Origin of the sequence: Gilliamella sp. BG3, from assembly GCF_046635605.1 — a bacterium.
Classification (GTDB): domain Bacteria; phylum Pseudomonadota; class Gammaproteobacteria; order Enterobacterales; family Orbaceae; genus Gilliamella; species Gilliamella bombi.
Genome location: NZ_JBIDFE010000004.1, coordinates 115,344 through 158,285 on the forward strand (window position 1 = coordinate 115,344; position 42,942 = coordinate 158,285).

General features: G+C 36.5%; 60 protein-coding genes and 2 rRNA genes (1 of these 62 cut by a window edge). 16 read left to right on the forward strand and 46 right to left on the reverse strand.

The features are described 5' to 3' along the window. A protein-coding gene (locus ACGH6S_RS03085; protein ID WP_174799334.1) for a UPF0149 family protein crosses the window boundary here: on the reverse strand, positions 1-240 show its start. It extends 312 nt beyond the left edge of the window; the window shows 240 of its 552 coding nt (coding positions 1-240); its start codon is at positions 238-240; the stop codon falls past the left edge of the window. 144 nt (positions 241-384) lie between these two features. Here ACGH6S_RS03085 and ACGH6S_RS03090 point away from each other — a divergent pair, with 144 nt between their 5' ends. The 4 genes from ACGH6S_RS03090 to crr all read left to right on the forward strand — a co-directional run bounded on the left by ACGH6S_RS03090 (position 385) and on the right by crr (position 3,401). Further along, positions 385-717, forward strand: a complete 333-nt coding sequence (locus ACGH6S_RS03090) for a hypothetical protein (RefSeq protein WP_065589712.1) — start codon at positions 385-387, stop codon at positions 715-717. Between the two features lie 133 nt (positions 718-850). Then, a complete protein-coding gene (gene ptsH / locus ACGH6S_RS03095; RefSeq protein ID WP_034911114.1) occupies positions 851-1,108 on the forward strand; it encodes a phosphocarrier protein Hpr in 258 nt (85 codons plus the stop codon). 52 nt (positions 1,109-1,160) lie between these two features. Then, on the forward strand, positions 1,161-2,888 hold the full coding sequence (gene ptsI / locus ACGH6S_RS03100; RefSeq protein WP_085166005.1) for a phosphoenolpyruvate-protein phosphotransferase PtsI: 1,728 nt from the start codon (positions 1,161-1,163) through the stop codon (positions 2,886-2,888). Positions 2,889-2,897: 9 nt separating this feature from the next. Beyond that, positions 2,898-3,401, forward strand: coding sequence for a PTS glucose transporter subunit IIA (gene crr / locus ACGH6S_RS03105; protein ID WP_065574261.1), 504 nt, complete (start codon positions 2,898-2,900; stop codon positions 3,399-3,401). Positions 3,402-3,479: 78 nt separating this feature from the next. Here crr and pgi read toward each other — a convergent pair whose 3' ends face one another. Further along, a complete protein-coding gene (pgi, locus tag ACGH6S_RS03110; protein WP_296318059.1) occupies positions 3,480-5,129 on the reverse strand; it encodes a glucose-6-phosphate isomerase in 1,650 nt (549 codons plus the stop codon). Positions 5,130-5,439: 310 nt separating this feature from the next. On the opposite strand from pgi, the gene fmt reads away from it, so the two are divergent. Further along, a complete protein-coding gene (fmt, locus tag ACGH6S_RS03115; protein WP_174799331.1) occupies positions 5,440-6,402 on the forward strand; it encodes a methionyl-tRNA formyltransferase in 963 nt (320 codons plus the stop codon). A 43-nt stretch (positions 6,403-6,445) separates the two neighbouring features. On the opposite strand, the gene tehB is transcribed toward fmt, so the two are convergent. After that, positions 6,446-7,306, reverse strand: a complete 861-nt coding sequence (tehB, locus tag ACGH6S_RS03120) for an SAM-dependent methyltransferase TehB (protein WP_174799330.1) — start codon at positions 7,304-7,306, stop codon at positions 6,446-6,448. A gap of 190 nt (positions 7,307-7,496) precedes the next feature. On the opposite strand from tehB, the gene fabI reads away from it, so the two are divergent. The 4 genes from fabI (at position 7,497) to ACGH6S_RS03140 (ending at position 10,134) form a co-directional block, all read left to right on the forward strand. Then, complete coding sequence (gene fabI / locus ACGH6S_RS03125; protein ID WP_034911124.1) at positions 7,497-8,285, forward strand: enoyl-ACP reductase FabI; 789 nt, start codon at positions 7,497-7,499, stop codon at positions 8,283-8,285. Positions 8,286-8,452: 167 nt separating this feature from the next. After that, entirely contained in the window at positions 8,453-9,028 is a 576-nt protein-coding gene (slyD, locus tag ACGH6S_RS03130; RefSeq protein ID WP_085166009.1) for a peptidylprolyl isomerase, read from the forward strand. A gap of 176 nt (positions 9,029-9,204) precedes the next feature. Continuing rightward, entirely contained in the window at positions 9,205-9,876 is a 672-nt protein-coding gene (gene radC / locus ACGH6S_RS03135) for a RadC family protein (RefSeq protein WP_065589719.1), read from the forward strand. A 54-nt stretch (positions 9,877-9,930) separates the two neighbouring features. After that, positions 9,931-10,134 carry a SlyX family protein gene (locus ACGH6S_RS03140; RefSeq protein ID WP_034911129.1) on the forward strand — a complete coding sequence of 68 codons (204 nt, stop codon included), beginning with the start codon at positions 9,931-9,933 and terminating at the stop codon, positions 10,132-10,134. Between the two features lie 174 nt (positions 10,135-10,308). Here ACGH6S_RS03140 and rplQ read toward each other — a convergent pair whose 3' ends face one another. The 35 genes from rplQ to iscR form a co-directional block, all read right to left on the reverse strand. Then, the gene (gene rplQ / locus ACGH6S_RS03145) at positions 10,309-10,695 is read right to left on the reverse strand and encodes a 50S ribosomal protein L17 (RefSeq protein WP_065589720.1); all 387 of its coding nucleotides are present in this window, start codon (positions 10,693-10,695) and stop codon (positions 10,309-10,311) included. A 29-nt stretch (positions 10,696-10,724) separates the two neighbouring features. Further along, positions 10,725-11,714: a DNA-directed RNA polymerase subunit alpha gene (locus tag ACGH6S_RS03150; protein ID WP_034911133.1), complete on the reverse strand. Its 990-nt coding sequence runs from the start codon at positions 11,712-11,714 to the stop codon at positions 10,725-10,727. Between the two features lie 25 nt (positions 11,715-11,739). Then, positions 11,740-12,360: a 30S ribosomal protein S4 gene (rpsD, locus tag ACGH6S_RS03155; RefSeq protein WP_034911134.1), complete on the reverse strand. Its 621-nt coding sequence runs from the start codon at positions 12,358-12,360 to the stop codon at positions 11,740-11,742. A gap of 41 nt (positions 12,361-12,401) precedes the next feature. Beyond that, positions 12,402-12,791, reverse strand: a complete 390-nt coding sequence (gene rpsK, locus ACGH6S_RS03160; protein WP_025314405.1) for a 30S ribosomal protein S11 — start codon at positions 12,789-12,791, stop codon at positions 12,402-12,404. Between the two features lie 15 nt (positions 12,792-12,806). Further along, positions 12,807-13,163, reverse strand: a complete 357-nt coding sequence (gene rpsM / locus ACGH6S_RS03165) for a 30S ribosomal protein S13 (RefSeq protein WP_025314404.1) — start codon at positions 13,161-13,163, stop codon at positions 12,807-12,809. A 169-nt stretch (positions 13,164-13,332) separates the two neighbouring features. After that, positions 13,333-13,446 (reverse strand): 50S ribosomal protein L36, encoded by a 114-nt coding sequence (gene rpmJ / locus ACGH6S_RS03170; protein WP_025314403.1) that lies wholly within the window; start codon positions 13,444-13,446, stop codon positions 13,333-13,335. A 26-nt stretch (positions 13,447-13,472) separates the two neighbouring features. Next, positions 13,473-14,813, reverse strand: a complete 1,341-nt coding sequence (gene secY / locus ACGH6S_RS03175) for a preprotein translocase subunit SecY (protein WP_174799329.1) — start codon at positions 14,811-14,813, stop codon at positions 13,473-13,475. An 8-nt stretch (positions 14,814-14,821) separates the two neighbouring features. Continuing rightward, positions 14,822-15,256 (reverse strand): 50S ribosomal protein L15, encoded by a 435-nt coding sequence (gene rplO / locus ACGH6S_RS03180; RefSeq protein WP_174799328.1) that lies wholly within the window; start codon positions 15,254-15,256, stop codon positions 14,822-14,824. Positions 15,257-15,261: 5 nt separating this feature from the next. Further along, positions 15,262-15,441, reverse strand: a complete 180-nt coding sequence (gene rpmD / locus ACGH6S_RS03185) for a 50S ribosomal protein L30 (RefSeq protein ID WP_025314400.1) — start codon at positions 15,439-15,441, stop codon at positions 15,262-15,264. Positions 15,442-15,447: 6 nt separating this feature from the next. After that, the gene (gene rpsE / locus ACGH6S_RS03190; RefSeq protein WP_034911141.1) at positions 15,448-15,948 is read right to left on the reverse strand and encodes a 30S ribosomal protein S5; all 501 of its coding nucleotides are present in this window, start codon (positions 15,946-15,948) and stop codon (positions 15,448-15,450) included. Between the two features lie 14 nt (positions 15,949-15,962). Further along, positions 15,963-16,316 (reverse strand): 50S ribosomal protein L18, encoded by a 354-nt coding sequence (gene rplR, locus ACGH6S_RS03195; RefSeq protein ID WP_025314398.1) that lies wholly within the window; start codon positions 16,314-16,316, stop codon positions 15,963-15,965. A gap of 9 nt (positions 16,317-16,325) precedes the next feature. Next, positions 16,326-16,859: a 50S ribosomal protein L6 gene (gene rplF / locus ACGH6S_RS03200; RefSeq protein WP_174799327.1), complete on the reverse strand. Its 534-nt coding sequence runs from the start codon at positions 16,857-16,859 to the stop codon at positions 16,326-16,328. 11 nt (positions 16,860-16,870) lie between these two features. Next, positions 16,871-17,263, reverse strand: coding sequence for a 30S ribosomal protein S8 (rpsH, locus tag ACGH6S_RS03205; RefSeq protein WP_034911147.1), 393 nt, complete (start codon positions 17,261-17,263; stop codon positions 16,871-16,873). Between the two features lie 17 nt (positions 17,264-17,280). Next, positions 17,281-17,586 carry a 30S ribosomal protein S14 gene (rpsN, locus tag ACGH6S_RS03210; protein ID WP_025314395.1) on the reverse strand — a complete coding sequence of 102 codons (306 nt, stop codon included), beginning with the start codon at positions 17,584-17,586 and terminating at the stop codon, positions 17,281-17,283. A gap of 11 nt (positions 17,587-17,597) precedes the next feature. Next, positions 17,598-18,137, reverse strand: coding sequence for a 50S ribosomal protein L5 (rplE, locus tag ACGH6S_RS03215; protein ID WP_025314394.1), 540 nt, complete (start codon positions 18,135-18,137; stop codon positions 17,598-17,600). A 17-nt stretch (positions 18,138-18,154) separates the two neighbouring features. Continuing rightward, complete coding sequence (rplX, locus tag ACGH6S_RS03220) at positions 18,155-18,469, reverse strand: 50S ribosomal protein L24 (protein WP_065561017.1); 315 nt, start codon at positions 18,467-18,469, stop codon at positions 18,155-18,157. A gap of 10 nt (positions 18,470-18,479) precedes the next feature. Then, positions 18,480-18,851: a 50S ribosomal protein L14 gene (rplN, locus tag ACGH6S_RS03225; RefSeq protein ID WP_025314392.1), complete on the reverse strand. Its 372-nt coding sequence runs from the start codon at positions 18,849-18,851 to the stop codon at positions 18,480-18,482. A 196-nt stretch (positions 18,852-19,047) separates the two neighbouring features. Next, on the reverse strand, positions 19,048-19,308 hold the full coding sequence (gene rpsQ / locus ACGH6S_RS03230) for a 30S ribosomal protein S17 (RefSeq protein ID WP_034911151.1): 261 nt from the start codon (positions 19,306-19,308) through the stop codon (positions 19,048-19,050). A gap of 1 nt (position 19,309) precedes the next feature. Next, positions 19,310-19,501, reverse strand: coding sequence for a 50S ribosomal protein L29 (gene rpmC, locus ACGH6S_RS03235; protein ID WP_034902373.1), 192 nt, complete (start codon positions 19,499-19,501; stop codon positions 19,310-19,312). Continuing rightward, on the reverse strand, positions 19,502-19,912 hold the full coding sequence (rplP, locus tag ACGH6S_RS03240; RefSeq protein WP_034911153.1) for a 50S ribosomal protein L16: 411 nt from the start codon (positions 19,910-19,912) through the stop codon (positions 19,502-19,504). A 12-nt stretch (positions 19,913-19,924) separates the two neighbouring features. After that, positions 19,925-20,662: a 30S ribosomal protein S3 gene (gene rpsC / locus ACGH6S_RS03245; RefSeq protein ID WP_065561018.1), complete on the reverse strand. Its 738-nt coding sequence runs from the start codon at positions 20,660-20,662 to the stop codon at positions 19,925-19,927. Positions 20,663-20,676: 14 nt separating this feature from the next. Continuing rightward, on the reverse strand, positions 20,677-21,009 hold the full coding sequence (gene rplV / locus ACGH6S_RS03250; protein ID WP_034947997.1) for a 50S ribosomal protein L22: 333 nt from the start codon (positions 21,007-21,009) through the stop codon (positions 20,677-20,679). A 13-nt stretch (positions 21,010-21,022) separates the two neighbouring features. Next, positions 21,023-21,301, reverse strand: a complete 279-nt coding sequence (gene rpsS, locus ACGH6S_RS03255) for a 30S ribosomal protein S19 (RefSeq protein WP_024496505.1) — start codon at positions 21,299-21,301, stop codon at positions 21,023-21,025. 19 nt (positions 21,302-21,320) lie between these two features. Beyond that, positions 21,321-22,145 carry a 50S ribosomal protein L2 gene (gene rplB, locus ACGH6S_RS03260; protein ID WP_034911158.1) on the reverse strand — a complete coding sequence of 275 codons (825 nt, stop codon included), beginning with the start codon at positions 22,143-22,145 and terminating at the stop codon, positions 21,321-21,323. A gap of 18 nt (positions 22,146-22,163) precedes the next feature. Continuing rightward, positions 22,164-22,466 carry a 50S ribosomal protein L23 gene (gene rplW / locus ACGH6S_RS03265; RefSeq protein ID WP_034885052.1) on the reverse strand — a complete coding sequence of 101 codons (303 nt, stop codon included), beginning with the start codon at positions 22,464-22,466 and terminating at the stop codon, positions 22,164-22,166. Next, complete coding sequence (rplD, locus tag ACGH6S_RS03270) at positions 22,463-23,065, reverse strand: 50S ribosomal protein L4 (protein ID WP_034911160.1); 603 nt, start codon at positions 23,063-23,065, stop codon at positions 22,463-22,465. The genes rplW and rplD overlap by 4 nt, the downstream gene beginning before the upstream one ends. A gap of 16 nt (positions 23,066-23,081) precedes the next feature. Beyond that, positions 23,082-23,708 (reverse strand): 50S ribosomal protein L3, encoded by a 627-nt coding sequence (rplC, locus tag ACGH6S_RS03275; protein WP_034911162.1) that lies wholly within the window; start codon positions 23,706-23,708, stop codon positions 23,082-23,084. A 31-nt stretch (positions 23,709-23,739) separates the two neighbouring features. After that, the gene (gene rpsJ / locus ACGH6S_RS03280) at positions 23,740-24,051 is read right to left on the reverse strand and encodes a 30S ribosomal protein S10 (RefSeq protein WP_006120582.1); all 312 of its coding nucleotides are present in this window, start codon (positions 24,049-24,051) and stop codon (positions 23,740-23,742) included. A gap of 367 nt (positions 24,052-24,418) precedes the next feature. Then, complete coding sequence (fdx, locus tag ACGH6S_RS03285; RefSeq protein ID WP_174799325.1) at positions 24,419-24,757, reverse strand: ISC system 2Fe-2S type ferredoxin; 339 nt, start codon at positions 24,755-24,757, stop codon at positions 24,419-24,421. A 14-nt stretch (positions 24,758-24,771) separates the two neighbouring features. Next, a complete protein-coding gene (gene hscA, locus ACGH6S_RS03290; protein ID WP_296318061.1) occupies positions 24,772-26,631 on the reverse strand; it encodes a Fe-S protein assembly chaperone HscA in 1,860 nt (619 codons plus the stop codon). A gap of 36 nt (positions 26,632-26,667) precedes the next feature. Further along, positions 26,668-27,186 (reverse strand): Fe-S protein assembly co-chaperone HscB, encoded by a 519-nt coding sequence (gene hscB / locus ACGH6S_RS03295; RefSeq protein WP_296318062.1) that lies wholly within the window; start codon positions 27,184-27,186, stop codon positions 26,668-26,670. Positions 27,187-27,201: 15 nt separating this feature from the next. After that, a complete protein-coding gene (gene iscA, locus ACGH6S_RS03300; protein WP_065561024.1) occupies positions 27,202-27,525 on the reverse strand; it encodes an iron-sulfur cluster assembly protein IscA in 324 nt (107 codons plus the stop codon). Next, positions 27,525-27,911 (reverse strand): Fe-S cluster assembly scaffold IscU, encoded by a 387-nt coding sequence (iscU, locus tag ACGH6S_RS03305; protein ID WP_034911174.1) that lies wholly within the window; start codon positions 27,909-27,911, stop codon positions 27,525-27,527. The genes iscA and iscU overlap by 1 nt, the downstream gene beginning before the upstream one ends. Positions 27,912-27,926: 15 nt before the next feature. Next, positions 27,927-29,141: an IscS subfamily cysteine desulfurase gene (locus ACGH6S_RS03310; RefSeq protein WP_065561025.1), complete on the reverse strand. Its 1,215-nt coding sequence runs from the start codon at positions 29,139-29,141 to the stop codon at positions 27,927-27,929. A 38-nt stretch (positions 29,142-29,179) separates the two neighbouring features. After that, the gene (gene iscR / locus ACGH6S_RS03315) at positions 29,180-29,635 is read right to left on the reverse strand and encodes a Fe-S cluster assembly transcriptional regulator IscR (protein ID WP_065589729.1); all 456 of its coding nucleotides are present in this window, start codon (positions 29,633-29,635) and stop codon (positions 29,180-29,182) included. A gap of 162 nt (positions 29,636-29,797) precedes the next feature. Between iscR and sltY the strand changes: the two genes are divergently transcribed. Both sltY and trpR read left to right on the forward strand, forming a co-directional pair. Continuing rightward, entirely contained in the window at positions 29,798-31,735 is a 1,938-nt protein-coding gene (sltY, locus tag ACGH6S_RS03320; RefSeq protein ID WP_411578322.1) for a murein transglycosylase, read from the forward strand. A gap of 11 nt (positions 31,736-31,746) precedes the next feature. Then, positions 31,747-32,037 (forward strand): trp operon repressor, encoded by a 291-nt coding sequence (gene trpR, locus ACGH6S_RS03325; RefSeq protein WP_296318064.1) that lies wholly within the window; start codon positions 31,747-31,749, stop codon positions 32,035-32,037. A gap of 46 nt (positions 32,038-32,083) precedes the next feature. Here trpR and robA read toward each other — a convergent pair whose 3' ends face one another. From robA to ACGH6S_RS03340, 3 genes are all read right to left on the reverse strand, one after another. Next, complete coding sequence (gene robA / locus ACGH6S_RS03330; protein ID WP_065611182.1) at positions 32,084-33,001, reverse strand: MDR efflux pump AcrAB transcriptional activator RobA; 918 nt, start codon at positions 32,999-33,001, stop codon at positions 32,084-32,086. Positions 33,002-33,097: 96 nt separating this feature from the next. Continuing rightward, entirely contained in the window at positions 33,098-33,673 is a 576-nt protein-coding gene (gene nfuA / locus ACGH6S_RS03335; RefSeq protein ID WP_065561041.1) for a Fe-S biogenesis protein NfuA, read from the reverse strand. 117 nt (positions 33,674-33,790) lie between these two features. Beyond that, entirely contained in the window at positions 33,791-34,441 is a 651-nt protein-coding gene (locus ACGH6S_RS03340; RefSeq protein ID WP_296300507.1) for a phosphoribosyltransferase family protein, read from the reverse strand. 315 nt (positions 34,442-34,756) lie between these two features. Here ACGH6S_RS03340 and ACGH6S_RS03345 point away from each other — a divergent pair, with 315 nt between their 5' ends. Then, positions 34,757-35,323: a peptidylprolyl isomerase gene (locus ACGH6S_RS03345; protein ID WP_296300506.1), complete on the forward strand. Its 567-nt coding sequence runs from the start codon at positions 34,757-34,759 to the stop codon at positions 35,321-35,323. Between the two features lie 58 nt (positions 35,324-35,381). On the opposite strand, the gene pepB is transcribed toward ACGH6S_RS03345, so the two are convergent. After that, a complete protein-coding gene (gene pepB / locus ACGH6S_RS03350; protein WP_411578323.1) occupies positions 35,382-36,662 on the reverse strand; it encodes an aminopeptidase PepB in 1,281 nt (426 codons plus the stop codon). Between the two features lie 103 nt (positions 36,663-36,765). Here pepB and ACGH6S_RS03355 point away from each other — a divergent pair, with 103 nt between their 5' ends. Then, positions 36,766-37,539 carry a tyrosine-protein phosphatase gene (locus ACGH6S_RS03355; protein WP_411578324.1) on the forward strand — a complete coding sequence of 258 codons (774 nt, stop codon included), beginning with the start codon at positions 36,766-36,768 and terminating at the stop codon, positions 37,537-37,539. A gap of 50 nt (positions 37,540-37,589) precedes the next feature. Here ACGH6S_RS03355 and ACGH6S_RS03360 read toward each other — a convergent pair whose 3' ends face one another. Then, positions 37,590-38,207, reverse strand: coding sequence for a 4'-phosphopantetheinyl transferase family protein (locus tag ACGH6S_RS03360; protein ID WP_297225774.1), 618 nt, complete (start codon positions 38,205-38,207; stop codon positions 37,590-37,592). A gap of 120 nt (positions 38,208-38,327) precedes the next feature. Here ACGH6S_RS03360 and metC point away from each other — a divergent pair, with 120 nt between their 5' ends. The 3 genes from metC (at position 38,328) to ACGH6S_RS03375 (ending at position 41,642) form a co-directional block, all read left to right on the forward strand. After that, positions 38,328-39,509 (forward strand): cystathionine beta-lyase, encoded by a 1,182-nt coding sequence (metC, locus tag ACGH6S_RS03365; protein WP_174799316.1) that lies wholly within the window; start codon positions 38,328-38,330, stop codon positions 39,507-39,509. 62 nt (positions 39,510-39,571) lie between these two features. Beyond that, on the forward strand, positions 39,572-40,891 hold the full coding sequence (gene tilS, locus ACGH6S_RS03370) for a tRNA lysidine(34) synthetase TilS (protein ID WP_174799315.1): 1,320 nt from the start codon (positions 39,572-39,574) through the stop codon (positions 40,889-40,891). A 391-nt stretch (positions 40,892-41,282) separates the two neighbouring features. Further along, a complete protein-coding gene (locus tag ACGH6S_RS03375) occupies positions 41,283-41,642 on the forward strand; it encodes a hypothetical protein (protein WP_411578325.1) in 360 nt (119 codons plus the stop codon). 100 nt (positions 41,643-41,742) lie between these two features. Here the strand turns inward: ACGH6S_RS03375 and ACGH6S_RS03380 are convergent, their stop codons facing one another. The 3 genes from ACGH6S_RS03380 to ACGH6S_RS03390 all read right to left on the reverse strand — a co-directional run. Next, positions 41,743-42,165, reverse strand: a complete 423-nt coding sequence (locus ACGH6S_RS03380) for a hypothetical protein (protein ID WP_174799312.1) — start codon at positions 42,163-42,165, stop codon at positions 41,743-41,745. A 161-nt stretch (positions 42,166-42,326) separates the two neighbouring features. Beyond that, positions 42,327-42,442, reverse strand: a 5S ribosomal RNA gene (gene rrf, locus ACGH6S_RS03385). Positions 42,443-42,606: 164 nt separating this feature from the next. Beyond that, positions 42,607-42,942, reverse strand: a 23S ribosomal RNA gene (locus tag ACGH6S_RS03390); the annotation flags it as partial.

Here is a 42,942-nt window from a genome sequence, read left to right on the forward strand (position 1 = left end):
ATCTTCTTCAAAAAATTGCTGTTTGATAAGCGCATAAAGTTGGCTAATTTTTTCATCTAATGATGTTGGCATTTTTTGACCATTGTTTAACATATCCTCAACTAATGGACGCCAGCTCTCGTCATTGTTACCTCCAGCTAATATGCCTGAAAGAAAACCATGTAACTCAGCAGCGGTAATGCCTATTTTATTTTGGATTAATTGGCGATTAAATTCGTCGTAATTAATAGTATCTGACATAAACTTCCCCTAATATTATTACATCAAGAAAAATGCACTCTGCACTTTCTTCAATTATTAGTATATAATTTGCATCTAATTATAAATCATAAACAGATTGCTTTGCTTTATAAAGGAATTATTTTGAACATTATAGGATTTATCATGAAATTTTCACTGCAATTATTATTTTTTGCAGGATTAACATTATCATTAACCTCCTGTAGTTCGTTTTTATCGAATAAAGGCGTAATTGTCCTTGATGTGCAAGATAAAATACATACCTATGTAACCAGTCAAGACTTACCTAAATCTTATAAATTGGGTAATAGTGAGCAGGAATTACAGCGATTCGAGGCTTTCTGTAGAGAGGAGATCCGCATATCACAACTTGATGGTAGTGAAGAAATCGTTTTTGAGAATATTAAACATGGAATCCATGGACAGGTAGAATTTAAAAAATGTAGTGATAAAGTCACTCGTATCTACCGATACTGATAAAGTATGGCTATCTTAATATGATAGCTAATACGACGACTTAATATAAAAGATCGATGAAATCTTACTAGCCTTTCAGGCAGTTTTTATTTATATTGGTCGGTGAAACAAAATATTTTGGGAGTAAAATAATATGTATAAACAAGATGTAACTATTACTGCATCTAACGGTCTTCATACCCGCCCTGCTGCACAATTTGTTAAAGAAGCAAAGAACTTTAATGCAGAAATTACTGTCACATCTAATGGTAAAAGTGCGAGTGCTAAAAGTCTGTTTAAGTTACAAACATTAGGTTTATCACAAGGCACAACTATTACCATTTCTGCCGAAGGTGAAGACGAAAAAGAAGCAGTTGCTCATTTAGTAAAATTAATTCCTGAGTTGGAATAATAACTCCCGATTAGCTATGAACGGTTTTAAAATAGAATAAGGATTAAATGTTATGGTATCAGGTACACTTGTTTCCCCCGGTATCGCTTTTGCTAAAGCGCTATTATTAAAAGAAGAGCCTATTGTTATTAGTAATAGGCAAATTCTTGATAACAAGATTGAGGCTGAAATTGAGCGCTTCAAGGAAGCTCGCCAAAAATCAAGTAAACAGCTACATACGATTATGGAACGAGCAAAATCCACATTAGGCGAAGATAAAGCGGCCATTTTTGAAGGGCATATTATGCTTCTTGAAGATGAGGATCTTGAACAAGAAGTTATTTCTCGTATTCAAAGTAAACATTCAACCGCTGATGCCGCTGTTCAATCTGTATTTGAAACTCAAGCTAAAGAATTAGAAAATCTAGATGATGAATATCTAAAAGAACGTGCCGCAGATATTCGTGATATTGGTAAACGTTTACTCAAAAATATTTTAGGTATTGAAATTGTTGACTTGAGTGCTATTAGCCAACCATGTATTTTAGTTGCAACCGATTTAACACCTTCTGAAACAGCTCAGCTAAACTTGGATATGGTGCTAGGTTTTATTACTGACGCTGGTGGACGCACCTCACATACTTCAATTATGGCTCGCTCTTTAGAGATACCAGCTATCGTCGGAACATCTAATGCAACTCAAGCAATCAAACATGGCGATTTTGTTATTTTAGATGCTATAAATAATGCTATTTATATCAATCCAGATCACACAACTCAAGAAAAATTAAAACAAGTTCAAGCTAAATATATTAGTGATAAAGAAGAACTAGCTAAATTGAAAGATCTACCTGCTGTAACCCTTGATGGCCATCAAGTAGAAATTTGCGGTAACATTGGTACAGTGCGTGATATTGCAGGTGCTGAACGTAACGGTTATGAAGGTGTTGGTCTATACCGTACTGAATTCTTATTTATGGATCGCGAAGCTTATCCTGATGAAGAAGAACAGTTTAAAGCATATAAAGAAGTAGCTGAATCAACCAATGGTTTATCGGTAATTGTCCGTACCATGGATATTGGTGGCGATAAGGATATACCTTATATGCATTTACCAAAAGAAGAGAATCCATTCTTAGGTTGGCGAGCAATTCGAATCTGTTTAGATCGTAAAGAAGTACTTCATGCACAACTACGCGCAATTTTGCGTGCATCAGCATTTGGTAAATTGCGCATTATGTTCCCAATGATTATTTCTGTTGAAGAAATCCGAACATTAAAATCCGAAATCAATACTCTTAAAGAACAATTGACTGCTGAAGGCAAATCATTTGATAAAAATATTGAAATCGGTGTAATGATTGAAACTCCTGCAGCCGCTGTGATTGCACATCACTTAGCCAAGGAAGTAGACTTTTTTAGTATCGGTACCAATGACTTAACTCAATATACACTTGCCGTTGACCGTGGTAACGAATTAATTTCTCACCTTTATAATCCGTTTTCGCCTTCAGTGCTAACTCTGATTAAAAATGTTATCGATGCTTCTCATAAAGAAGGTAAATGGACAGGTATGTGTGGAGAGCTTGCTGGTGATGAAAGAGCCACAATCTTATTGCTTGGTATGGGACTTGATGAATTTAGTATGAGTGCAGTATCAATTCCTAAAATCAAAAAATTAATTCGCAATACTAACTATGAAGAAGCGAAAAAATTTGCTGATACTGTATTAGAAAAAGCAACTTCTAAAGAAATTATTGATTTAATTGAAAATTACACTGCTGAAAAGCAAATTTGTTAGGAGGCAATAATGGGTCTATTCGATAAAATTAAGCAATTCGTATCCGATGATAATAAAAACAGCATCGAGATTATTGCTCCCTTAAGTGGCGAAATTGTCAAAATCGAAGATGTACCAGATGTGGTTTTTGCTGAAAAAATCGTTGGTGATGGGGTAGCAATTAAACCTTCTGGTAATAAAATTGTCGCTCCATTAAGTGGAAAAATAGGCAAAATTTTCGAAACCAACCACGCTTTTGCTATAGAATCGGATGAGGGCATTGAGCTTTTTGTTCACTTTGGTATTGATACAGTAGAACTAAAAGGTGAAGGCTTCAAACGAGTTGCTGAAGAAGGTCAGCAGGTAAAAGTAGGAGATACTATTATTGAAATTGATTTACCTTTACTTGAAAGCAAAGCCAAATCCGTATTAACTCCAGTGGTTATTTCTAATATGGAAACCATAATAGAATTAAATAAATTATCTGGCGCTGTCGAAGCAGGTAAAACTCCAATAATGCGTGTGAAAAAATAATTTTTTCACTATTATAAAAAACCTTCAGTTTTAGCTGAAGGTTTTTTTTATATTATAACTTATCTTTTTTAATAATACTTAACGCCATTTTTTGTATTGGTTGATTAAGCTATTGGTTGAATCATCGTGAGAGCTAACTGGTTTATCATCTGCTAATTCAGGTAAAATACGTCCAGCAAGTTGTTTACCAAGTTCAACACCCCATTGATCAAAACTAAATATATTAAGAATAACTCCTTGAGTAAAGATTTTATGCTCATACATCGCAACTAAGGCACCAAGAGTATAAGGTGTAATTTTTTTCACTAATATTGAATTAGTTGGTTTATTACCTTCAAATACTTTAAATGGTACAACAGATTTCACTTCATCAAGATTTTTTCCTGCAGCTATGAACTCTTGCTCGACCTGTTCTCTTGTTTTACCAAAAGCTAAAGCTTCAGTTTGAGCAAAAAAGTTAGATAATAATTTTGGGTGATGATCTCCAACTGGATTATGGCTTATTGCTGGCGCAATAAAATCACAAGGGATGAGTTTAGTACCCTGGTGAATTAATTGATAAAATGCATGTTGACCATTGGTTCCTGGTTCGCCCCAAATAATTGGACCTGTTGTGTAAGGTGTTTTATTACCGTTGCGATCGACACTTTTACCATTTGACTCCATATTTCCTTGTTGGAAATAAGCCGCAAAACGGTGCATGTACTGATCATATGGTAAAATAGCTTCAGTTTCAGCACCACAAAAATTATTGTACCAAATACCAATTAATGCCAGTAACGTTGGAATATTTTTATCAATTGGTGCGTTTTGGAAGTGCTTATCCATCGCATGGCCACCAGCTAAAAATTGTTTGAAGTTATCAAAACCAATTGATAAAACAATCGATAAGCCAATTGCCGACCAAGATGAATAACGTCCACCAACCCAATCCCAAAATTCAAACATATTAGCTGTATCAATACCAAATTTTTCAACTTCTTTAGCATTAGTTGAAAGTGCAACAAAGTGCAAAGCAACTGCTTTATCATCTTTAGCAGCATCAAGTAACCATGCTCGTGCTGTTTGTGCATTTGTCATAGTTTCTTGAGTGGTAAAAGTTTTGGATGCAACCAAAAATAAAGTAGTTTCAGGATTTAAGCCTTTTAACGCTTCAACGATATGTGTGCCATCTACATTTGATACGAAATGCATGTTCAAGTGGTTTTTGTAAGGTCGTAGTGCTTCGGTAATCATTACTGGCCCTAGATCCGAACCACCAATACCAATATTGACCACATCAGTAATGGCTTTACCAGCGTATCCTTTCCATTCACCATTAATGATTTTTTTACTGAATGATTCCATCTTAGCTAAGACAGTATTAACATCATCCATCACATTCTTACCATCAACATAAATTGGTGTATTTGATACATTACGTAATGCAACATGTAATACAGCTCGATTTTCTGTACGATTAATCTTTTCACCACTATACATGGCTTTAGTAGCACCAATTAGATCGCATTCATCAGCTAGCTTATAAAGCAACTCTAGCGTCTCTTGTGTCACTCTATTTTTAGATAAATCAACCAAAAACTCTTCTTCAAAAGGAATAGTAAGCTTTTCAACACGTTTTGGTTCTTCTTTCAGAATTTGTGCAATGGTTTTATTGTGGTGTTTTTCGTAACTAGCTTGAAGGGATTTCCAAGATTGGGTTGTTGTTGGATCAATTGATTTTAACATAATTTATTCCTTAAATAATATTGCATTATAGCCATAATATAACTATGCCTAACATGATGCAAGATAAGGATCTCATCGATTAAAATAATTCGCTAGAAACCCATAAAGCGTTTTTTCTGAAATCATTTGTAACGTTTAATCGTATTAAATTAGAGGGATAATTACACAACATAACCTAATGTATATAAATATTATCAATATTTATACCAACTAAAGATGTTTATCATATCCATGAGTTTTTTTGATTAAAGATTCTCACTAAAATTTCGGGTATAATTCAGATAAATTTTTGATTATGGACATAACGCTTATGCCACATGCAACTAAACCTTTAAATATTATTTTTGCAGGTACACCCGATTTTGCTGCAACTCATTTAAAAGCTCTTATTAACTCACGCCATAATGTAATTGCTGTTTTTACGCAACCAGATCGCCCTGCAGGTCGTGGTAATAAATTAACAGCAAGCCCTGTTAAACAATTAGCTGTTGAGCATAATATTCCTGTTTATCAACCAGCAACGCTTAAATCCGAAGAAAATCAAAAAATCATTGCTGAATTAAATGCTGACATTATGGTTGTTGTTGCTTATGGACTTATTTTGCCACAAGCTGTACTTGGTATACCTAGATTAGGTTGCTTAAATGTGCATGGTTCGTTATTACCCCGTTGGCGAGGTGCTGCGCCAATTCAACGTGCATGTTGGGCAGGCGATGAAGAAACAGGCATTACCATTATGCAGATGGATGCAGGGCTTGATACGGGTGATATGCTTTATAAGCTTACCTGTCCTATTGAGCAATCCGATACTAGCGCATCACTGTATGAGAAACTCGCAAAACTCGGTCCCCAAGGCTTGCTTGATACATTAGAGTTAATCACTGAAGGAAAAATCCAACCTGAAAAACAAGATGAGGCGCAAGCAACCTATGCCGAAAAGCTGTCAAAACAGGAAGCTAAACTTGATTGGAATTTGCCTGCCGTGCAACTTGAACGTTGCGTTCGGGCTTTTAACCCATGGCCAGTGAGTTATTTTGAGGTTAATGGTGAGCCTGTAAAAGTATGGCAAGCCCATGTGGTAAAAATGGATTCAAAACAGACGGCTGGCACAATTTTGCAAGCCAATAAAAATGGCATTTGTATTGCAACCAGCAACGGCGCATTGAATATGATACTTTTGCAACCTGCTGGGAAAAAACCGATGTCTGCCCAAGATTTGTTAAACTCACGCAAGGCTTGGTTTACGGTCGGCGAAAAATTAAATACACGTTAATCGATTAATGTATAAAATTACAGGATGCTATATCCTGTAATCGTTATCGTTTTTTAGCCAATAAGGTTGCAAACCTTAATTTGATTCTGTTTCCATGTATATCCGTTTTATGCAATTGTCCAACATCTTCATTATATTTTAGTATTTCCCAATCTTGGTAATATTGGCGCAATTCGTTTTCTTTAAAAGTAAATGAAAACCCAACAGAGCAAGGGTAATCAGGCGTAGACATGGCGCTGACAATTAAATTATATCCCCCTGATTTGGTCATTTTTTGCATGTTATTAATAATAGCTGGAATTCTTTCGGGTTGTAAAAACATCATGACAACAGTCGAAAAAATAAAATCATATTCGCCCGGTAAATTTGCTTGATTGATATCGTAAACCATTGCATTAATGTGCTTAAGGTTATCATCATTAATGATTTTTTGTAAGTTTCCAATACTGAGCTCTGATTTATCAATCGCGGTAACATCAAAGCCTTGTAACTGCAAGTAAAGTGAATTACGACCTGAACCACAACCTAAATCCAATGCCTTTCCTGTTTGGATAATCTTTGTTGCGTTAATTACCTCGGAGTGGGTTTTGGTCATTTGGTATTTTTTTTGAGTATAATCCTCAGGCAAACAGTAAAATGCTAACTGGCACTGTAAGTCATCTGATATTTCGGCTATACGGTGCCATTGCTGTGGCAATATAAATGGCGGTTGCTGCTGAGTATCAAAACAATGCTTAGTAATCACTTCGCCTTGTTCGGTTAACATTTCAAAACCAATACTTCCTTTTAAAATTTCTAACTTCGCCCATGTACCAATTTGGGTATTATGCTTTTGACGCAACAACGCAGGTAATGTATCAGCATTCCAAATAGGCAATGTTTTGTAACAAACTAAATTATTCAAATTGGTACCTCCTATAAAAAAACAATAATTGACTATTATAGTAGGATATTAATATGGTAAACAATCATTTATTTTAGACAATAAAATAAAAACCTATCAACGAAAATAAATTTATAGTGGCGAAGTTGGCTTGATCAACATATAATCGTCATCATCCTAGACTATATAGTGAAAATTAGAGGAATAATTTATGGGATTTTTAACAGGTAAACGTATACTCGTTACGGGTGTTGCAAGTAATCGTTCAATTGCTTACGGTATTGCACAAGCAATGCATCGTGAAGGCGCTGAACTCGCTTTTACTTACCAAAATGATAAATTAAAAACACGCGTTGAAGAGTTTGCCGCTGATTTTGGTTCTAAAATCGTTTTACCTTGCGATGTTGCTCATGATGAAAGCATCTCTGAACTATTTTCTGAACTTGCAAAAACTTGGGATAAATTTGATGGTTTTGTTCATGCTATTGCTTTCGCACCAGGTGATCAATTAGATGGCGATTATGTTAATGCTGTTACCCGTGAAGGTTTTGCTATTGCTCACGATATTAGCTCTTATAGCTTCGTTGCTATGGCTAAGGCATGTCGTTCAATGCTAAATCCAAATTCAGCATTAGTGACACTTTCTTATCTTGGTGCTGAGCGTGCAATCCCTAACTATAATGTAATGGGACTAGCTAAAGCCTCACTAGAAGCAAATGTGCGTTATATGGCAAATGCTATGGGGCCTGAAGGTGTCCGTGTTAATGCAATTTCAGCAGGCCCTATTCGTACACTGGCGGCATCGGGTATTAAAGATTTCAAAAAAATGTTATCTCACTGTGAATCAGTAACACCAATCCGTCGCACTGTGACAACCGAAGATGTGGGTAATTCAGCAGCATTTTTATGTTCAGATTTAGCATCAGGTATTACAGGTGAAGTCATTCACGTTGACGGTGGATTTAGCATCGCTGCGATGAATGAATTAGAACTTAAATAAGCTGCTCTCAGTGTGTGTGAAAAAGGCGCTAAACCATAAATGTTTGCGCCTTTTTTATTTTATTTTTTGGTAAGTTTTGAACAAAAATATAAAATTTAGAATACTTATACTCTTTTTTCCGTTAAAATCTAATGTAATTTGCTCAATAAAAGTTTGTTGGAGAAAAAATGAAAATAGCAAAAAATACAGTGGTTAGTTTAGCATACCAAGTTCGCACTAAAGACGGTGTTTTAGTTGATGAAGCAACTACGACAGCGCCATTAGAATATTTACATGGTGCAGGTAACTTGCTACAAGATCTTGAGAACGCATTAGATGGTCACCAAGTTGGCGACAAATTTGACGTTGAGCTAATTAATGCTTACGGGGATTTTAATGATGCTCTTGTACAAAATGTTCCTCGTGACGTTTTTGTTGGTGTAGATGAACTTGAAGTCGGTATGCGATTTTTTGCTGATACCGAGCATGGTTCTTTACCCGTTGAAATCACCGCTATCGATGGCGATACCATCACTATTGATGGAAACCATATGTTAGCTGGACAAGATTTACAATTTAACGTTGAAGTATTGGCTATTCGTGAAGCTACTGAAGATGAAATTGCTCACGGGCATATTCATGGTGAGCATGGTCATGATCACGGACATGGCGGTTGTGGCTGTGGTGGTCATTCTCATGAAGACGAAGATGATGAAAACACAGGCTGCTGTGGCGGTGGCCATGGTGGCTGCGGTTGTCACTAATTCTTAATTAATTTAAATTAAATTTTAAAAGCGCTATATAGCGCTTTTTATTTACTTCTGTTTTGTGTTTTTGCTTAATAAGTTGTGAAACAACTCCCAATATTTTAAATTATCATTTTGCTTTGCTAATTTTTCCTTTAATAATCTTTATTTTACGATTATTGGGATCTGCAACTATGCCTTCACAACCAATAGCATTAATGCCGCGTGAAAAGCTTTTAAAATTTGGCGTTGAAGCACTCAGTGATACTGAATTACTTGCTCTTTTTTTACGCACTGGCACTCGAGATTTGCCTGTTTTGGAACTGTCACAAAAGCTATTAAATGAGTTTGGTTCTTTTTATAATTTAATTAATGCAAGCCATAGTGATTTTTGCAAGAAGAAAGGATTGGGAACGGCTAAATATACACAATTGAAAGCAGTTGTTGAACTTTCTTATAGATATTTAAAAGTTAAAATGACTACCGATAATTTTTTGACATCGTCATCTTTGACACATCACTATTTAGCTAGTCGATTGGCTAATAAAGATCGTGAAGTTTTTATGGTTATTTTTTTAGATAATCAAAATCGCGTCATAGCATCAGAAGATATGTTTGTCGGTACCTATAATTGTGTTGAAGTCCACCCAAGAGAAGTTGTTAGACGAGCATTACAACATAACGCAGCCGCATTGATTCTAGCTCATAATCATCCTTCAGGTGTGGCAAAACCTAGTCAGGCAGATCGCCATCTTACACAAAAAATAGAAGAAGTTTGTGAATTGGTTGATATTCGAGTCATAGATCATATTGTTATAGGTAAAGGTGAATATTTCTCTTTTGCAGAGCATGGATGGATTTCGTAGCTATTTTTACTTACAATGTAATTTAATCAACTAATCTATATATGAATTTATTTTATGAACCAGCAATTAGAATTACTTGAAACCAAAGTAGCTTTTCAAGAAATCACCATTGAAGAACTTAATCAAATGGTAACTAACCTTCAAGCTGATGTTAGCAAATTAAAAGAACAATTGACGTTATTGTCTCAAAAACTACAGGCAACACAACCTTCAAACATTGCTAATTTATCTGAAGAAACACCACCACCTCACTATTAATTGTATTTATGAGGTAAATAACTGTTGTTAACAATTATTTATTTAATAATTTTGTCTTGATCTCTTTTAGTTTTTAACTAATTTTAACTAAAGTTAGTAATTTGAGTTTTCAAATATAGTAAACATAAATAAAAAACCGGCATATAGCCGGTTTTAATACACAATGATTTATTATTATTCAGCTGATGCTGCTTCTTCTACTGCAGGACGATCAACTAATTCAATATAAGCCATTGGAGCATTATCTCCATCACGGAAACCACATTTTAAAATACGTACATAACCGCCAGGACGGGTAGCAAAACGTGGACCTAAATCTGAAAATAATTTTTTAACTGTATCTTTATCACGGATACGAGCAAAAGCCAGACGGCGATTAGCTACGCTATCGCTTTTGGCTAGCGTAATTAACGGTTCAACAACACGACGCAACTCTTTTGCTTTAGGCAATGTAGTTTTGATGATTTCATGTTCAACAAGTGAACTTGTCATGTTACGAAACATTGCTTGACGATGGCTGCTATTTCGGTTCAGTTGACGACCACTTTTACGATGGCGCATAACTTTATCCTTCTTATATAAATTTTATCTTAGTCTTCAACAATACTTGCTGGTGGCCAATTCTCAAGACGCATGCCTAAAGATAAACCACGAGATGCGAGCACGTCCTTAATTTCAGTAAGTGATTTCTTACCAAGATTAGGGGTTTTAAGTAACTCAACTTCGGTACGTTGTACTAAATCACCAATATAATGAACTGCTTCTGCCTTTAAGCAATTAGCAGACCGAACAGTTAATTCCAAATCATCTACTGGACGTAAAAGGATTGGATCAAATTCCGGTTTATCTTCTTTAACTTCTGGTTGACGTACATCTCGTAAATCAACGAAAGCTTCAAGTTGTTCAGCCAAAATAGTTGATGCACGACGAATAGATTCTTCTGGATCGATAGTACCATTAGTTTCCATATCGATAACAAGTTTATCTAAATCCGTACGTTGTTCCACACGAGCAGCATCAACAGAATATGCAATGCGCTCTACAGGGCTATAACATGCGTCAACTAACAGACGACCGATTGGTCGTTCTTCATCTTCTGACTTAACGCGAGCAGAAGCAGGGACATAACCACGTCCTCGTTGTACACGAATACGCATACTAATTGAAGCATTGGCATCAGTAAGATGACAAATCACTAAATCAGGATTAACAATTTCAACATCACCATCATGAGTGATATCAGATGCTGTTACTGCACCTATGCCCGATTTGTTTAAAGTCAGCATAACATCATCTTTCGTATGTACACGTACTGCTAATTTTTTTAAATTAAGCAGAATATCAAGTACATCTTCTTGAACGCCTTCTTTAGTACTGTACTCATGCAGAACACCGTCAATTTCAACTTCGGTTACTGCATATCCCGGCATAGATGATAATAAAATGCGGCGTAGTGCATTACCTAAAGTATGGCCAAAACCACGTTCTAGTGGCTCTAAAGTCACTTTAGCATGTGTTTGGCTGTATTGAACAACATCAACTAGGTGAGGTTTTAAAAACTCTGTTACAGAACCCTGCATTATGTCCTCTCTTAAGTGCTAAACTTTACTTAGAGTAAAGTTCGACGATCAAATGTTCGTTGATATCAGCAGATAAATCTGAACGTTCTGGTAAGCGTTTAAATACACCTTCCATTTTGCTAGCATCAACTTCTAACCATGTTGGTTTTTCACGTTGTTCAGCTAGCTCTAAAGCGGCTTTAATACGTGCTTGTTTTTTTGATTTTTCGCGAACACTAATCACATCTTCAGGTGAAACTTGATAAGATGCAATATTCACAACACGACCATTAACAAGAACAGCTTTATGACTAACTAATTGACGAGCTTCAGCACGAGTTGCACCAAATCCCATGCGATAAACAACGTTATCTAAGCGACGTTCTAAAAGACCAAGTAGGTTTTCACCGGTATTGCCTTTAATTCGAGCTGCGCTTTTGTAGTAATTACGGAATTGACGTTCTAAAATTCCATAAATACGTCTAACTTTTTGCTTTTCACGTAACTGAACACCATAATCTGATAAACGCGGTTTACGCGCACCATGTTGTCCAGGAGCTTGTTCTAATTTACATTTACTATCAATCGCTCGGACACCAGATTTAAGGAATAAATCTGTACCTTCACGACGACTTAATTTGAGTTTTGGTCCCAAATATCTTGCCATTTTATTTCTCCAATAATCCTAAACATTCAATGTTTAAAAAATTAAACACGACGTTTCTTTGGTGGACGACAACCGTTATGAGGAATCGGAGTAACATCAGTAATGTTAGTGATGCGATAACCCGCTGCATTTAATGCACGAATTGTTGACTCACGACCAGGACCAGGTCCTTTTACCATAACTTCCAGATTCTTAATTCCGTAATCTTTGACAGCTTCAGCACAACGTTCTGCGGCCACTTGAGCTGCAAAAGGAGTTGATTTACGAGAGCCACGGAAACCAGAACCACCAGCGGTTGCCCAACCTAACGCATTACCTTGACGATCGGTAATAGTTACGATTGTATTGTTGAATGATGCATGAATATGAGCTATACCATCAGAAACTTGCTTTTTTACACGTTTACGTGTACGAACAGGTGTCTTTGCCATTTAATTATACCTCAATTATTTCTTGATTGGCTTACGCGGTCCCTTACGGGTACGAGCGTTAGTCTTTGTGCGTTGACCGCGAACAGGAAGTCCACGACGGTGACGCATGCCACGATAACAACCAAGGTCTAATAAACGCTTGATACTCATAGTTACTTCTCGGCGTAAATCACCTTCAACAGTGAATTTAGCGACTTGTTCACGTAACTTTTCAATCTGATCTTCAGATAGTTCTCTGATCTTAACATGTTCAGGAATACCAGCTTCAGCACAAATTGTCTTAGCTCGAGTATTTCCAATACCATAAATTGCTTGTAAAGCAATTACAGCATGTTGTTGATCAGGAATGTTAATGCCTGCTATACGGGCCACTATGCACTCCTTTATTGTTAATGTTTAGCAAATTCACCATACTGAAAAGCCCGTTTTCAGGATACTCAAACAGTGAATTTACAAATAAATCTAGGCTGGCTATTCTAGCCAGCTTTACTATACTTTGGCAAGAAAAATATGCAAAAGCTCAACTTTCCAGTTAAATAAATTAACCTTGACGTTGTTTGTGTTTACCTTCAACGCAAATAACACGAACGATGCCATTACGTTTAATGATTTTACAATTTCTGCATAATTTCTTGACTGAAGCACGAACTTTCATTTTTTTCTCCGTAACTTCTGGCTAACTTATCGGCCATAGCCTTTAAGATTCGCTTTCTTTAACACTGACTCATAACGATTTGGCATCATTAAAGTCTGTACTTGTGCCATAAAATCCATGATTACAACAACAACAATTAATAACGATGTCCCACCAAATTGAACTGGAACCTTCATTGCGCTTGTCATAAACATTGGAACCAAACATACAAAAGTAATGTAGATTGCGCCAATTAGCGTTAAACGAGTCATTACCTTGTCAATATACTTAGATGTTTGTTCACCTGGACGGATACCTGGAATAAATGCACCAGATTTTTTTAGCTGATCTGCTGTTTCTCTTGGGTTAAAAACCAATGCTGTATAGAAGAAACAAAAGAAGATAATCGCCGCAGCAAAAAAGATTATGTATAACGGTTGATCATGATTGAAGTATTGACCGATAAGTACAATAAAATATCTCCATCCTTCACCATCTCCTTGGAACCAAGAAGCCATCATTGATGGTAACATAGCAATTGTCGAGGCAAATATCGCTGGAATAACTCCTGCCATATTAATCTTTAATGGTAAGTGTGTACTTTGTGCTGCGTAAACACGACGACCTTGTTGTCGTTGCGCATAGTTAACAACAATTCGTCGCTGACCACGTTCAACAAATACAACAAAATAAGTTACACCAACCACTAATGCAGCAACAACCAATAATAAAATCGGATGCAATGAACCAGAGCGAGCTTGTTCAAGTGTTTCATAAATAGCATGAGGAAGACTTGCCACAATACCAGCAAAGATAATGATAGAAATACCATTACCTACACCTCGTTCGGTGATTTGTTCGCCCAACCACATAAGAAACATAGTGCCAGTAACTAAGCTAACCGATGCGATAAAATAGAAAGAAAATCCTGGATTAATTACAACATGTTCATAACCAGGAATATTTGGTAAACCAGTTGAAATACCAATAGCCTGTACTATTGCTAAAGCAAGTGTGCCATAACGAGTGTACTGACTAATTTTTTTACGACCTGATTCACCTTCTTTCTTCAATTCTGCTAACTTAGGGCTAATTGCCGTTAATAACTGCACGATAATTGATGCGGAAATATAAGGCATTATCCCTAATGCAAAAATTGAAGCACGGCTTAAAGCACCACCAGAGAACATATTGAACATACCAACAATACCGTTTGACGATGCTATTGTTAATAAGTCCGATAACGCTTTTGTATCAATACCAGGAACCGGAATATAAGAACCAAGACGAAAAACAATAAGCGCTAAAAGCACAAACATCAAGCGTCTTTTAAGCTCACCACTACCGCCCCGTGTACTTTGAAAATCTAATCCTGGTTGCTTTGCCATCTTTCTAATTATTCCTCAATTTTTCCGCCAGCAGCTTCAATTGCAGCTTTAGCACCTTTAGTTACTCGAATACCGCGAATAGTTACTGGTTTGGTTACTTCTCCAGATAACATGATTTTTGCATATTCGATATGTGAATTAATCACATTTGCAACTTTTAAGCTATTTAGGTCAACAATATCGCCTTCGACTTTCATCAAATCTGAAAGACGAACTTGAGCTGTAACTTGAGCTTTACGTGAGGTAAAACCAAATTTTGGTAAACGACGATATAAAGGCATTTGACCACCTTCAAAGCCGCGACGAACGCCACCACCTGAACGAGATTTTTGACCTTTAATACCACGAGTACCAGTTTTACCTAATCCTGAACCGATTCCTCGACCCAGACGTTTTGGTGCATGCTTTGAACCTTCAGCAGGAGATAAAGTATTTAAACGCATTACTATTACTCCTCCACTTTAACCATGTAATAAACTTGGTTTACCATACCACGAATTGCAGGAGTATCCTCGCGCTCAACAGTATGACCAATACGACGTAATCCTAGACCTACTAATGTCGCTTTATGCTTAGGCAGACGACCTATAGAACTACGAGTTTGTGTAATTTTAATTGTTTTTGCCATGGTTAATTACCCCAAAATTTCTTCGACGGTTTTACCACGTTTAGCAGCAACCATTTCTGGTGATTTCATACTTTCTAAGCCATCAATAGTTGCACGAACCACATTAATTGGGTTAGTAGAACCATATGCTTTAGCTAGAACGTTACGAACTCCAGCAACTTCTAAAACTGCACGCATCGCACCACCGGCGATAATACCAGTACCTTCTGATGCTGGTTGCATATAAACACGAGAGCCTGTGTGAGCACCTTTAACAGGATGCTGTAAAGTATCGTTATTTAAAGCAACATTAATCATATTGCGACGTGCTTTTTCCATTGCTTTTTGGATTGCTGCTGGCACTTCACGTGCTTTACCATATCCAAAACCTACGCGGCCATTACCGTCACCAACAACTGTTAGTGCAGAAAAACTAAAAATACGACCACCTTTTACAGTTTTAGAAACTCGGTTAACTGCGATTAGTTTTTCCTGCAGTTCACCAGCTTGTTTTTCGATGTTTGACATCTTTAACTCCTACCTTAGAACTGTAGGCCAGCTTCGCGAGCAGCATCTGCTAGCGCCTGAACTCGACCATGATATTGGAAACCTGAACGATCAAATGAAACTTCTTTGATATCTTTTGCTAACGCACGTTCAGCAATTGCTTTACCAACTGCAGCTGCAGCGTCTTTGTTTCCTGTGTATTTTAAACTTTCACTGATAGCTTTTTCTAATGTAGAAGCGGCTGCCAGTACTTCTGATCCGTTTGGTGCGATAATCTGCGCATAAATATGACGCGGAGTGCGGTGAACTACCAAGCGAGTTGCAAGTAGTTCATGCATCTTGCGACGCGCTTTAGTTGCACGACGGATACGAGCTGATTTCTTATCCATAGTGTTACCTTACTTTTTCTTAGCTTCTTTAGTACGCACAACTTCATCTGCGTAACGAACACCTTTACCTTTATAAGGTTCAGGACGACGATAAGCACGGATATCAGCAGCTACTTGCCCGATTAACTGTTTATCAGTACTTTTTAATACGATTTCAGTTTGAGATGGACACTCAGCTGTTACACCTGCAGGTAATTGATGTTCAATTGGATGTGAATATCCAAGAGATAAACTAATTGTATTACCTTTCACTTGTGCACGATAACCGACACCAACTAGCTGAAGTTTTTTAGTAAAACCTTCAGTAACACCAATAACCATTGAATTAATCAAAGCACGCGCAGTTCCAGCTTGAGCCCAAGCATCTGCAAAACCAACACGAGGAGCAAATTTAATTTGTCCTTCTTCTTGATTAATCACAACAGCATTATTTATTGTGCGAGATAATTCGCCATTTTTACCTTTAATCGTAATTACCTGACCATTGAGTTTTACCTCTACGCCAGCAGGAACAACGACAGGTGCTTTTGCAACACGAGACATTCTTTTCTCCCTTACGCTACGTAGCAGATAATTTCACCACCAAGACCTGCTTGGCGTGCTGCACGATCAGTCATAACACCTTTAGAAGTAGAAACAACTGCGATACCTAATCCTGCCATAACTTTCGGCAATTCATCTTTACGTTTATAAATACGTAAACCTGGACGGCTAACACGTTTGATACTTTCTACAACAGCTTTACCTTGGAAATATTTTAAAGTAATTTCCAGTTCCGGCTTAGTGTCACCAACAACTTTAAAGTCCCCAATATAACCTTCTTCTTTTAGCACATTGGCAATTGCCACTTTTAGCTTAGAGGAAGGCATGGTGACTGCAACTTTATTCGCAGATTGACCATTACGAATACGGGTCAACATATCTGCTATAGGATCTTGCATGCTCATCTATAACACTCCCCTGATTACCAACTTGCCTTTTTAAGACCAGGAATCTCACCACGCATGGCTGACTCACGAACCTTAATACGGCTTAAACCAAACTTACGAAGGACGCCATGAGGACGACCAGTTTGACGACAACGACGACGTTGACGTGATGGACTAGAATCACGAGGAAGCGTTTGCAATTTAAGCACTGCATTCCAACGATCTTCATCTGATGCATTAAGATCAGAGATAATCGCTTTTAATTCTTGACGCTTTGCAAAATATTTTTCTGCTAGCTTTACGCGTTTCTTATCGCGTTCAATCATTGATTGTTTAGCCATTATGCCCTACCTTACTTACGAAATGGGAAGTTAAAGGCAGATAATAAAGCTCGGCCTTCTTCATCTGATTGTGCAGTAGTGGTGATAGTAATATCTAAACCACGAACACGATCAACTTTGTCATAATCGATTTCAGGGAAAACGATTTGCTCACGAACACCCATGCTATAGTTGCCACGACCATCAAAAGATTTTGCGCTTAAACCGCGAAAATCTCGAGTACGAGGAAGGGCAATATAAACTAGACGCTCAAAAAATTCCCACATACGTTCGCCACGTAAAGTGACTTTACAACCAATAGGATACCCTTGACGGATTTTAAAACCAGCAACTGATTTGCGTGCTTTAGTGACTAGTGGTTTTTGACCACTGATTGCAGCTAAATCTGCAACAGCATTATCTAATAATTTCTTATCAGTAATTGCTTCACCCACACCCATATTCAAGGTGATCTTTTCGATCCGAGGGACTTGCATGACAGATTTGTAGCCAAACTGTTCTTGCAGTTTATTTACTACCTGTGCTTTGTAGTAATCATGCAGTTTCGCCATCGTACACTCCAAATTACTTAATTGATTAATTCATTAGTAGACTTATAAAAACGGACTTTTTTACCGTCTTCAATACGAAAGCCTACGCGATCTGCTTTGCCTGTAGCTGGATTAAAAATTGCCACATTAGAAACATTGATAGCTGCTTCTTTTTCAACAATTCCACCTTCTTGATTTAATGCAGGTACTGGTTTTTGATGTTTTTTCACCAAATTGATACCTTCAACAATCACTTTGCCTGTAGACAAAACACTCTTAACTTTACCGCGTTTACCTTTATCTTTGCCAGTTAACACGATAACTTCATCTTCTCGACGGATTTTCGCTGCCATTACCCGCTCCTTACAGTACTTCTGGTGCTAATGAAATGATCTTCATAAACTTCTCAGAGCGAAGTTCACGAGTGACCGGTCCAAAAATACGCGTACCAATCGGTTGCTCACTGTTATTATTTAAAATAACACAAGCATTGCGATCGAAACGAATGACAGATCCATCAGGGCGACGAACACCTTTTCTAGTGCGCACAACAACAGCTTTAAGTACATCACCTTTTTTAACTTTACCACGCGGAATTGCTTCTTTAATGGTAACTTTGATGATATCGCCTACTGCTGCATAACGACGGTGCGATCCACCGAGAACCTTGATACACATTACGCTACGTGCGCCAGAGTTATCGGCAACATCTAGCCTAGTCTGTTCTTGGATCATTTTAATGCTCCGTATAAATTAATTATTGTCTAATCTACCTTCATCCACCTCAACTACCATGGATAAGAATAGACAACCAAAAACCCACTTACGTGAGGATGCATAGTATAACACCACTCAAATAAAATGGATAGCATAAAATAAACGGCCGTTCAGCCGTTTATTATATTATGTACAGTTTTCAATCAAAAAAAGATTAAATAACTGCTTTTTCAACGATTCGAACAAGAGTCCAAGATTTGGTTTTTGATAATGGACGACACTCTTTAATCTCTACAGTATCACCAATACCACACTCGTTGTTTTCATCATGTACATGCAATTTAGTCGTACGTTTAATGAACTTACCATATAACGGATGCTTCACTTTACGTTCAATAGCTACAGTAATAGATTTATCCATTTTGTCGCTAATAACACGACCTTGCTGAGTACGAATTTTTACTTCAGTAGTCATATTACGCACCCGCCTTTTCAGTTAATAATGTTTTAACACGTGCAATATTACGACGCACTTGTTTTAACATATGAGTCTGTGTTAACTGACCTCCAGCTAATTGCATACGTAAGTTAAATTGCTCACGTAATAAATTAAGAAGTTCAGTATTTAACTCTTCAACGCTTTTTTCGCGTAGCTCTTTTGCTTTCATTTACATCACCGTCTTAATCACAAAGGTGGTTTTAATTGGCAGTTTTGCAGCTGCCAACGCAAATGCTTCACGAGCAACTTCTTCCGGTACACCGTCCATTTCATAAAGGACTTTACCTGGTTGAATCTGAGCAACCCAGTATTCAACGTTACCCTTACCTTTACCCATACGCACTGCAAGTGGTTTTTCGGTAATTGGTTTATCAGGGAAAACTCGAATCCAGATTTTACCTTGACGCTTAACTGCACGAGTCATTGCACGACGTGCTGCTTCGATCTGGCGCGCAGTCAAACGACCACGACCTACAGCCTTAAGACCGAATGTACCGAAACTAACGTCAGTACTTACAGCAAGACCACGATTGCGGCCCTTGTGCACTTTACGGAATTTTGTACGCTTTGGTTGTAACATCAGCGACGCTCCTTATTGTTTTCGGCCTTTTCGCTGCTTTTTCGGTTGAGCAGCAGGTTGTTTTTCTGCTTGTTCAACGGCAGCCATACCACCAAGGATCTCACCTTTGAAGATCCACACTTTAACACCAATAATACCATAGGTAGTTAATGCTTCAGATAAACCATAGTCAATATCAGCTCGTAATGTATGTAAAGGTACACGACCTTCACGATACCATTCGCTACGAGCAATTTCAGCACCGCCTAAACGACCACTTACTTCGACTTTGATACCTTTAGCACCCGCCTTCATTGCATTTTGAACCGCACGTTTCATAGCACGACGGAACATAACACGGCGTTCTAACTGAGAAGTAATGCTATCAGCAACTAATTTAGCATCAAGTTCTGGTTTACGAACTTCAGCAATATTAATTTGTACTGCAACATCACGTTTTTCTCTTTTGTCTTTATATTTATTGACAATAGAAGCTACGGCATTACGTAATTTTTCAACGTCCTCGCCTTTTTTACCAATCACGATACCCGGACGAGCAGTGTGAATAGTAATACGAACGTTAGTTTCTGCTGAACGGTCGATCACAATCTTAGAGATTGACGCTTGAGATAATTCTTTATTTAAGAATTCACGCACTCTAAAATCACTTTCTAAATTATCAGCGAATGTCTTTGTACCCGAATACCATGTAGATGTCCAAGGCTTGACAATGCCTAATCGGATACCATTTGGATTTACTTTTTGACCCATTGCTATTCTCCAGCCTAGCGATCTGAAACGATCACGGTGATGTGACTCGTACGCTTCAAAATTCGATCTGCACGACCTTTCGCACGAGGCATAATACGCTTCATGGTTGGGCCTTCATCTACGAAAATCTTCGCAACTTTTAGATCATCAATATCAGCACCATCGTTATGCTCTGCGTTAGCAATAGCAGACTCTAATACTTTTTTAACAAGTACAGCCGCTTTTTTATTGGTGTACGTTAAAATATCTAGTGCCTGAGACACATTCTTACCGCGAACAAGATCTGCAACTAAGCGAACCTTTTGTGCAGAAGAACGAGCGTGGCGGTACTTTGCAATTGTTTCCATCTCTTTCTCCTACTTATTTCTTCTTAGCTTTCTTATCAGCCGCATGGCCGCGATAAGTACGAGTCGGCGCGAATTCACCCAATTTATGACCAACCATTTCGTCGGAAACATAAACTGGAACGTGCTGACGACCATTATGGACAGCGATGGTCAAACCGATCATGTTAGGAAAGATCGTTGAACGACGGGACCAAGTACGAATTGGTTTCTTGTCCCCGCTTTCCACCGCTTTCTCTACCTTCTTCAGCAAGTGTAGGTCAATAAAAGGACCCTTCTTGAGAGAACGTGGCATAGCTAATCCTCTATATTAATTATTTCTTATTGCGACGGCGAACAATATACTTATCAGTACGTTTGTTGCTACGCGTTTTCAATCCTTTGGCTTTTTGACCCCATGGAGACACAGGATGTTTACCAAAGTTACGACCTTCACCACCACCATGTGGGTGGTCTACCGGGTTCATTGCTGTACCACGAACAGTAGGACGAACACCACGCCAACGCGTTGCACCCGCTTTACCTAATACACGAAGCATATGCTCTGAATTACCAACTTCACCAATAGTGGCACGACAATCAGATAATACTTTACGCATTTCACCTGAACGTAGACGTAATGTTACATAAGCACCATCACGCGCAACGATTTGAACATAACTACCAGCAGAGCGAGCAATTTGTCCGCCTTTACCTGGTTTCATTTCAATATTATGCACAGTAGAACCGACTGGGATATTGCGCATTGGTAAACAGTTACCTGTTTTAATTGCTGCATCAACACCAGATTGGATCTGATCACCTGCTTTTAAGCCTTTAGGCGCTAAAATATAACGGCGTTCACCGTCTTTATATAAAACCAATGCAATATTTGCACTACGGTTTGGATCATATTCCAAACGTTCAACAACTGCTGGAATACCATCTTTATTACGCTTAAAGTCAACAATACGATAATGTTGTTTATGACCACCACCAATGTGACGGGTAGTGATACGACCATTATTATTGCGACCACCAGTTTTGCTTTTTGAATCAAGCAACGGTGCATAAGGTTTACCTTTATGCAACTCTGGGTTAACCACTTTAACAACGTGGCGACGACCCGGAGATGTAGGTTTACACTTAACAACTGCCATTGTTCTTACTCCTCCGAATTACTCAGCGACGCCAGCAAGGTCTAAATTTTGACCTTCTGCTAAAGTAACGTAAGCTTTTTTCCAGTCGCTACGGCGACCGATTTGTTGACCACGACGTTTAACTTTACCTTTAACAACAAGTGTATTAACGTCATCTACTTTAACTTCAAATAGTTGTTCAACTGCGGCTTTAATCTCTCTCTTAGTAGCATCTTTAGCAACTTTCAATACTAATGTATTTGTTTTTTCCATTGAAATAGATGCTTTTTCAGAAACATGTGGTGCTCGCAGGACTTTAAGCAGACGCTCTTCACGAATCATGCTAACATCTCCTCTACTTGTTTAACGGCATCAACTGTGATAACCACTTTGTCAAATGCAATCAAACTAACTGGATCAATACCTGCCACATCACGCACATCAACTTTATGTAAGTTACGTGCTGCTAAGAAAAGATTTTCATCAACTTCAGAAGCGATAATAAGAACATCATTAAGATTCATATCGTTTAATTTCTGAGTTAATAATTTAGTCTTAGGTGCTTCAACAGTAAATGTTTCAACCACAACTAAACGTTCTTGACGCACTAATTCAGAGAAAATACTCTTTAATGCACCACGATACATTTTACGGTTAACTTTTTGGCTATGATCTTGTGGTTTTGCTGCAAATGTTACACCACCACTGCGCCAGATTGGGCTCTTAATTGAACCTGAACGAGCACGACCGGTACCTTTTTGACGCCATGGTTTTTTACCTGAACCAGCGATTTCTGCACGAGTTTTTTGTGCGCGAGAACCTTGACGAGCAGCAGATGCATAAGCAACAACTACTTGATGAACTAACGCTTCATTAAACTCACGTCCGAAGGTAGTTTCGGAAACAGAAAGCGCTTTCGCGTCTTTTACTACTAATTCCATCTCTATCTCCTCGACGTTAAGCCTTGATTGCCGGTTTAACAATTACGTCACTATTGATTGCGCCAGGAACTGCACCTTTAATTAATAAAAGATTACGTTCAGCATCAACACGTACAATATCTAAGTTTTGAACAGTTACACGTTCATTACCTAGGTGACCTGCCATTTTACGACCTTTAAACACTTTACCCGGAGTTTGGTTTTGACCAATAGAACCATGACCACGGTGTGCCAAAGAGTTACCATGAGTAGCATCTTGAGTACGGAAATTCCAACGTTTAGTAACGCCAGCAAAACCTTTACCTTTAGATGTTCCAGTAACATCAACTTTCTTAACGTCAGCGAAGATATCAACGTTAATACTTTGACCTACAGAAAATTCGCCTTCTTCAAAACGGAATTCCCATAGACCACGACCAGCTTCAACGCCAGCCTTAGCGAAATGACCTGCTTCAGGTTTGTTTACGCGGCTTGCTTTTTTGCTGCCAGTAGTAACCTGAATAGCTTGATAACCATCATTCTCAAGTGTTTTAACTTGAGTAATGCGGTTGCTTTGAACTTCAACTACGGTGACAGGAATAGAAACACCATCTTCAGTGAAGATACGCGTCATTCCTACTTTACGACCGATTAAACCAATCATTATTTCGACCTCTCAATCATTCAGCTTAGGATTAACCTAAACTGATCTGCACATCAACACCGGCAGCAAGGTCTAGACGCATTAAAGCATCAACTGTTTTTTCAGTTGGCTCAACAATATCAACTAGACGCTTATGAGTGCGAATCTCGTACTGATCACGCGCATCTTTATTTACGTGTGGAGAAATCAATACAGTGAAACGCTCTTTGCGTGTCGGTAATGGAATAGGACCACGAACTTGCGCACCTGTGCGCTTCGCAGTTTCTACAATTTCAGCAGTTGATTGATCAATCAAACGATGATCAAACGCTTTTAACCGGATACGGATTCTTTGGTTCGACATGAGACCAGAGCTCCATTATTTAAAAGTTATAACAAAAGACTACTCCTCTTTCCCTGTTTCGATTGACAGGAGAGTGTAATCCGTTCTTTTTCGTAACCCCCAAATCGGGAGTATTGTTGATATAATTAGCTATTTTTTATATAACAATTATATCTTTTTCTCATTTGCTTACATAAAGGCAATAAACAAAGTGAGCCGATTATACTCTGTTAGTTAACTAACGGCAAGGAATAAATACAGATATTTGGGTTTAAAGATGGGAAGCTTTTTCTGGTTATTAATTTACAATTACCAAATTTCAATCAAATAACCAGATTTAATGTTATTTTTATATTAACCCATAATGGATAATCATTATGATAACTTCCTAATGATCTTCTTTGGCATGATTAAGGCTATATCTTGGGATTTCGACCTCTAAATCTTCATTCGTGACACGAGCTTGACAGCTTAAACGACTATGCAGTTCAACTCCCCAGGCTTTATCTAACATATCATCTTCTTGCTCATCGCTTACTTCAAGCGAATCAAATCCCTTACGCACAATACAGTGGCATGTTGAACAAGCACATGACATTTCACAAGCATGCTCGATTTCAATATCATTGCGCAATGCCACTTCTAAAATGGATTCGCCTTCTTGGGCATCAACAGTTTTTCCATCTGGACAAAGCTCCGCATTCGGTAAAAAAGTAATTTTTGGCATAATAATCTCGTTAGTTAAATATCATCAACGTTATGGCCAGTTAACGCATGTCGAATTGACCTATCCATTCGCTTAGCTGCAAAATTTTGTGTTACTTTATCAACAATTTTAATTTGTTTTTCAATTGCATAACTGTCATTTGACTCACTTACAGCTTGTAATTGATGCTTAGCAATTAAAATATGGTTTAGTTCACTTTCATCTAATAAGTCAGCATCTTTATCTAAAGCACTTTGCAAGCTTTCAAGCACTCTAGCTGCCTCAACTTTTTGTTCAGCAAGTATTCGAATCTGTTTATCTTGCTGTGCGTAACTGATTGAATCTTGAATCATATCGGCAATTTCATTATCAGTCAGTCCATATGAAGGTTTTACTTGGATAGCAGCTTCAATACCCGTTGATTTTTCCATTGCTGTTACACTTAATAAACCATCAGCATCAACTTGGAAAGTCACCCTAATGTGCGCACCACCAGCAGGCATTGCTGGAATACCTTGCAGAGTAAAACGAGCCAAAGATCGACAATCAGCAACACTTTCACGTTCTCCTTGTAAAACATGAACCATCATCGCGGTTTGACCATCTTTAAAAGTTGTAAACTCTTGAGCTCTTGCACACGGAATTGTACTATTACGTGGAATAATTTTTTCGACCAATTCACCCATGATCTCAATGCCTAACGACAATGGGATCACATCAAGCAATAACATATCTGAATCGGGTTTATTGCCAACCAAAATATCGGCCTGAATAGCTGCACCAATAGCAACTACTTTATCAGGATCGATAGATATCAAGGGATTAGTTTTAAAATAATTCCCTACTAATTCTCGCACTAATGGCACACGAGTAGAGCCGCCAACCATAACAACTTCAACTACTTCATCCACATTAATCTCGGCATCTTTCAATGCACGGCGACAAACAGCTAAAGTGCGTTTAACCAATGGCTCAATTAATTGTTGAAATTGCTGGCGAGTAATAGTCAAAGATTGATTATCCAGAGAAAATACAGCTAAATCTTGCTCACTTAATAAAATCTTTATTTCGGTAGCTTGGCTACTGATTTTTTGATTAATATAAGGATCTATATTATTAGTTAATCCTAATTTCTCTTTTATATAGTCAGCAAGTAGCCGATCAAAATCATCACCACCAAGAGCTGAGTCACCGCTAGTTGCTAGAACCTCAAAAACACCTTTATTTAAGCGTAAAATAGAAATATCAAAAGTACCGCCACCTAAATCATAAACAGCGATTATACCTTCCTTCCCTGAATCTAAACCGTACGCAATCGCAGCGGCTGTAGGTTCATTAAGTAGGCGCAATACATGCAAACCAGCTAATTTGGCAGCATCTTTTGTTGCTTGCCGTTGTGCATCATCAAAATAAGCTGGCACAGTAATAACCACACCATCAATTTCACCTTGTAAACTCTCTTTTGCTCGCTCAGCTAACGCTGTCAAAATTTCTGATGAAACTTGTATTGGATTTACTTGCTCATTAGGCAAATTTAATAAAGGAACACCATTTTCAGTTTGTGAAAAAGTATAAGGAAATTGTGATAAATCTATATCAGATAAACTTCGCCCCATTAATCTCTTAATAGAGCTAACTGTATTTTGCGGATCATTCACAGCATTATCTTTGGCATTTTTTCCAATCGTGATAACAAAGTTATCATCATGATCGATGCCATAATGCACAACGGATGGCAATAGCGGATTACCTTCTAAATCAGGCAATACCTCTGCTTGTCCACTTCGTACCGTTGCTACTAATGAATTAGTTGTACCAAGATCAATTCCTACAGCAAGGCGGCGCTGATGTGGTAGTGGAGTTTGTCCTGGTTCGCTGATCTGTAATAATACCATTTAATCTATCTCTATCGATATGTTACTTATCTTAAATTATAAATCAAATTGCTTTTCTTGTAACTTTTCGATTTGTTCAATCAATCTGGCAAGATAGCGAATTTTATAGATCTGATTAAGTGCTTTTGACCAATCTTGATTAGTAATAAATTGTAATAATTCGTTATAAACTATCTTTTGACAAGCAACAATCTCAGCATAAAAATCATCTAATAATTCAAAATTATCTTTACGTTCGATATCATCAAGTCTTTCACGTAAAAAAAATTGCTCCATTAAAAAATCAGTATCATGAATAATACTTTGTTCAGTTGCTACGTCAAAACCTTGTAGAGATAAAAAATACTCAGCGGCTTTAATTGGATTTTTTAACGTATGATAACCATCATTAATGATTGCTGACTTTTGAACAATTGCCACTTTATCAATATCGTTTCCAACAGCAAAATTATCTGGATGATATTGCTTTTGCAATTGCTGATAATGAGTTGTTAGTTGAGCGACATCCACCGGCAATTGAGCTGGCAAACTAAATAGCTCGAAGTAATTAACCATAATTATTGTGCCCGATTACACATTAAAGCTTTCGCCACAGCCACATTCGTGCTTCGTATTAGGATTATTAAACTTGAAACCTTCATTTAATCCTTCTTTAACAAAATCAAGTTCAGTACCATCAATATAAACTAAGCTTTTTTTATCCACGATAACTTTGACATGTTTATCTTCAAAGACACTATCATCATCATTAATCACATCGGCAAACTCTAAAACATAAGCCATACCAGAACAACCAGATGTTTTAACACCTAATCGTAACCCAACACCCTTTCCACGATTAGCCAAAAAAGCTTGAACACGATCAGCTGCGCTATTAGTCAATGTGATTGCCATTAACGTTGTCCTTTTTTGGTTTTGTAGTCATCAATAGCAGCTTTAATTGCATCTTCCGCTAGAATTGAACAGTGAATTTTAACCGGAGGTAAAGCAAGTTCTTTAGCAATATCCGTATTTTTGATAGCTTCTGCTTCGTCTAATGATTTACCTTTTATCCATTCTGTAACCAAAGAACTTGATGCAATTGCACTACCACAACCATAAGTTTTAAACTTAGCATCTTCAATAATACCGTTGTCATTCACTTTGATTTGTAGACGCATCACATCACCACACGCTGGTGCGCCAACCATACCACTACCAACATTAGGATCATTTTGATCAAACGAACCAACGTTACGTGGGTTTTCATAATGATCAACAACTTTTTCACTATATGCCATAATTTACTCCCAATTTTAATGTGCTGACCATTTAATCTTTGTTAAATCAACGCCATCTTTAAACATTTCCCAAAGAGGCGATAAATCCCTTAATTTCCCAATAGATTCTCTGATTAATTTAATGACATAATCAATTTCTTCTTCTGTGGTAAAACGACCAATAGAAAATCGAATTGAACTATGAGCCAGCTCATCATTAAGCCCTAATGCTCGTAATACATAAGACGGCTCTAAACTCGCAGATGTGCATGCAGAACCAGAGGAAACAGCTAAATCTTTTAAAGCCATCATCAACGATTCGCCTTCAATGTAAGCAAAACTCACATTTAAGATATTTGGCACACTGTGCTCCAAAGAACCATTTAAATAAACCTCTTCAATGTCTTTTAAACCATCCCATAAACGATTTTTTAAAGCCAATAAACGAGGCATTTCAGTAACCATCTCTTGTTTAGCTATATGATACGCTTCACCCATGCCCACAATTTGATGCACAGGTAAAGTACCAGAGCGCATGCCTCGTTCATGACCACCGCCATGTATTTGAGCTTCAATACGAACACGCGGTTTACGCCTTACATAAAGCCCACCAATACCTTTTGGTCCATAAATTTTATGACCAGAAAATGACATTAAATCAACTTTTAAGTTAGCTACATCAATTGGTAATTTACCAACAGACTGGGTTGCATCAACATGAAAAACAATACCTCTTTCACGGCACATCTCACCAATTTTTTCGATGTCTTGTATTACACCCGTTTCATTGTTGACATGCATAATTGATACAACGGTTGTATCACTACGCATAGCCGTTGCAAGTTTATCAAGATCAAGGATCCCATCGGATTCTGGCGTTAAATAAGTTACTTCATAACCTTCTCGCTCAAGTTGGCGACAAGTATCAAGCACAGCCTTGTGCTCAGTTTTACAAGTAATAATGTGCTTACCTTTGGCTTGATTAAAATGAGCGGCACCTTTAATTGCTAAATTATCAGCTTCAGTTGCCCCTGACGTAAAGACAATTTCGCGTGAATCAGCACCAATAAGATCGGCAATTTGATTACGGGCAATATCAACGGCTTCTTCAGCTTGCCAGCCAAATTTATGGGAACGAGATGCTGGATTACCAAATATACCGTCTGGCGTTAAATACTGCATCATTTTTTCAGCAACTCTAGGATCTACAGGCGTTGTCGCTGCATAATCCATATAAATAGGTAGTTTCATTAATTACTCCCAATGAAAAATTCTGTATTCTATTTTTATTAATTAATTTGAACGTGTTGTATATTACTTTGTCGGCTAGCAACAGCTTTAACTTCTTTATTATTGACCAATTCACTCAATGTAATGCTAGTTAAAAAGTCCTCAATTCGTTCACTTAAATCATTCCACAGTGTATGGGTTAAACATCTAACACCGCCTTGACATCCATCTTGCCCGTGACATTTTGTCGCATGCACTGTTTCATCGACAGCTTTAACAATTGAACTAATAGCAATTTGATCCATAGAACGACTCAGTATATAACCGCCACCAGGGCCTCTAACACTGCGCACCAAACCATTTTTTCGTAATCGAGCAAACAATTGTTCAAGATAAGAAAGTGAAATTTCTTGACGTTCTGAAATATCAGCTAGTGATACCGGTCCTGAATCTGCATGTAAAGCAACATCAAGCATTGCTGTCACCGCGTATCGCCCTTTTGATGTCAGTTTCATTGAGCATTCCTTTATATGTGTGTATGCATATTGTATATATCCTTTCGATTTAGTCAAGTATTTAGTTGAGTGTTTTAGTAGGAATTAAACCGCAGTTCATTATCGACGAATCATAGCTTAATATGCTAATCTAATAAACTAAATTAACATAGGAGTTAAAGGATGAAATTAGTATTACGTTATTTTTTGATAATTAACCTATTGTTCACAGGTAACATTTATGCAGATAGTTATCAAAAAGGTCGAGAAAATTATCAAAAATGGCTTAACTCCTATCAATCACTTAACTTTGAAGAACAGCAAACATTACTCTCTACCATAAAAGATTATCCATTGTATCCTTATGCTGCTGTACAGTTTTTTCAGAGTAATATTAAAATCGTTTCACCACAAATGGTAAGCGATTTTATTAATCAATATAATAATTTTCCGCTAACAGCTTCATTAACACAATCTTATTTAAGCGAATTAAGCAATCGTCAAGATTGGAATTCAATCGTTTCGTTCCCAAAAGATAACTCCATACTCTCTAACTGTCGTTATCAATATGCATTACTACAACAAGGAAATAACGAGGTTGCTTTTAGCTCTGTTGAATCTCTTTGGATGACAGGCAAAGAACTTCCTTCTGCATGCGATCCATTACTTGACGCTTGGGCTCAAGCAGGTAAACGGACAGCTAATTTAATACTATTACGTATCGAACTTGCTATTGATGCAAATAATTTAAAATTAGCCAAACACCTAGCTAATTTACTTGATGACAACTACAAAACAACAAAAATCAATTTACTAGCTGTTCTTAATAATCCTAAAAAATTAGAAGATTTTTCAAAAAATATTAAAGCTAGCTCTTTCACTAAAAAAGTTGTCTTATCATCATTCCCTCGCTTAGTAAAAGCTGATATGAATTTAGCTGCAGCATTATTACCAAAATTAGTTAAACAGCAAACTTTAAGTAAAGCAGAGCAGGTAGCATTACAAAAGAGTTTAGCTAACAGCTACTTTAAAAATTCTGCAACAGATGAACAAATTAAATGGCGTGATAGCTATATTGAAAAATACCACGATACAACATTAGTTGAAAAACGTATCCGCCTTGCTATCGATAACTATAACTTCACAGACATCGCTTATTGGATAGCACAACTATCACCAGAAGATCAATTAAAAGAAGACTGGCAATATTGGCAAGCTAGAGTTTTATTAAATAATAATAAAAAAAGTGAAGCTAACAAAATTTTGCAAACACTCACAACCAAACGTGGGTTTTATGGCATGATAAGTGCACAAACTCTTAATCAACCTTATTCGATCAATAACCAATCACCAAAGATTACACCATCAGAAATATCAACCTTAAAAAGCAAATACGACAATCAACCCTATGTAAAAAGAATTAACGAATTACGTTATTTAGGAATGCTTTCAGAATCAAGCTACGAATGGCGATATATGTTAAATAATCAAAAAAATAAGAATGAATATTTAGCATTATCTCAATATGCTTTACAAAAAGGGTGGGGGGATCTTAGTATTCAAGCAACCATTGCAGGCAAACTCTGGAATAACTGGACAGAGCGTTTGCCTATTATGTACAAAGATTTATATAACAATGAATTAAAAGATAAAGCTATTGGTTTATCTTATGCTTTAGCTATTTCTCGCCAAGAAAGTGCACTTGATACTACTGTCAAATCACCTGTCGGCGCCAGTGGATTAATGCAACTAATGCCAGCTACAGCAAAAGAGACAGCTAAAAAAGTTAATTCATTAACTTATATTTCATCAGCACAATTGTTTGATCCTCAAACAAATATACAGTTAGGCACTACCTATTTAAACACTGCTTATCTACAAAATGATAAAAATCGTATATTATCTTCAGCCGCTTATAATGCTGGTCCAAATAATGTTAAGCGCTGGCTAAAAAAGAGTAACGGAAAACTTGATGCAGTAGCATTTATCGATAGTATACCGTTTACTGAAACACGTAATTACGTCAAAAACGTATTGGTATATGATTATATTTATCAAGTAATCTTAGGGCAAAAAAATGTCAATTTTCTTAGCTCAAATGAATTTAATAAACAATATTAATGGTGATTATAATGAAAACTAACGAATGGAAACAAACAGTTGAATTATTACACCAAGCATTTAACGATGGTTATTCACTGGATATATTAAAATTACTAATGACAGCCGATGAGCGAGATGCTTTAATTACTCGAGTTAAAATCGTACATTCATTACTTGATGGTTCAATCAATCAACGCCAACTTAAAGAGCAACTAAAAATTGGTATTGCAACTGTAACAAGAGGCTCTAATAGCCTAAAAGAAACAACTCCAGAATTTAAACAGTGGTTAGAAAAGATTTTATTAAACTCAGATAACTAAATAATTCAGTCAATATCTAATAGCAGATTTTTATATCATATTATAACTATAAACTTGATTGGATATTGACTTCACTATCAGCAACAACCGGCACACAATAATCACACTCCATATGCTTAATATCCTTAAACGATTCAACAGAGTCATCGCGAAGATTATGATGAATCTCAATTACACAACTAGAGCAACGTAAGCGTACCTTTAATGCTGGCATAGCAGCTAAATGCACTTGTGAAATAAAATCGCCAAACTCATCAGGAGAACCAATATATCTAAAGCAAAGATACAATCCTCCTTCATTAACTATCTGCTCAATATGCTCTAAATTATTATTCTGATCTAAAGCAATTGTATAAAAAAGCTCTTGTTCATTAGCATTATCTTTGCTTTTCAATATACGGCTAAAAGCATAAATTTTATCTGGCAAGTTTTCACATGTATTGCCACAACGAGATATATAATTATGAAAAAATTGCGATCTTAGTTTATTTTCTTCATCTAATAATTGACTCAAATTGCAATTATTTTTAAAGGTGATACCCCAAAACGTTTTTTGAGGCATATTAACAAATTTTGGCTCAGGCAATGAAAACCGGTTTTTATTAAGCTCAATAGCAGGAGTTAATCCTGTAGGATCCCAAATATCTCCTCGTCGGTAACTTGCTGGAGTTTCATTGAATTGTTTTTTAAAAGAACGAGTAAATGTTTGTTGAGAATCAAAACGATATTGCATCGCAATATCTAAAATAGGCTTACTTGTCATGCGTAAAGCAAGCGCAGCATAAGTTAAACGACGATGTCGAATATAAGTACCAAGAACTTGACCAGTTACCTCTTTAAACATACGTTGTAAATGCCACTTTGAATAACCTGATTTTTGTGCAACATGATCAATAGATAATGGTTGTTCCAAATTTTTTTCAATCCAAACGATAAGATCTGAAATAATACTAACTTGATTCATAAAACCCCATCAGAATGTCAAATGGCAAACGTTATCCGATTATGACTCAATCCCAGCAATAAGCAAGATTTAAATAAAAATTATTTTCTGCCATTATTAGCAAAAAGAATGAGCTCCAGCTTGGTGTTCAGTAATATCTTTTACACCAGCGAGTTCAGGAAACTCTGCCATTAATTGCTTCTCAATACCTTCTTTCAAAGTATAATCAACCATTGAGCAACCATTACACCCCCCACCAAATTGTAAAACAACATAATTATCTTCGGTCAACTCCACTAAACTAACATGGCCACCATGGCTAGCTAATTGCGGATTGACCTGTGCTTGAATTGCGTAATTAACACGCTCAATAAGAGGTGCATCATCAGCTACTTTTTTCATTTTTGAATTTGGTGCTTTTAATGTTAACTGCGAACCTAATTCATCAGTCACATAATCAATGACAGCTTCTTCTAAAAATGGCGCACTAATTTCATCAATATAAACTGAAAAATCAGCATACCGTTCTTCTATATCGCTATCTTCTATAGTATCAGCAGGGCAATACGAAACACCGCATTCAGCACTTGGAGTACCAGGGTTAATAACAAATACTCGAATTTGTGTTCCATCAGGTTGATTAGCAAGCAATTTTTTAAAGTGCTGTTGAGCTGATTCAGAAATAGTGATAATAGACATAATCCCTCACTTTAATGTAGTTAGGTAATAAACAAACCTAACATCATTTATAATATATTAATAATAATAGTTGACTAACTCTCTTGGTTATTATAGGGGTTGTTTAGGATTTTACAATACTGTACGGCATAAACAAACAACATAAACATTCGTTGCTCCACAATTTTTTAGTTGCTGACTAATTGCATTAATCGTATTACCTGTTGTAACGATATCATCAATAAGCATTACTGATTTATGTGAAAGATTTTGATGGCATGTAAAAAGCTTTTCAACATTAGTGATTCGCTCTGTAAGAGATAGTTTTTTTTGATCTTGTACATTTGACGTTCGAGATAGTAAATAAGGATAAAATTCACAATCTAACCATCTTGCAATCGGTTTTGCCAATAACTCAGCTTGATTAAAACCACGAGACCAATAACGAAAATGATGCAATGGCACACAAGTGACCAAATCGGGCTTAATTAACGCATCGATTTCTCGCCGTTGATACCAAGCCAAAAACATCAATCTTGCCAATGCAGTACTCAATTCAATTTTGTTGTAGAACTTTAGATGATGAATCAATTTTTTTAAAGGATTAACATACTCAGAAACAGCAATAAGTTCATCCCAATAAGGTTTCTTTGCACGACACCGATAACATATATCAGTCGATAAAGAATGTGGTAAACAGCATTGATGGCAGACTTTATTAAATTTAGGTATATTTTGAACACATTGGCTACAAATGCCATGATGAGATAGAAATAAAGGCATATCACACAAAATACATCGCATAAAATTTAACAGTTTTTTTGTAAAAAAGTTTCAGGTTACACTATGTTTCAGTATAAAAACGGTTAGTATAAAAAAGGGAGTTATAAAAAACATTTTTTATAACTCCTTATCTTATTAATGTTTAAAATCAGGTTAACATCAATAAAATAGACCAATCAATTTTTTAATTAAATATAATTAAATCGTTATACGATATACAGCACAAAAAATTATCCGATTTTGCATAATTGTTATTTAAATTAGCTTAATATTCGGTATAATCAGCCAATTCAAATGGAAAGAGGTTTTTATTATATGAGAAAAATCAAACTATTAATTTTAACATTACTGCTAACAATTTTTTCAACTGTCGCCTCAGCTACTCCTCAAGTCTTATTACAAACCAGTATGGGCGATATTGAGATTGAACTAGACAGCGAACATGCGCCAATTACCACTAAAAACTTTCTTGATTATGTTAATAGTGGTTTTTATGAAAATTTAACTTTCCACCGTGTAATTCCTGGATTTATGATTCAAGGTGGTGGCGCTGATGATCAACTAAAATTTAAAGAGAATAATCCACCAATTAAAAATGAAGCAGACAATGGTTTAAAAAATGATCGTGGCACCATTGCAATGGCAAGAACGAGTGAAATAAACAGCGCAACCAGTCAATTTTTTATCAACGTAGTAAACAATGATTTCCTTAATTACAAATCACCAGAACAATATGGTTATGCTGTATTTGGTAAAGTAACTAAAGGGATGGATATAGTTGATAAAATTGTTAGTGTCCCAACTAAACGCGTGGGACCACATCAAAATGTGCCAGTTGAGCCTATTTATATCAAAAAAGCAATTGTTATTAAAAATGATTAAAATTGCACTTTGTTAACAAAAACCACTTTAAAACCACTTTTTAAAAGTGGTTTTTTGTTTATTTAAGCTGACTAAGTAAATTAGCAATTGTCCTCACACCAATACCTGTTGCCCCTGTTGCCCATAGAGCTGTGGCGCTTTTACGGAATGTTGCAGAACAATCAATATGTAGCCAATTTTTTTGATAATTTTTAATAAAATGCGATAAGAAAGCCGCAGCAGTACTTGCCCCAGCAGTATTAGGTATACCTGAATTTGCTATATCAGCAAATGATGATGGGAATTGCGAACGATGAAAGTCGGCTAATGGTAATCGCCAAAAAGCTTCATGCTCAATATCGCTACTAGCTAACAATTGGCTAGCAAATTTATCATCAAACGAAAGTAATGACTGATAATCATTCCCCACCGCAATCTTAGCCGCTCCAGTCAGTGTTGCACAATCAATAATATAATGAGGCTGGTCATTATCAGCACAAATTAAACCATCAGCCAAAACTAGTCGCCCTTCTGCATCAGTGTTATCAACTTCAACCGTTTTACCGTTACGGTAACGAATAATATCGCCTAATTTAAACGCATTGCCACTGACTAAATTATCCGCGCAACATAGATAAAGTTTAATACGTTGATTTAAACCGCGCGCAATGGCTAATGCTAATGCACTTGTTACTAACGCAGCCCCACCCATATCTGAGCGCATTGACTCCATAAAATTACTTGGTTTTAAACTATATCCTCCTGAATCAAAGGTAATACCTTTACCAACTAAACAGGCTGTTATCGGTGAATTAGGATTTTGGGTTGGGTTATAATCTAGTTCAAGCAAAGCCGCTGGCCGATCCGAACCTTTTCCAACCGTATAAATGCCCATATAATCTTGCTCTCTTAAAGCTTCACCTGAAATGATGTTGTAAGTCACAGCAGATGAGTAAGTGCTAATTAACTTAGCTGCTCGTGTGGCTAACTCAACAGGACTTAATGTTTCAGCTTGTTCATTAATAATATCCCGACACCAATCAATAATTTCTATACGATGTTTCAATTCTTGTTTGTCTTTGGTGTTGAGTTCTGACCAAGTTACTTTTGTACTTTTTTTGGCATTACGATAGCCCAACCAAAAATGCCAACAAGCTTCGATATCCCAATTTTCACCGCTTAGTTTAACCGAATTTATTCCTTGGTTATCTAACTTTCGACCTGCACGTTGAATCGCCCCTAAGCGATGTTCCGGTTTATAATGAATAGTAATCGCCTCGTTAGAAAAGCTCAGTAATGCATCTTTTCCCCACTGTTTTGATGCAGGTTTATCAGTTAGTAAAACAGATAACATCGACATAGTAAAAACCTCAAAAAATTGATAAACAACATAACAATGAGTTAATTCTAATCAGAAACGTGTTAATATAGCAAGTAAAGTTAAAAATAAATAGGGACGGGTTATGACATCAGTTGTACCAATAAAAAATGGGATTAATTTTCGTGATTTAGGTGGAATCAAAACAATTGATGGACGTCAAATTCGATCGGGTCTACTATACCGCTCAGGCGCATTCTCGCTTATTACACAACAAGAGCAATCTTTTTTAGCTAATCAGCTAAATCTGCACTACGTTTTAGACTATCGCGATCCTGATGAAATTGAGCGAAATCCAGATAAATTATGGCAAAATACTCATTATATTAATGTACCAGCTAATCCGTTGAGTAATACGATCACCGCAAGTTTAACAAGTGATCTAGGCAATGCTCACCAAACACTTAAAAAAAATGCTCCATTTGATTTTATGATTAAGCTTTACCAGCTACTACCATTTAATAACACAGCATATCAAAAACTTTCCTCAATCCTACTAAACTCACAAGGTAGACCATTGGTACAACATTGTGCTGTTGGTAAAGATCGTACAGGTGTTGGCGTTGCATTAACATTGTTTGCTTTGGGTGTTAGTGAAGAAACTGTCATGCAAGATTATTTACTAACAGAACAGCTATTGTCAGATTATCGTGAAAATATATTAAGCCAATATCAACATAAAATGACGCCTGATGAGTTTGAAAAACGCAAATTAATTTTTGCCGCCAAAAAAGAGTATCTAACTGCGGCACTGAATGCAATTAAAACGCGTCACGGTACAATTGACAATTGGTTATCACAGGAATATCAATTAAACGAAACTAATAGAAAAAGAATTCAAGATATCTATCTGGTTTAATAAATAACAAGCCATTATCGCGCCATAATAAATAATGGAAAAACATTGTATTAAGGCAACAAAATTAATTTAGTGATCGGTTGATTGCTGTTCACCGACAGATGAACATTATCCACTTGTCGATATTGATAATAAAATTCTTGTGCAAAAGGTGCCATAATCATCTGCTGTTTTAAATCGACGTTAACCGATTTTATTTGCCAAACACCTTTAGCATAAAGCTTTAATGCAGACTCTTTTAATGTCCATAGTTGCCAAAAGGCTCTTAATGTATCATCTTGTTTAGTCATCCATTGATATTCGTCATCAGCAAAAAAATTTTTAGCTACTTTCAAATAATTTTTTCGTGGACGTGCTACTTCGATATCTAAACCAACCTTACCTACTAACGAAATCGCAACTGCTACCCAATCTTGGCTATGACTAATATTAAAATCTGGTAAGTGTGGCTCTAAAAAAGAGGGACGACCATTATCTCCAACCTTAATAACAGGTAACATCGAAATATCACAGTATTGTTTAAGCAAATGAGCCAAAATTGATCGGCAAACTAAAAACTGTTTTTTACGTTGGCCACTTAAATTATTCGCTTCATCAAGAAGCGTTTGAGGCAACAGTGAAAAATCAATGTCAGCATCCTTAAGACAAGCAAGTTGAACAATTAGCATAATTGGCAAGAAAATATTAATAAAATTTATTTTTTACTATTTTAACAGCATGCTATGCTAACTGTTATCAAAATTAATAAAAATATCAACCTTAATAAATAGTAGCAAGGGTGTATCATTATGTCATTACCAACAAAATTAGTTCATGCAGGACGTAAAAAGCGTTATACACAAGGCGCTGTTAATTCGGTTGTTCAACGTGCATCATCATTGGTTTTTGATTCAATTGAAACAAAAAAAGAAGCAACCAAAAACCGTGCTAATGGTGCATTATTTTATGGACGCCGTGGTACATTAACTCATTTTGCGCTACAAGATGCGATGGTTGAAATCGAAGGTGGAGCTGGTTGCTATCTATACCCTTGTGGCGCAGCTGCCGTCGCTAATGCTATTTTAGCTTTTGTTCAAGCTGGCGATCATATATTAGTGTCTGAAGCCGCTTACGAACCTACTCAAGAATTTTGTCAGCAAATTTTAAAAAATTTTGGTGTTGAAACAGATTACTTTACGCCATTAGTGGGGCACAATATTACAAATCAAATTAAACCCAATACCAAAGTCGTATTTTTAGAATCACCAAGTTCCATTACGATGGAAATTCATGATATTCCTTCAATGGTTAAAGCAATTCGCAGCGCCAATCCAGAAATTATTATTATGATCGATAATACATGGAGCGCCGGCGTATTATTTAAAGCATTAGATCATGATATTGATATCTCAATACAAGCAGGTACAAAATACCTAATCGGTCATTCTGATGCCATGATAGGCACTGCTGTTGCTAACAAACGCTGTTGGGAAAAATTACGCGAACGTTCTTACTTAATGGGACAAATGTGCGATGCGGATACCGCTTATATAGCCACACGAGGATTGCGAACATTAGCAATACGATTAAAGCAACACCACGAAAATGGCATAAAAGTAGCAAAATGGTTAGCTCATCATCCTAAAGTTGCTACCGTCAATCACCCAGCATTAGAAAGTTGTAAGGGGCATGAATTTTTTAAACGTGATTTTTCAGGTGCAAGTGGATTATTTTCTTTTGTACTCAAAGATCGATTAACTGACGAGCAATTATCTGATTTTATTGATAACTTAACTTATTTCTCAATGGCTTACTCATGGGGTGGTTTTGAATCATTAATTTTAGCCAATCAACCCGAAGAACTAGCAAAAATTAGACCTGTATCTGGTATTGATTTTAAAGGAACTTTAATTCGTCTTCATATAGGTCTTGAAGATCCCGATGATTTAATCGCCGATCTTGCTGCTGGTTTAGACAGAATCAAGCTATAAAAAATGAATCTATATAAAACCAATGCATTACGAATGTTTAGTTTAGCATAATTAAGTAGAAGATGAATAATCAAAACCAAATCACGTGTGACGAAATAATAAAACAAACAGTTTTTCATAATATAAAACACCACAAAGCGCTACTGGTTGCATATAGTGGAGGTGTTGACTCAACGGTATTAATGCATGTGCTTGTTAAGCTTAAAAAACAATTGTTACCAAATTTAGAACTAAGAGCGATCTATATTCATCATGGTTTGAGTAGCAATGCTGACAACTGGGCAACGCATTGCAGTCAACAATGCCAAACATGGCAAGTTCCAATAATTATTGAAAAAGTCAGACTTGATCCCATAGCGGGTAATATTGAAGAGCAAGCTAGAAATGCACGTTACCAAGCTATATATCACCATCTAAAAGATGATGAAACGTTATGTACAGCTCAACATCTTGATGATCAATGTGAAACTTTCTTCTTGGCATTGAAACGTGGCAGTGGACCTGCGGGATTGTCCGCAATGCCAAGGGAAAATCAACAACATCTTCGACCTTTATTAACAATATCACGATCACAAATTGAAACCTATGCGAATAAACATCAACTCAATTGGATAGAAGATGAAAGCAACCAAGATGATCACTACGACCGTAATTTTTTACGCTTAAAAGTCTTACCAATTCTTAATCAACGCTGGCCACATTTTTCGCAAATGGTTGCACGCAGTGCGGAATTATGTCAACAACAAGAAACGTTAATTAATGAGTTATTATTGGTAGAATTTAAGCAAGTTATCACCGAACAAAATCAACTGGCTATTGCACCATTAATGGACTATTCCGAGTATAAACGAAATGCAATTTTACGCATGTGGTTTAAACACAATCATATTAATATGCCAACACGCCAACAAATAACATTAATTTGGCAAACCGTTGCATTAGCAAAAGAAGATGCTAATCCGAAATTTATCTTTAATAACCAACAAGTTCGCCGTTATCAAAATCAACTTTATTTGTTAGCATTATATCAAGATATTGAACAGCAAATCCTAAACTGGGATTTAGCGTTGCCATTAACACTTCCAGATAATGTTGGCGAATTACAAGTTAATTATCAAACTGATTTATGTTGCCGCTTACCACAAGCAGATGAAAAAATCACCGTTAGATTCCATGCTCAAGGAAAATTTCAAATTGTTAATCGCCATGGTTCACGATCAATAAAAAAACTATGGCAAGAGCATAATATTCCACCATGGATGCGAACTCGAATCCCTCTAATTTACTACAACGAACAACTGATTTGCGCAGTTGGCGCATTTGTTACCGAACAAGGAAAAGGAACACAAATCGGTTTTATTCTTGTAAAGAATAACCTATAAGTTTATCCCCTAATAGGTTTTGTTATAGCATTTAGCTTGCTGACTTAATTTAGTTTTGATGGATTTTTCAACTTTGACTAGCTATAAATAATGGTTTAAGAACATTCATTCTTACAGATTAAAGGAATAAAAAGCTTCAATCAGGCTTTCTTAGGCTAGTTATAAATAGTCGGATAACTGACCATAAAGCGTTTAATCAAATCAGTGGCAGTTATTTTTTCTTTATGATATAAACGTCATATCTATTGTTTATAATAAGACGCTAATTTTGTTTTTTATGCATATTCATTACAAATTACTTCGGATAACACGTAAACAATTTCTACATTTTATGTAAATAATATTTATTTTTTAATATTTTAGCATTAAATTTTTCTAGGATAATAGAGTTATGAAAATAAATGAAAGATGGTTAACTTTTGTACTTATTGATAGTAATAATTCATTTGAAGAAATGCTGACTAAGATAGAACTAGCATTTAAATGTAAATTATCCTGTAAAGGTGAAAAAGGTCGTTATATTGCCAGAGCGGAATTGGATAATTTTAGTATTGCTGTTATCGACAAAATTGATAGGCTTAGTGAGTTATTATGTGATGAACATTATACTCTTAAAATAACAATAATATCTGATAAATACTTTAATTCTAAATTTGAAAATTACATAAAAGAAATTCTAACTAATAACTTCATACAATGGAAACAGTCAATTTGGTCTCCCGTCGAAGTTACTCCACTCAGCAAGCGATAATTTTCACATGATCTCTATGTACACATTTACCTCGACAAACTCCAATATTCATTACAGTATTTTCGCAAATTACTACTCAACATCAGTGATTAAAAACCATTCAACAAAGAGAAATCATCCCTACTTCTCCATTCGGTAATAAACAAATAACTATTCCTTTTCCTTCAAGTCGAACCACATCACAAAATTTATTTACACGCCAATCTTTTATTTTTGATAACTCTAACCAAGTATCAAGTTTCCAGCTATTTATTCTACCAAGAACTACCATTTTTTTTCTAAAACAATGCATATCAATATTTATACTTATTACCATGTTATTTTCAGAGAGAATATTGACATTGCCATATAGATGACTAAATATTTTTGATTTTCTATTCAGTCTTGCTACAGGTAATTCTGGTTCTCCCATCGTTTCACAAATAAGAGAATCAGACGATCCAACATGCAATTTTTTAATGTGTAGACTGTTAATAATATCCATTAACTCTATTTGAAATATAGGTTTCCATTCTTCATTCATTATCATAACCTATCTTTATAAATTACGACCAATATCATCAGTGAGAACACCTATTGTTGAAACGTATAATAAACATCGAATAAACTAGAAATACACTACAAATAAGTTTTGTTTAGAAAGCAAAAAGCCCAGCATGACTGCTGGGCTCTCTATATTTAAAAGTCTGGCGGCACCCTACTCTCACATGGGTAATACCCACACTACCATCGGCACTACGGCGTTTCACTTCTGAGTTCGGCATGGGGTCAGGTGGGACCACCGCGCTATTACCGCCAGACATATCCTGTCTCTTTCAATTAGTATTGATATCTTCTACCATTATCTCATATCAATACTTATCTCTCAATCCGGAACAAACTGTTTTTTCAATCTCTATTCTCTTTTCGATGATTTTCTCATCTAGTAATAACTTCCGCGTAACCCAAAACAACTCCGAGTTGTAAGGTTAAGACTCTCGGTTCATTAGTATCAGTTAGCTCAATGTATCACTACACTTACACACCTGACCTATCTACGTCTTAGTCTCAAACGGACCTTACTGAATCTCTTCAGGGAAAACTCATCTCGAGGCTAGTTTCGTGCTTAGATGCTTTCAGCACTTATCTATTCCGCACGTAGCTACCGGGCAATGCAATTGGCATCACAACCCGAACACCAGCGGTGCGTTCACTTCGGTCCTCTCGTACTAGAAGCAAACCCTCTCAATTTTCCTACGCCCATGGCAGATAGGGACCGAACTGTCTCACGACGTTCTAAACCCAGCTCGCGTACCACTTT

Coding starts and splice junctions, on each gene's coding strand:
- ACGH6S_RS03090 (WP_065589712.1), top strand. CDS start 385: ATGAAATTTTCACTGCAATTATTATTTTTTGCAGGATTAACATTATCA.
- ptsH (WP_034911114.1), top strand. CDS start 851: ATGTATAAACAAGATGTAACTATTACTGCATCTAACGGTCTTCATACC.
- ptsI (WP_085166005.1), top strand. CDS start 1,161: ATGGTATCAGGTACACTTGTTTCCCCCGGTATCGCTTTTGCTAAAGCG.
- crr (WP_065574261.1), top strand. CDS start 2,898: ATGGGTCTATTCGATAAAATTAAGCAATTCGTATCCGATGATAATAAA.
- pgi (WP_296318059.1), bottom strand. CDS start 5,129: ATGTTAAAATCAATTGATCCAACAACAACCCAATCTTGGAAATCCCTT.
- fmt (WP_174799331.1), top strand. CDS start 5,440: ATGCCACATGCAACTAAACCTTTAAATATTATTTTTGCAGGTACACCC.
- fabI (WP_034911124.1), top strand. CDS start 7,497: ATGGGATTTTTAACAGGTAAACGTATACTCGTTACGGGTGTTGCAAGT.
- slyD (WP_085166009.1), top strand. CDS start 8,453: ATGAAAATAGCAAAAAATACAGTGGTTAGTTTAGCATACCAAGTTCGC.
- radC (WP_065589719.1), top strand. CDS start 9,205: ATGCCTTCACAACCAATAGCATTAATGCCGCGTGAAAAGCTTTTAAAA.
- ACGH6S_RS03140 (WP_034911129.1), top strand. CDS start 9,931: ATGAACCAGCAATTAGAATTACTTGAAACCAAAGTAGCTTTTCAAGAA.
- rplQ (WP_065589720.1), bottom strand. CDS start 10,695: ATGCGCCATCGTAAAAGTGGTCGTCAACTGAACCGAAATAGCAGCCAT.
- ACGH6S_RS03150 (WP_034911133.1), bottom strand. CDS start 11,714: ATGCAGGGTTCTGTAACAGAGTTTTTAAAACCTCACCTAGTTGATGTT.
- rpsD (WP_034911134.1), bottom strand. CDS start 12,360: ATGGCAAGATATTTGGGACCAAAACTCAAATTAAGTCGTCGTGAAGGT.
- rpsK (WP_025314405.1), bottom strand. CDS start 12,791: ATGGCAAAGACACCTGTTCGTACACGTAAACGTGTAAAAAAGCAAGTT.
- rpmJ (WP_025314403.1), bottom strand. CDS start 13,446: ATGAAAGTTCGTGCTTCAGTCAAGAAATTATGCAGAAATTGTAAAATC.
- secY (WP_174799329.1), bottom strand. CDS start 14,813: ATGGCAAAGCAACCAGGATTAGATTTTCAAAGTACACGGGGCGGTAGT.
- rplO (WP_174799328.1), bottom strand. CDS start 15,256: ATGCGTTTAAATACTTTATCTCCTGCTGAAGGTTCAAAGCATGCACCA.
- rpmD (WP_025314400.1), bottom strand. CDS start 15,441: ATGGCAAAAACAATTAAAATTACACAAACTCGTAGTTCTATAGGTCGT.
- rpsE (WP_034911141.1), bottom strand. CDS start 15,948: ATGTCAAACATCGAAAAACAAGCTGGTGAACTGCAGGAAAAACTAATC.
- rplR (WP_025314398.1), bottom strand. CDS start 16,316: ATGGATAAGAAATCAGCTCGTATCCGTCGTGCAACTAAAGCGCGTCGC.
- rplF (WP_174799327.1), bottom strand. CDS start 16,859: ATGTCTCGTGTTGCAAAAGCACCTGTCGTTGTTCCTGCTGGCGTAGAG.
- rpsH (WP_034911147.1), bottom strand. CDS start 17,263: ATGAGCATGCAAGATCCTATAGCAGATATGTTGACCCGTATTCGTAAT.
- rpsN (WP_025314395.1), bottom strand. CDS start 17,586: ATGGCTAAACAATCAATGATTGAACGCGATAAGAAACGCGTAAAGCTA.
- rplE (WP_025314394.1), bottom strand. CDS start 18,137: ATGGCGAAACTGCATGATTACTACAAAGCACAGGTAGTAAATAAACTG.
- rplX (WP_065561017.1), bottom strand. CDS start 18,469: ATGGCAGCGAAAATCCGTCGAGAAGATGAAGTTATCGTGTTAACTGGC.
- rplN (WP_025314392.1), bottom strand. CDS start 18,851: ATGATCCAAGAACAGACTAGGCTAGATGTTGCCGATAACTCTGGCGCA.
- rpsQ (WP_034911151.1), bottom strand. CDS start 19,308: ATGACTACTGAAGTAAAAATTCGTACTCAGCAAGGTCGTGTTATTAGC.
- rpmC (WP_034902373.1), bottom strand. CDS start 19,501: ATGAAAGCAAAAGAGCTACGCGAAAAAAGCGTTGAAGAGTTAAATACT.
- rplP (WP_034911153.1), bottom strand. CDS start 19,912: ATGTTACAACCAAAGCGTACAAAATTCCGTAAAGTGCACAAGGGCCGC.
- rpsC (WP_065561018.1), bottom strand. CDS start 20,662: ATGGGTCAAAAAGTAAATCCAAATGGTATCCGATTAGGCATTGTCAAG.
- rplV (WP_034947997.1), bottom strand. CDS start 21,009: ATGGAAACAATTGCAAAGTACCGCCACGCTCGTTCTTCTGCACAAAAG.
- rpsS (WP_024496505.1), bottom strand. CDS start 21,301: ATGCCACGTTCTCTCAAGAAGGGTCCTTTTATTGACCTACACTTGCTG.
- rplB (WP_034911158.1), bottom strand. CDS start 22,145: ATGGCAGTTGTTAAGTGTAAACCTACATCTCCGGGTCGTCGCCACGTT.
- rplW (WP_034885052.1), bottom strand. CDS start 22,466: ATGATTCGTGAAGAGCGTCTGCTTAAAGTCCTGCGAGCACCACATGTT.
- rplD (WP_034911160.1), bottom strand. CDS start 23,065: ATGGAATTAGTAGTAAAAGACGCGAAAGCGCTTTCTGTTTCCGAAACT.
- rplC (WP_034911162.1), bottom strand. CDS start 23,708: ATGATTGGTTTAATCGGTCGTAAAGTAGGAATGACGCGTATCTTCACT.
- rpsJ (WP_006120582.1), bottom strand. CDS start 24,051: ATGTCGAACCAAAGAATCCGTATCCGGTTAAAAGCGTTTGATCATCGT.
- fdx (WP_174799325.1), bottom strand. CDS start 24,757: ATGCCAAAAATTACTTTTTTACCGAATGCGGAGCTTTGTCCAGATGGA.
- hscA (WP_296318061.1), bottom strand. CDS start 26,631: ATGGTATTATTACAGATCAGCGAACCAGGACAAACTCCACTACCACAT.
- hscB (WP_296318062.1), bottom strand. CDS start 27,186: ATGGTTAATTACTTCGAGCTATTTAGTTTGCCAGCTCAATTGCCGGTG.
- iscA (WP_065561024.1), bottom strand. CDS start 27,525: ATGGCAATCACATTGACTAATAGCGCAGCTGATCGTGTTCAAGCTTTT.
- iscU (WP_034911174.1), bottom strand. CDS start 27,911: ATGGCATATAGTGAAAAAGTTGTTGATCATTATGAAAACCCACGTAAC.
- ACGH6S_RS03310 (WP_065561025.1), bottom strand. CDS start 29,141: ATGAAACTACCTATTTATATGGATTATGCAGCGACAACGCCTGTAGAT.
- iscR (WP_065589729.1), bottom strand. CDS start 29,635: ATGAAACTGACATCAAAAGGGCGATACGCGGTGACAGCAATGCTTGAT.
- sltY (WP_411578322.1), top strand. CDS start 29,798: ATGAAATTAGTATTACGTTATTTTTTGATAATTAACCTATTGTTCACA.
- trpR (WP_296318064.1), top strand. CDS start 31,747: ATGAAAACTAACGAATGGAAACAAACAGTTGAATTATTACACCAAGCA.
- robA (WP_065611182.1), bottom strand. CDS start 33,001: ATGAATCAAGTTAGTATTATTTCAGATCTTATCGTTTGGATTGAAAAA.
- ACGH6S_RS03340 (WP_296300507.1), bottom strand. CDS start 34,441: ATGCCTTTATTTCTATCTCATCATGGCATTTGTAGCCAATGTGTTCAA.
- ACGH6S_RS03345 (WP_296300506.1), top strand. CDS start 34,757: ATGAGAAAAATCAAACTATTAATTTTAACATTACTGCTAACAATTTTT.
- pepB (WP_411578323.1), bottom strand. CDS start 36,662: ATGTCGATGTTATCTGTTTTACTAACTGATAAACCTGCATCAAAACAG.
- ACGH6S_RS03355 (WP_411578324.1), top strand. CDS start 36,766: ATGACATCAGTTGTACCAATAAAAAATGGGATTAATTTTCGTGATTTA.
- ACGH6S_RS03360 (WP_297225774.1), bottom strand. CDS start 38,207: ATGCTAATTGTTCAACTTGCTTGTCTTAAGGATGCTGACATTGATTTT.
- metC (WP_174799316.1), top strand. CDS start 38,328: ATGTCATTACCAACAAAATTAGTTCATGCAGGACGTAAAAAGCGTTAT.
- tilS (WP_174799315.1), top strand. CDS start 39,572: ATGAATAATCAAAACCAAATCACGTGTGACGAAATAATAAAACAAACA.
- ACGH6S_RS03375 (WP_411578325.1), top strand. CDS start 41,283: ATGAAAATAAATGAAAGATGGTTAACTTTTGTACTTATTGATAGTAAT.
- ACGH6S_RS03380 (WP_174799312.1), bottom strand. CDS start 42,165: ATGAATGAAGAATGGAAACCTATATTTCAAATAGAGTTAATGGATATT.